Source organism: Flavobacterium sp. WG21, assembly GCF_000335775.1.
GTDB lineage: Bacteria > Bacteroidota > Bacteroidia > Flavobacteriales > Flavobacteriaceae > Flavobacterium > Flavobacterium tructae.
The window spans coordinates 57,672-115,342 of sequence record NZ_AMYW01000009.1; the positions used below are offsets into that span (position 1 = coordinate 57,672).

Here is a 57,671-nt window from a genome sequence, read left to right on the forward strand (position 1 = left end):
ACTTATAAAGACAATCTTAAAGAAATTTAATTACTGCATCAGAATATTATAATTTCCCTATATTTTACAACATATGGTTAATTCTGCTCCCTCTACAATTTCATAAAAATAGAAAACCGGTAAAATAAACTTCTAAAAGCCAGGGCTCTAAACTTCTTTACAGCGAGATTGATCTCTTTATTTTTCAATCAAAAGAGAAAGCTTTCTTTACTTCATTCCATCCCAAATCAATACCAACAGCAATAATTTTCTTCGTTAGTTTTAGAGGTCACCTAACACAGGTGATCAGATTTTTCATGCAAATAACCGTAATTTTTCCTGCAAAATACCGTAGATTTTTATAAATACTAAGAGGTACATTTAAGTTTTAATTCGCTCTAACTGAAACACTGAGCACTATTTTAGAAGTAAAATTCTCATCGTACTTATTCAAAAATGAAACAAATACATTAGATAACAGTACGAACGAATTTAGAAAAAATATAAAAACCATAAAAAAAGAAGTTTTTTTTTACAAACAAGCTAAAAATAATCCAGTATTTAAAGTTTTTGTAAAAAAATCATTATAAAATAAATTTCAATACTTATAATTTAGAAGAAATTTATTACTTTTATTCCACTATACCACGATAACTACTATAGTACCACAAAGGTCATTATTGAAGTTACACCATTTCCAAATCTCATTTCAATCTTATCAACCTATGAAAAATTCTACTATTATAGGATTAACGCCTTTTGAAAAGCCAGACGTCAACCTAATGTCTCAATTATTTCAAGCCGGAGCATTCCCCGTATTAAGTTTAGGACATGATATCGAAATCGCTCAGGAAGCATTACATCAACTTGACGGGAACAATATACCTTCCTACGGTGTATATCTTACCAGTGACAGGTTAACATCCCTTCAACTACCCGAGCAGGTAAGCCTTGCGATCCTTCCATTTGGAATCTCAGTAGAAATCTACCCTAATGTATCACGAATTTATCAGGTAACTAACCTTGAACAAGCCAGACAAGCCGAAAAACTGGGAGCTGTTGGAATTATTGTGAAAGGAAATGAAACTGCAGGATTAGTTGGTTATGAATCCACATTTGTTCTCTTTCAGCGTGTCATACAAGAAATCAAGACCATACCTGTATGGGTACAAGGAGGAATAGGTCTTCATACTGCTGCTGCCGCAAAAGCACTTGGTGCAAAAGGTATTGTATTAGACAGTCAATTGGCATTATATCCAGAAAGTTCCGTTCCTCAGGAACTCAAAAATCTATGTTCGAAATTAAATGGAACGGAAACCAAAATCATCGCCCAGCATCGTGTATTGGTTAGACCCAATTCACCTGTTTTAGCTGAAAATGTTTCTCCCGAAGAGTTAGGACAATACTTTAATGACCTCGACCCTGAAAAAAGTTACATTCCGATGGGGCAAGACATAGCTTTAGCGACAGAGCTGTATGAAAATTTCAAAACGTTAAAAAAATTGATTTTTGGATTTCAAGAAGCCCTATATGGTCATCTGAAACAAGCAAAAGCATCTGCAATTATTGACGAAAATAATCCATTAGCCAAACAACTTGGCCTACGATACCCGATCGCCCAAGGACCGATGACCCGCGTAAGTGATGTTCCGGCATTTGCCAAAGCGGTAGCCGAAACAGGAGCTTTACCTTTTATCGCTCTTTCTTTACTCAAAGGAGAACAAGCAAGAGCATTAGTCATCGAAACTCAAAAACTGGCCGGCGATAAAACCTGGGGCGTAGGGATATTAGGTTTTGCTCCACAAGAATTAAGAGAAGAACAAACCGCCTATATCCTTGAAGCCAAACCTCCCGTAGTATTGATCGCAGGAGGTCGGCCTGCACAAGCTAAAGTATTTGAAAAAGCCGGTATAACTACGTTTTTACATGTACCTTCCCCAGCGTTACTGGATATTTTCCTAAAAGAAGGCGCCAAAAATTTCGTGTTTGAAGGTCGGGAATGTGGTGGGCATGTTGGCCCGCTCTCCAGCACAGTACTTTGGGAAAAACAAATTGAACGTATTTTAAAAGAAGATCATCCGGAAAATATAAGTGTATTTTTTGCCGGCGGAATTCATGATGCTTTTTCCACAGCCTTTGTATCTATTATGACCGCCACTCTCGCTGCCCGAGGTGTAAAAGTTGGTGTATTAATGGGAACAGCCTATTTGTATACACAAGAAGCAGTGAGTACAGGAGCCATTCAGCAAGAGTTTCAGCAGCAAGCAATGAAAGCTAAAGATACTGTTTTGCTGGAAACGGCACCAGGCCATGAAACACGTTGTTTAAATACGGCATTCGCTCTACATTTCGACAATGAAAAGAAAAAGTTACTAGCCCTTGGAACGGACAAAAAGCAAATTTGGGAAGAGCTGGAAAAACTGAATGTAGGACGTCTCCGGATTGCAGCAAAAGGCATTGACCGCCAAGGTGATGCACTCGTAACGATACCCAAAAACCAACAACTTGATTTAGGCATGTATATGATTGGGCAGGTAGCCACCATGCACAATCAGGTGATTACACTGGAATCACTCCACCATAACGTTGCTATCGAAAATCAAAAATATATTCAACAGGCTGCTCTGCCGGAAAAACCTTCATCAGCCGACAAAGCCCTGGATATCGCTATTATAGGTATGGAATGCGTGTTCCCGGGTGCCAAAAATTTAGCAGAATACTGGCGGAACATCATTCTTGGAAAAGACTGCGTTACTGAAGTACCGGAGGAACGATGGAATAAGGACCTCTATTATCAGCCTGATTCTAATGGTTCGGACGTATCACATTCAAAATGGGGCGGTTTTATTCCAAAAATAGATTTTGACCCATTAGAATTTGGCATTCCGCCACAATCTCTTGCGGCGATAGAGCCAACGCAGCTTTTAACTTTACTCGTTGCCAAACGTGCAATGGAAGATGCGGGTTATGGTGAAAAACAAATCAACAGAGAAAATATATCAGTTATAATTGGTGCTGAAGGCGGAAATGATCTTGCCAACAGTTACAGTTTCAGAGGTTATTACAAACAAGTTTTCGGAGAGCTTCACGAAGAAGTAGAAAAAGCATTCCCACAAACTACCGAGGATTCATTTCCGGGTATATTGGCCAATGTAATTGCCGGTAGAATTACAAATCGTCTGGATCTGGGAGGAAGAAATTTTACCGTAGATGCTGCCTGTGCTTCATCAATAGCTGCTATTGATTTAGCATGCCAGGAATTGATCCTGGGCAAATCGGATATGGTACTTACCGGAGGAGCAGATTTGCATAACGGTATCAACGATTATCTGATGTTTTCCAGCACACATGCCCTCTCCCGTAAAGGGCGCTGCGCAACATTTGACAGTGCTGCAGACGGTATTGCGCTCGGCGAAGGGGTCGCAATTTTAGTCTTAAAACGATATGAAGATGCCATTCGTGATGGTGACCGTATTTATTCGGTTATAAAAGGTGTCGGAGGATCGAGCGACGGTAAAGCCCTTGGTCTTACCGCACCGCGAAAAATCGGTCAGGTACGCGCACTGGAACGTGCCTATGATCAGGCAGGTATTAGTGCCGCTACAGTTGGTTTAGTTGAAGCTCATGGTACCGGAACAGTGGTGGGAGATAAAACGGAGCTTACGGCACTCACCAATCTATTTCTAAAATCCGGGGCTTTACCGTCTCAGACCCATCTCGGATCTGTAAAAACACAAATTGGACATACCAAATGTGCTGCCGGTCTGGCCGGACTGATCAAAGCCACTATGTCTGTATACCACGGAGTAAAACCTCCTACTCTTCATCTCCAACAGCCCAATGCCTACTTCGATGCCCACACAAGTCCTTTTGCTTTTCACGCAAAAACCGGATTATGGTCCGAAAAAGAGCGTTATGCAGGGATTAGTGCCTTCGGTTTTGGTGGTACCAATTTTCATATGGTAATCGAAAATCATCCACAAAAAGAAGAAGCCGCCATTCTGCAATCCTGGCCCTCCGAATTATTCGTCTTCCGGGGAGATAATTATGATGCAGCCAAAATTCAATTAGAACAGGTAAAAACTTTATTGCAAATCAATGATAGTTTATCTTTAAAAGACATCGCCTACAGCTTAACCGTGGGTTCAGAAAAACCGATTCAATTGAGCATTGTTGCAGATACAGCCGAAGATCTCGTGATGAAAATTGAACTCTTGTTAACGGGCATTGAAAGTAAAGATATTTTTATGGTCAGTAAACGAGCGGGTAAAACTGCCTTTTTGTTTCCCGGACAAGGCAGCCAAAACATTCATATGGCACGAGATCTGTTCGTGCTGTTTCCTGCCCTGCGAAAAATCATATCACAATATCCTGATTTAGAAAAAGTGGTCTTCCCTGCAGCCACATTTGATACCGCATCCTTAAAAAAACAAAAAGAAACCATTAAGGATACACGTCTCGCACAACCTCTTTTAGGTATTGTAGATCTTGCCTTAGCTCAATTGTTACAGTCATTCGGTATTGTACCTGATATGTTAGCAGGACATAGCTATGGAGAGTTACCGGCTTTATGTTTTGCCGGTGTATTTAACGAACAACAGTTGGTTGAACTCAGCAGCAAACGTGCACAATCTATTCTAGATGCCATTACAGATGGTGATCCCGGAGCTATGGTAGCCGTAAACATTGATGCAGATCGTTTGAAAACAATTCTGGACCAACATCAGGACTGCTATCCGGTCAATTACAATTCACCAACTCAATGCGTTGTTGCCGGAAGTACTGCAGCCATTGATAAATTCATGGAGGCACTTAAAAACGAGCGCATCTCAGCCAAAAAACTAGAGGTTGCCTGTGCCTTTCACAGTCCTTTGGTGAGCAAATCCAAAGATTTGTATGCCGATGTTCTGAAAGAAATTCCTTTTCAGGAAATGCAGATTCCGGTTTGGTCCAACACCACAGCAGCCTTATACCCAAGCGCGGTATCTGACATTAAAGCACAATTGACCGATCACCTTGTGCAACCCGTGCATTTTGTTGACGAAATCCAGGCCATGTATGCCGATGGAGCAAGGATATTTATTGAAGTAGGTCCCGGAAAAATATTAACAGGACTAACAAAGGCCTGCCTCAATCAAGAGGAACTGATCCTACATGTTGAGGATAACAATCATAATAGTCTCACCCACCTCCTTTGTATGCTGGCACAATACCTTGGAACTGGCCGAACCTTTAATCTAAATAAACTTTTTGAAGACAGACATGCGAATTTAATCCAAATCGATCAACCGGATCTTTATCAAAAGAGCCCAACGATTTGGCGTGTAAATGGACAAGCCGCTCATCCAACCACAGGTACTTTACCTGCTCATGGTGCATTACCAATCGTAACTCCCATTCAAATGACAAACTCCAAGATCATCCAGACACCAGATACACAACCTGCCGCAGAACACATACTACAAGAATATTTAAACAGTATGAAAATGTTGATCCAGGCGCAGCGGGATGTCATGCTTTCCTTCTTAGGACAACAGCAGCACCTAACTCCTATTCCCGTTTATGCTGCGACAGTAGAAAATAAGACGGCTAATCCATTGGCAGCAACCGTAATTACGAACGATAAACCGATAGCTAAAGTATCCCTGCAAATACCTTCAAGAGATATCAAATCTTTGTTGTTAACAGTGGTATGCGAAAAAACCGGCTATCCGCAGGAAATGTTAGGAATGGAAATGGATCTGGAAGCTGACCTCAGCATTGATTCTATTAAAAGAGTTGAAATTATTGGCGCGCTCCGTAATGAGCTTGGCATACTCAACAGTGATCATGAAAATGAAGATACGGTGATGGAACAACTGGCGGCCATAAAAACTTTAAACGGACTTGTAATCTGGCTTACGGAATACACAGGTACTGTTGATTCAGTTGCAACAAAAATTGAATTAGCAACAGTAGCACCTTTAACAGCGGATAAAACCACCGTGACACTTGCAGAACTGCAAACGGCTATTTTAGATATTGTTAGTGAAAAGACCGGTTATCCGAAAGAAATGTTGGGACTGGATCTGGATCTGGAAGCCGATTTAAGTATAGATTCCATTAAACGAATGGAAATCATCAGCGATCTGAAAAATAAAATCGGATTTGGTGATGACAAGGAGCAGGCTGATGATCTTATGGAAAAATTAGCCGCCATAAAAACGTTAAATGGTTTAGCTGCCTGGATAAGTGACATGAGCACAACTGAACCCGTACAAAGTTTATTGACACGCCTGCGGTTTGATTTAGTACCCACCCTTATTTCCGAAGCACAAAACACCGAAATCCTCAAAGGAAAACGATTTGCAATAGTTCCGGACAATGGAACACAAACCTTGGCCATTAAAACGATATTGGAGCAATACGGTGCAATCACTGAATTGGTTCATAACGAACAAAATCTAGCGCTCTTTGATGGATTGATTATTACCGATATATACTCCGCTACTGTGAAGCATAGTATCATCGACCACGTTGGTTTAATTAAGAATATGGATCTTGAAAAAGCGCAATGGATTTATTTGATCTCCGATATCCCGGCACATGTAGAAGAATTAAAAGACACCCGTGCATTACGTCATTATCAGGGTTATCCCGGCTTATTCAAAAGTTTAGCTCGTGAGTTTGAACAAACCAACTTCAGGCTGATCAGTCTCAATACGGCACAGGAAGTAGACCAAATAGCCGAAATTACTTTACGCGAGATCCTGACAACAGACCAATCCGTTGAAGTGATTTACAAAAACAATCAACGCCATAAAGTCGAAATAATACCTTCGCCCATGTTAACAGCTCTTGATCGGGCACATATCGAATTGGACAAAAAATCGGTTGTTTTAGTCCTTGGCGGAGGACAGGGGATTACTGCGGAACTGGTCAAACACATGTCCGCCACTTATCCATGTACCTATGTTCTTGTGGGCAGATCAACAGATCCGAGAGAAGTTATTACCGATTCAAAAGAATTAGAACTAATGGAATCGAAAGAAGAAATCAGAAGCTACTTCATCAAGACCGGTAATTTCAGTGCTCCATCTGAAATTGAAAAAGAGACGCTGCGAATTTTCAAAAACAATCAAATTTTGCGTACCATTCGACACATGGAAGAATTGGGAAATAAAGTAGTCTATCAATCCTTAGATGTTTGTGATGAAGAGGGCTTAACTCAGCTTATCCATGATATTTATAAACAATATGGACAATTGGACGGTGTCATTCATGGCGCAGGTCTTTTGGAAGACAAACTTTTCAAGCAGAAAACCACCAGTTCTTTTGAACGTGTCTTTGATACAAAAGTAAAACCCTTACGTGTGCTAGCGGAACAATTGCGTTCAGATTGCCAGTTTGTAGTTTTATTTTCAAGCATTGCTTCTGTGTATGGTAACAAAGGACAAACGGATTATGCCGCAGCCAATAGTGTATTGGATGATTATGCCAAGGTCTTAAACAAAAGGCTGAAAGGAAAAGTAATCTCGATCAACTGGGGGCCATGGAAAGGCGCGGGAATGGTTTCTTCATCATTAGAAAGTGAGTACGAACGCCGCGGAATTTCGCTGATCCCATTAGAAGAAGGGAAAGAACTATTTCTGAACGAAATCAAATATGGAACAGAAAGTCAGGTATTAATTATGTCTGGTAAAAATTGGTAATAACCGTCGTATTCCTTTATTATGAAAAAAACAGATATTGCTATTGTAGGTTTATCCTGCCTGTTTCCTGGTGCAAAAAATGCAGAGGAATTCTGGCAGAATATCATCAATAAAGTCGACTCCACGCAAGTTGTTCCGGCAGATCGAATCGATCCTGTTCACTTTAACGGAAGCAAGGAAGCTACGGACCGCTTTTATTGTAATCGTGGCGGATTTATTCCTGATTATGAATTCGACCCTACGGCCTTTGGTATCTTACCTCTTGCCGTTGAAGGCACTGAACCCGACCATTTATTAACACTCGAACTCGTTCAAAAAGCATTAGAAGACGCAGGTGTATTCCGAAAAAAAGTTTCATTGGAACGAACCGGAATTGTCATCGGAAAAGGGAATTATACAGGTCCCGGAGCTACACGCGCCATTGAAATTGTACGTACTGGCGAACAGATATTCTCACTTTTGCAAGAACTATTGCCGGAGGTATCTTCTTCCGATATTGAAAAAATAAAACAGGCCTTTCAGGAACGCAAAGGGCGGTTTTCTGCAGATACCGCCATGGGGTTAATCCCCAACCTTGTTGCCTCATTAGTCTCCAACCGATTCAATCTTGGAGGCGTTGCTTTCACCGTTGATGCGGCCTGTGCAAGCGCTCTTGTAGCCGTAGACCATGCCGTGCAAGAGTTGCTGCGTGGCCGAAGCGATATGATGATTGCCGGCGGAGTTCATACCGGTCAAAATGCTGCATTTTGGAGTATATTCAGCCAATTGGGAGCATTATCACATCAACAGCAAATCAAGCCCTTTAGCGAAGATGCAGACGGATTGCTCATTGGAGAAGGCTGTGGTTTCGTTGTCCTAAAACGGTTGGAAGACGCTGTACGCGATCAGGATAAAATTTATGCCGTTATTAAAGGAGTTGGTATCAGCAGTGATGGCAATGGAACAAGCGTGATGAGCCCTTCTGTAAAAGGCCAGTTAAAAGCATTGGAACAAGCGTGGACACAGGCCAATTTAGATAAAGAACAAATTGGCTACCTGGAAGCTCATGGCACGGGAACTCCATTAGGCGATAAAACAGAACTGCAAACTCTGTCTCAATTTTTTGGCAAAGAAGAAACCGCTGCACGCGCCGGTATAGGATCAGTCAAATCCAATATAGGGCACGCCATGCCTGCTGCCGGAATAGCGGGTTTAATCAAGACTTGTCTGGCCCTTCATCACGACACATTGCCACCTACCTTATATTGTGAAAACCCAACCGCCTCTATACAAGACACCAGATTTACACCCATACAGGAAGCTAAGAACTGGTCGCAAACCGGTTTACCCAAAATCGCAGCAGTAAATGCATTTGGATTTGGAGGGATCAACGCCCACGTTGTTTTAGAAGGGTATGACATCCCTAAAAAAGACGAAGTATTGTTGCTTGCAAGACCGACACGTGAAGCTTTACTTTCGGCGCTTCAGGATAACGATACCTCCGTAGGAAATGGAGATTATCGTATTGCACTCTTTGATCCAACACCCGAGCGTATTCAAAAAGCAATCAAAATTGTGTCCAAAAATAATGCGTGGCGCAATAAACAAGATATTTGGTACACCTCTGCTCCCCTTTTACAAAATGGCGGCAAACTAGCTTTTGTATTCCCGGGATTAGACGGTTTAGAAAAAGGCGAAGTTGAAACTGTCAGTCGATATTTTGGATTGACAGCACCTATAGAAACAGCCGGTGAAGGACTGCTGAACGACGCATTAGGTATTTTTAATACTTGTGGCATACTGGACAGTTCCTTAAAAAAATTGGGAATCTATCCGGATATGAATGCCGGACATAGTTTAGGAGAATGGTTAGCGGGATATGCTTCAGATTTGGCCGAAGCCAGTACTGTCAAGGATTTAATCGATGTTCTTGATCCAAAAACATTTGAGCTAAAAGATTCAAAATTCATTGCTATTGGAGCAGGTCTTGAAGAGGTAAAGCCATTGATTGAACAAATTCCTAACCTCTATGTTTCCAATGATAATTGTCCACATCAGGTCATCCTGTGTGGTACAAATGCGGCACTTCAGGAATTGACCCCTTTATTAAAGTCAAAACAGATATTCCACCAGGTTTTACCGTTTCAATCCGGTTTTCATTCTCCATTTGTTGCAGATAAACTGGATGTGATCTTAGCCGGTATGGAAAAAGTTCAATTCCAAAAAACAAAAATTCCGTTGTGGTCAGCCACTACCCTCCTGCCTTATCCGGCAGATCAGAAGTCTATCCGTAAATTAAGCGCCGAACATTTGGTACAGCCTGTAAGATTTCGGGAACTAACCGAAAAACTTTATGCGGAAGGAGTTCGTTTTTTTATTCAGGTAGGTACAGGAGGATTAATTGGTTTTATTGATGATACGCTAAAAGGCAGCCCCTTCAGTACCCTTGCTTCAAGTGTAGCCAATCGAACAGCACTTGCTCAGCTGCAACGGGTAGTAGCCGCTTTATTTGTAGAAGGAAAAGTACTGGCGCTCGATTTTTTAAACATTCAAAATCACAGAAAAATAGTCCCTAAAAAAGGTATAAAATTACAATTAGGATCACCTATTATACGTGATTTTGAACCTTTGCAAAACTTACGGAAATCGATCCATACCGTACAGCCCAAAAAGGTTTTAACGGAAGCAAAAGTAAGTCACCCATTGGTCCGTGCCTTTCAGGAAAATATCGCCGATATGATCCGAATGCAGGAAGAAGTATTGGATGTCTTTCAAAATCAGGGAGAAGCCGTCGTTTTAACACCTGTTTTAACGAAAAAACAACTGGCCGACAGTCCTTTTACAAAAACACTACACGTCAATTTAGATACGCATCCTTATCTGATTGATCACAGCCTTTTACGACAACCGAAAGGCTGGTCAGATGTGGCAGATATGGAACCTGTGATTCCAATGACCATGATCTTTGAATTACTGGCAGAAGCAGCGCAAGCAGAACAGCCGGAAACCAAAATTCACAAAATCATGAACGTCAGTGTATTTCAATGGATGAACGTTGCCAGGCCTTTTGAAAAAACGATAAAAGGCGTCTGGCGTTCCAACCATCACGCCTATCTGGACATAGAGAATTTTGCCAATTCAGAGGTGTTTTTAACAGCATCACATCCACCACAACCTACTTTTGATCTTTCAATAGGCGAACGATTGCCTATTGAGCGAACTCCTTTGGAAATCTATGAGAAGCACATGTTCCATGGAGAAAAATATCAGGGTATTACGGTCATATCAGCTGTTGGAAAGAAAGGTATTACTGGACAAATAAAAGGTAATGGCGGTAAAGGTTCCTTATTGGATAATGCCGGACAATTGTTTGGATTATGGCTGCAACTTACCTTAACCAAAGACCGCATTGCTTTTCCGGTCAAAATCAAACAAATTGAATTCTTCGAAGATATGCACGATCAGAATGGCGAATTTGAGTGTACCTGTATACTGACTGAATTAAACGATGAATTTGCTATCGCCGACATTGTGCTACAAAGAGACGGAAAAGTTTGGTGCGCGATAAAAGGATGGCAAAACCGGAGATTAGAAATTGACGAAGCTTTATGGAATGTTTCCATGTCTCCGCTCCATAACCGTCTGTCAGAAGAAATTGCCCCACAAGTCTTTTTCTTTCATCAGGCCTACTCGCGCGTAAGTTCCTGGGATTTTATACTGAAACGTTATTTCAATCAAAGGGAAAAACAATACTATCAGGAGCTCCTGCCCAATCGCAGAAAAAATTGGATGGTGAGCCGTGTAGCCGTAAAAGATGCCGTAAGACAGGTGCTTAGCGAAAAGAAAAAGCAGCCCAGTTATCCTATCACCTTTGAGATTTATTCTGATAAAACAGGCAAACCTCATCTCAAAGGCAATGCTACGGAACAAATTCAGATCTCACTGGCACATAAAGGAAAAGATGCTGTAGCCATTGCGCAGCACGATAAACCGGTGGGTATTGACATGGAAATCATTGCCGAACGCAGTCCTGAATTTTATCAATTGGTATTCACCGATACAGAATTAGCCTTATTAGAAGAACGAGATCAGGCCGAATGGACCACCCGATTTTGGGTAGCAAAAGAAGCTTATGGAAAATTATTGGGAACGGGGCTGAAAGGTAACCCCAAAAGACACGAAGTAACCTGCATACAAGGCGATCATCTGTGGATCGATCAAATTGAAATTAAAACAATCAAACACCTAAATTATATTATCGGATGGACACTTTAAACACGACATTAAAAAGAAATCATGAAGAGTTATTCAACCTTTTAAAGGGTTTTATTACAGAAATTATTGGTGAAGAATTTGTAGAAGAAATGGATATCACTCCGCAAAGTTCATTTACCAAAGATCTGGAAATGGACAGTATAGAAATTGTATCCTTTTCAGAAAAAATCAAAGCACACTTTGGCGATCAGATCGATTTCACGGGCTGGCTGTCTGCTATGGATTTGGATGAACTGATCAATCTTGATCTGAATAAAATCATTAATTATATCTACGAATGCCAATAATCACTATTAATAATAAAAAAGTTCACGTACAGGAACTCAATAAAGGTGCTGAAGATACCGTGGTACTGATCCACGGTATGTTTAGTAATCTTTCTATTTATTATTTTAACATTGCTCCCATTTTGGCACAGCACTTTCATGTGGTGATGTACGATCTAAAAAGTCATGGCAGAAGTGAGCGTACCTTAGAAGGATATGATTTAGAAAATATGTCCTCTGATTTAATCGCAATGATGGATGACCTCCAAATCAAAAAAGCACAACTTGTAGGTTATAGCTTTGGCGGACTTATTGCTCTCCAAACGGCTTTGATAGCCCCTAAACGTGTAGAACAATTGGTTGTCATTGAAGCACCGGATCCGCAAGATGAAAAGACACGAGGTATTATCGAAGCTTACAGCAAGGAATTTCTCGAACATTATATCACCAACTTTACGGATACCACAAAAGTGAAAATGGGAAAAAGACAATTCGAAAAAAACCATCGCTTATACGAGTTTTTATTTCACCAGACCAGTATCAAAGCAGATATGGTTAAAGAAAAAGATTTTCTGTATCAGGTTCTTATTTCCGAATTACGCATACCCACTCTGTTACTCTATGGATCAGCTTCTGACTGTAAACCGACAGGAGAATGGTTAGAATCTCAAATTGGTACAGCCGAGCTGAAACTCATCGATGGCGATCACAATATTCCCATTCAGGCTCCCATTCAGATAGCAGAAACTATTGTTCAATTTTTAACTAACCCTTTATTACAGAACTATGGCTAAATTTGTATTTGTTGTTCCCCCGCTAACAGGTCATGTCAATCCTACATTGAGTATTGGTGCCGAGCTTTTAGAAAGAGGACATGAAGTAGCATGGATCAGTCTTGACCAAACCTTAGAATCTAAACTTCCTGCAGGCGGACAATTATTGCTTATCCAATACGATCAGACTGACGAAGAAAAAAGAGAGAGCGAACAGTATCTCGATATCATTTCAAAAAAGGTAGTTTACGGTATTGACAGTATCAAGTTTTTATACGACGAAGTATTGATCCCTTTAAACAGACATTGTTATAACGGAATTGTTAAGCTGTTGGAAGCCTATGAACCAGATTTAGTCATTGGTGATCATCAATTATTTGCGGCGGCAATTGCGGCAAAAAAAGTGAATCGTCCTTATGCGACCTCCGTAACCGCCCCGGCAGCAATCAAAATTATAAGTGAGTTACCCAAAGTACACGAATGGGAAGTCAATCAGATCCTGGCGCTACAAGAAGAGCTTGGTGTCAAAGAAAAACAATCACTGGCTTGCTCTGATCTTCTTACTTTAGTGTTAACTTCTCAGTATTTCTTTGGAGAAATGGATCTCAGCTCAAACTATCAATTCACAGGTCCGGTAATAACAGAACGCCGCATATCCAGCACTTTCGATTGGGAGCGTTTGAAAAACAGTCCAGGGAAAAAAATCTTAGTCAGCATCGGCACCACATTCGACCACGAGCATAAAAAAGCATTTTTTCAAAAGGTAATCGATGCCTTTCAGGAGGAAGATCTAACGGTTGTAGTGGTTTCAGATCCGGATTTATTTGATCAGTGGCCTGAAAATTTTATGGTCTATGCACAAATCCCACAATTGGATTTGTTACCTCATTTAGATGCTGTGGTGTGCCATGGCGGACACAACACGGTCTCAGAAGCCCTTTCACAGGGGCTCCCGCTCGTTGTTATTCCAATTGCATACGATCAGTCACATGTTGCAGGGCGTGTCGTACGTATCGGAGCCGGTGAACGTCTCAATTTTAACCGATTTAAAGCAAATCATCTAAAAAGTAGTGTTCATGATATTCTGAATAATCCTCAATATCGCGAAGCTGCCCTCAAAGTTCGCCAATCTTTTATAGATGCAGGCGGAACGAAGACTGCAGCAGATCTACTCGAACATGCCATAATTTCCGCACAGCGATCTATTGAATCTCCGGCCAAATTTCTCGTTGTTGTTCCGCCATTTTTCGGACATATCAGTCCAACATTAAGTTTGGGTGCCAGTTTATTGGCTCGTGGTCATGAAGTCAAATGGTTTGGTATTACACCATTGGCGAAGGAACATATTCCGACAGGAGGAACTTATATCTATCCCGAGGAAGATCTCCTACCTTATCAGGAGGAACTTCAGCGAATATTAAAACGACAAGACGATGGCCCATCTTGTTCGGGACCGGAAGTCATGAAACTGGCACTGGAAGAAACCTATGTTCCATTTGCCAAAATGATGATGCCGGGCTTAGAAACACTACTCGGTCACTGGCAACCTGATGTAATCATTAATGACTGTATCACTTTTGGCGGCGCTTTGTTTGCACATAAACATCGTATCCCTTCTGTGACAACAACCCCGGTACCACCGGATGTTATGGGGGATACCGAGAAAAGTGCTCCTAAAATATTTGAATGGCAGCAAAATCTCATCAAAGAGCTGCAAAAAGAAGTCGGTATCGCTGATGAGGGTATCTTCATACATTCACATCAACTAAATCTGGTGTTCACCTCGCAATCATTTGCCGGTTTTGAAACGGTACCCTCACACATGAAATTTGTAGGTCCGGTAAAAGGCCGTCCTAATAATAGTCCATTTGACTGGGAACGATTAGCCGCCAGCACAACGCCAAAAATATTTGTGTCTTTGGGTACTTTATTAGTGGATATCCGAAAAGATTTTTTTGGCAAACTCATCGAAGCATTTGCCGACCAGCCCGTTACTATAATTGCCGCGACACCGCCTGATATATTTGACAAATGGCCTTCCAATTTTATCGTAAATGGTTTTGTCCCACAATCTACATTGATGCCCCACATGGATATGGTCATCTGTCACGGTGGTTTCAATACCGTAAACGACACCTTTACCAATGGTCTCCCGATGTTGATTACACCAATCGCTTACGATCACTTTCATACCGCAAAGTTGATTGAACAAGCGGGCTGTGGAATCAGCATTCGATACAAACGACTTCGCATAGAAGACCTGAGAAAAACTGTCTTTGAGCTTTTAGAAAACCCTAAATACAGAAATGCAGCCAAAGAAGTTCAAACCGCTTTTCTAACAGCAGGCGGCAATGACAAAGCAGTTGCATTATTAGAAGATTTTGTAAAACAAGAACGTTTGGTATTAGCTTCAGTATAAAATATGAAAAGAAGATTGCTATTTGGAGAGCGTATGCTTTTGGGAGAAGGAAAAGACCCCTTCCATGTTGTTATTCCTTTTCGCCTGCGCGGTGTATTGGAGGAAAAAGAGATTCAGTATGCTTTGGGCAGACTTCAGAAAAAACATCCCTGGTTACGGGCATGTATCCATATTGATGAAAAAAATATCCCATGGTTTGAATTATCTAAGCTACCGAATCCAATTCCTATCCGTATTGTGGATCAAAAAAGAGAAGAGGACTGGCAACAAGAAACTATGCGAGAATTGCAGACACTCTTTGATTATAAAAACAAACCTTTGATCCGCCTGGTGTGGATCAAAGGAAGTGATGCTTCAGATATGCTGCTGACTTTTCATCACTGTCTGTGCGACGGTGGTGCTGCGATGAATTTAATTCATGAATTTTTAAAAGTATTGGATAATCCTAAAGCAGATATAGGCATTGAAAATCCTATTTTAGGTATTCAGGACGTCGTTCCTTCCCTAATTTTAAATAGTAACAGACAAAGATTCAAAGCAAAAATGATTGGTCGACTGGCAACATTCGCCATCAAATGCATTCCCGTCAGCAAAAAAGCGATTGATCGACAGACAGACTATTTGATTCATTGGAAATTAGATCCGGCCACAAGTCAACAGCTTATTTCCCATTGTCAATCACTAGCCATAACCGTCAATACTTTTTTAAGTGCTATCGTATTGGATACCTTTAAAAAAGTACGCGGAAACAAAGCCTTTAATAAAGTTTCTTGTCCGGTAGATATCAGGCGCTTTGCTCCTCAGGTAAAAAAAGATCATATTTTCGCCTTCGGTCTGATGATTGTCCTGTCATCAGATCCTAAACTCGATTTCTTAGACAATTTACGTGTCATGCAGCAGCATGTAGATCGCAAAACCGCCAAACTTAATCCCTATATCACCATGATGGTTATGGAATCTGCTCATAAGGCGTTGAACAACTTTACAAAACTTCTAAAACGAGGCAAGTCCTCCAACGATTGTATGTTTTCTAACCTGGGACGTATTCAGATACCCCATCAATACCAATCCTTTGCGTTGGAAACTATTCGCAGTCCATCTGTTATTGGGCCATTGGGTAATACAACAACTATCCTCACCTCTACTTATCAAGGTGTTATCGACTTCTCGTTTATGGGAAGTGAAGGTTATTTGCCTTATCACGAAGCCTTAGCCATTCGTGATGAAATAACTGATTCTATCAAACGCCAATTAAATTATCAAGCCGCCTCATGAACAAGCGAAAACTCTTATTAGTGGAACGAATCATGTATGTGGATTCCGCTACACCTCTAAACTGTGTCTTTACGGCAAAAATCAAAGGTGAAATTCTACAAGAACAGATCGAAATTGCTTTAACAAAAATCCAACACAAGCATCCATTGCTCCGTGCAGAGGTTGATTTACAGGATAAGCAGCATCCGGCTTATGCCATCAGGGAAAATATGAAACCTATTCCGCTTCGCATCGTAAAACGTCAAACAGATACCCATTGGTTAGCGGAATCTGAACAAGAATGGTATCGGCAGTTTAAAGGCGAAGGCTCCCCTTTGGCTCAATTGGTATGGATCAAAGGACAAAAATTCTCTGAATTGTTATGGGTAGTGCCCCATTGTATCTGCGATGGAACCAGCATGGTCACTTTGATGCAGGAATTACTTGCCTTAATCGATAATCCGACACTTGATCTGAAACCCTATCCACTCTTCCAATCGGTCAACAATTTCCTAACGCCCCAGTTTGATCTTCAAAAAAAAGCTCGCAAAGCAAAGCTTTTTTTTATTTTTGGGGAAATTTTTCTTTTTACTGCAACGGAAAAATAAAAAAAGAAATCTTGGAAAAAATTATGCCATTCATTGGAAATTAGATCCGACAAACTCCTCCATTATAAAGCAAAAATGCAAAGACAGTGGTATTTCGGTACACGCCATTCTTTGTACCGCTTTTATGCAGGCTTTTCAGGATCTGCAAGGAAAATCAGCGAAAAAAAAGGTCATCAGCCCTATTGATATCCGCCATTTTATTCCTGAAATCAGAAAAGACCAAATGTTTGCCTTTGCCCCAACGGTGGAACTGTCTTTAAAAAAAGAAAAAAATCAGATACTGGATCAGGCGAAGCACATCAAAAAAGATCTTGCTCAAAAAATAGAAAAAATGGACGCCCGGGAACTGCTCTGGATGGGTGAGCAGATGCATCCTCTGGTACATCGCATGATTGCGCTGCTAAAATCCAGCCGAGGTGCACACGATCTGACGCTTTCGAATATGGGTAACCTTCAAATCCGGAACGATTACAAAAATTTCATTCTGGAAGATATCTTCAGTCCAACAGTAGCATTTCCCTGGCTAAATTCAAACACTTTAGTGACGACTACTTTTAACGATCAAATGGACTTTACCTTAATGTCCAACGAAGACTTCTTATCAAAACAAGAAGCTTCAAAAATTAAAGATAAGGCATTGGAAATACTGGCTTTGCCCTTATAAATTACGTATGAAAACAGCAACTCAGTCCAAAAAAACATCCCTCAAACGCTTTTTAAGAAAACGTGCGATTTATTATTTTCTTCCCAACGTATGTTTCAATTTTATTATTGCTTATGCCAGTTTCCAGGAATTAGGATATACTCATTTTTTTGCCGGTCCTCAAAGCTTAGCACGTTTAACGTTGCCAATGGCCATCTTTTTGCCTGTAATCCTGACAATGGATATCATCAATCGGGTTATTGTTGCCTCCAAACAAGAATTAATCGAAGTGGCAATAGACCATAAGCTGAATAAAAACAAGTTTATCACAAAATTATGCCTCTTGCATGGCATCATAACCGGTTTACTGGTATTAACAATATTGCTTCTTGCACAGCAGAGCTTAACGGTTAACCATAAATTAGATCCTACCCTTATGGCTCTTCTGGATGCTGTTCTTGCAGGCCTGCTTTCAATATTGTTTACTTATCTTCCCATCTACAGGTTAAAAAAACACTTTCACCAACCTCTGTCAAAGGTGCAGATAGAAACTGCTAACCATTAGGGCAGTTAAGTATTTTCATTTCACATTTCCCCTATCGGCAAAAATTAAACAATTTTTACATGAAATTTTAACGTATATTTGCCGATAACGGAATTTTTTAAAAAAACATGAAATATCTTTCAGTAGTAGAATTTGCAAAAAAAAAGACGCTGTCCGAAAGAACGGTTCGCAACTATTGTGCTTCAGGTAAATTAAAAGGAGTTTTCTTAACCGGTAAAACCTGGAATATCCCCGAAGATGCTGTAATTCCTAAAAAGGAAAATAAAAAAATAAGCAAGAATATTTTATTGAACCACCTGAAGGAACAAAAGAGTATGAAACTAAAAGGGGGTATCTACCACCGTACTCAGATTGATTTAACCTATAATTCCAATAAAATTGAAGGAAGCAGACTTACTCACGACCAAACAAGATATATTTTTGAAACCAATACAATTGGTGCATCTAAAGAAATTTTAAATGTCGATGATATAATTGAAACCTCTAATCACTTTCGTTGTATCGATTTTATCATAGAGAAAGCAAATGCAAAACTTACCGAATCTGTAATTAAAGAACTCCATTTTTTATTAAAGTCCGGTACTTCCGATAGCGGAAAAGATTGGTTTAATGTCGGGGAATACAAAAAAATGCCCAATGAAGTTGGAGGTAATGAAACTTGTCCACCTAAACAGGTTGCTGAAAAAATGAAAGAACTTCTCGCAAATTATCATATTGTTAAAAGTAAAACTATTGAAGACATTATCGATTTTCATTATAAATTTGAAATCATACATCCTTTTCAAGATGGAAATGGCCGTGTAGGACGATTAATTATTTTCAAGGAATGTCTTGCAAACAATATAGTACCCTTCATAATAGATGAACAGCTTAAACTTTTTTATTACAGAGGACTTCAGGAATGGAAAAATGTAAAAGAATATCTGTTGGATACCTGTCTTACTGCACAGGATAATTATAAATCAATTCTCGATTATTTCGAGATAGAATACAAGTAAAAGCAAAATTGGAGTTGCCCCCAATTTTGCCACAAATACTAAGATATTTTTAAACTTTTAAGCTAACACAAACTCCAGTCTTTATCTAAAAATTCATCCTCTCCCGGCTCCTCCGTTTTATAGGCAATCGCTTCCGGAATGGATGTTTTTGGAATGTTCACGTGTATGATTGTATTTTCCTTAATAGTATCAAGCTGTTGTAAAACGTCTTCGAGTTCATCGAGAGTGTTCACTTCAAAACCTTTCCCGCCAAATACATCAACGAGTTTAGCATATTTCCAACGATGCATTTCATTGTAATCATAAACACTGTTTAAATCAGGGATATCATAATCTACCTGATCAGCACCACGGAAAGGATTAGGATTCACCAGCATTTGTTCGATACCATAAATACCATTATCCAATACAAAAACAATAGTATCATGTTTCAGTTTGTTCTGTGTTGATATGGCCTGACAAGTTTCCTGAAAAGCACCATCGCCAACAAATACCACCGGTCTTTTATCTGGTCTGGCACATTTTATTCCTGTTGCAGCAGGTACAGAATAACCGATAGAAAGCCATGATGCCTGAGCTACAAATCCATTAGGTTCTGCAATACGGATGCCTTGGGCTCCCAATAAAGGAAAACCGGCATCTGCAACTACTATATGGCTGCTATTAATAAAACTATTGATCCGTTTAAAAAAAGTATCATAGGTCAAAAGTGGTTTTTCATTTTTTGCTATGCTATCATCGGCGACAAAAAATGATTTAGGCAGCTTTTTTTCCGTGTCATACATTTCATAGGCACTAAAGGTAACTTTAGTGAGTTCTTCTTTCAGGAAAATAATAAAATCCTTTAGCGATACATTGGCTACATAAGAAGCACCTATTCTTACACCGCTGTGATTCGCGAGTACCGTGTCTTCTTTCCAGACATCAAAACCACCCAGATTTTTACCCGTGGTCCATACGCCGAGACCAATTTTCACTTGGGCCTTTTCAAATTGTTCCTTAACATCTTTTGGTGATGCTTTGCCATTAAAGACTCCCCTAAATTTACGATGGTTTTCAGAAACGATCGATTTTCCGAGTATGGAAGTTACAAATTCCGTATCGGTAGTTTCAATGAGATCCAAAAATTCCTTTTGAATGCCGTAGCGCTGAATTTCAATTCCGCCCCAGAAAATAATCTCTTTTCCACGGGCCATTGCGGCAACCCTTTGAGCTGCCTTGCGGGCACTTGTCTGGCATTTTGATGTTCCTTTTTCTACCAATGGAGTAACAGGTGCATTGCATTCCATTCGCCATGCATCTTCAAAAACCTCAAGGTAAACGGGTCTTCCGTACAAAAGACAGGCATTTAGTACTGCATCAATCTTATAAGGAGCGTCAGATGAACCCGTAATCTGTTCGGCTGCGACAGTAACATTACGGAACACATTGATATTGCTGTACATATCACCTGTCATGTGTGAAGCCAGCATTCCTTGAACAAGGCTTCGCTGTTGATCTTTATTGGTTGGAGCTCCATTGATAACCAAAACAGGACAATGTTCTACATACGAACCTGCAACCGAATTCAACAACGTAAATGCTCCCACGCCGTAGGTTACCGCTACTGCTGCAAAACCATTTTGTCGGGCATAAGCATCTGTACAATGTCCGGCATTTATTTCGTTTGTATCGTTAACAATTTTAATTTTTGCCTTTTTGTCTTCGAGGATTGTATTTAAAAAAGGAGCAGTATAATTGCCTGCAATACCAAATAAGTGGGTAAGCCCTAATTCTTCCAGGCGTATCTGCAGGTATTTTGCTACTGATATTTTTTGCTCTGCCATCTTAAATCGGGTTATTAAGATTACCTATATTTTCGTTAACTTCCAGTGCGGTGCGAATTCCCGATTCTATAGCGCCTTCAATCCAGGCATGTTTTAGAGAAGTATGCTCTCCTGCAAAATGCGCTTTTCCTTTCCATTCTGTAGAAATAATATGGCGTTGTAGCAACTGTAACTGACCCGGGTTGAAGATTGCCGCTTCGCCAAAAGCATAAGGATCGCGCATCCAGCTTTGTGTTGCAGCACCCACTAATTTTCCGGGTTTCCCTTTGCGGTCTTTGATACTTGAACTGATTACAGCAAGATCGATAATACGCTGTTGTTCTTTCACATCATCGCTGTGCATGATGGCCAAATTTTTAAGTGCATAGAAATATCGGTCATCATCATCCATAGAATCCCAGCGGCTTGCTTCGTCTGACCAGCAATAGGAAGCCAAAACGACACCATGTCCGTTACTTCCCAAATCATTACTCGGATAATACGTAAAACGGTTAGAAAAATCGGTAATGGTACCACCGCCCACGATATTATACGGAGCTTCCTGCCACCATTTTTCACGAAATTCAAGCAGAATTTTAGTAGCAGAATCATAATGCAATTCGCGGATTGCTTTTCGTTTTTGCTGCTTGAATTGTGGTGTTACATAAACGTGCCTTAGTGCCGAAAATGGTATGCTGACAATTACTTCATCAAATTCCATATCGCTAACAGGTGTTTTTAATGCTTTGAATCCTGCATCCTCATAAAACTGAGGGTCACGCTGTACCTCTATGTCTACTTCTATTTTTACCTTGTCGTTGACAAGCATCATTTTAGTCATCCTACAATCGAAATAGGTATTTTCTTCTAGTTTATGGGCTTTAAAAAAGGCATTAGGCAGCTTGTCGCATCCGCCTACAATTTCCATAAATCGCGTAGAATCCTTAATAATATTTTGTTCAATAAAACTCTGGATGAAATCGTAAGCCATTCTGGATTCCAGATTTTGGAGCACACCAATCATTTCAATAGCATTCTCTGAATACATGGAATGTTCTTTCAGGAAACGACGCATCGAATACTCTCCGTAACGCTCGATCAGCACTGGCCAGTTTTTCTCCGGATCTTCTGCAATAAAAGCTTTAAGCGGATTAATTAAATTGGCCATTAACTGGTCTGCACGCATGTTTTCGCTGCTGCCTAAATGAAAGTCGAGCAAGGCGTTTACATCGACAATTTTACTCGCATCCTTTGGGATATATTCATTTTGAACCACACGTTTGCGGTTGACGTAAAAAAGAGAGTTTCTTGTAACTTCCGGTTTTGGTTTAGCAGGATCCGCCTGATATGCAATTGCCTGAGCTTTATCAACCGACAAATAATAAAAAGGCTCTGTTTTGAGTCCTAGTTTATCGATGTATTTGAGTACCATCTGATGTATGGTCGGGATGCGCATTGCCCCGGCTTCGCCATAAACAGTGTCATCTTCAAAATATTTTTTATCATCAGAATTTCGGAAAGTCTTAATTCGGCCGCCAACACGGGTATTAGATTCCACTATTGTAACCTTGTGGCCTGCCTCCTTTAACATAGCCCCTGCTACCATTCCGGCCATTCCGGCACCAATGATCAATACGTCTTTTGGTTTATCCGTACGGGGAATTCCTTCGTCGATGTATTTTAAATATTGCTGAATAATTGGGTCATTCTCTTCGTCGAGTAAGCCGTGTAAGTAGTTTTCCATAATTAGGGAGTTTATTTGTTTGATATGTTATTGGTAACAACAAATAAACTCACTAAAACTGTGATTTTTAAGCGTAATTCTACCTGTTTTAATTAGTAGAAAGCAGATTTTTTATCTCTCTGATCAAAAAGTTTTTAAAATAAGGTTGTTGGTGTAATTAATACAAAAATCATTTAATACATAGAAACATAGATTCTCCGAAAAAAGTAAGAAGTAAAATGTGAAACGTCCTATTTTAAATAAAAGAGTCTATGTTTATGTGTTTAAAGAATAGCCACAGATTAAAGGATTAACAGATTAAAAAAAATAGATAATCTGCAGACCCGAGCGATAGCGAACAGGCGAAGCAATCTGCAAGATCTGCGTGTAAAAAAATATTTAACGCATAGAGACATAGATTCTCCGAAAAAAGTAAGAAGTGAAATGTAAAACGTCCTATTTTAAATAAAAGAGTCTATGTTTATGTGTTTAAAGAATAGCCACAGATTAAAAAGATTAGAAAATCTGCAAGATCTGCGTGTAAAAAAATATTTTAACGCATAGAGTCATCAATTTTTTTACAGGAAGAAAGTCTATGTTTCTCCAATGTTTAAAAATAATTACACCCAACGGGTTAAACTAAGTATTCAAAAGCTCTTTTTATAGTCAATATCAGCTTCTGTCGCAGCTGTTCCACTCAATTAGAAATCATCGAGATAACAAGTTACCACAGCTGCGACAAAACCACAAATACTTCTTATTTAAAAATATTCATTTTCTCATCATAAACCGGACTTTCGACATTAAGAAATTTTAGAACACTATGAAAAACATGGTTTTGAGTTAATGTTTCATTAGGCTTAAGCTCTTTTGAATGATCAGATACCCACACAATAAACGGAATCTCATATTGTTCTTTAGGGGCAATGCTAATAGGCACACCGTGCATGTAAAGGTTTTTCTCTCCTAAAGATTCTCCGTGATCCGAAACAAAAATCATGGTGCTTTTGTATTCTTTTAGTTCTTTTAAATCCTCAATTACACTATGAAGTATATAATCGGTATACACAATTGTGTTATCGTAAGCATTAAGAAGTTCATTTTGAGAACATTTACCCAACTCAACACTATTGCAAACTGGTTTAAACGTCTCAAATTGTGGCGGATATTTTTTACTGTATGTAGGACCGTGACTTGTACTGGTATGGAGTACAATTAGTATTTTATTCTTTTTACTGGCCTGAATCTGCTCTTTTAATCCTCTTAGTAAAACCTCATCATACTCGCATTCCACACCTTTACAGTCGGCTTTTAATGCTTCCTTGTTTTGATAGTTTTTTATATGAACTGGCGGTTCTCCCCAATTGGTCGTTCTCCAAATGACCTCAACATTATTTCGATATAAATAATTAGGCAAAATTTCATACAGATCATCACTGTTCTTATGCTCTAAAATACATTTTACACCTGCAGTAGTATATGTAGCACAAGAATTGGCATTAAAATGAAATACATTTTCTGTTTTGGAAAGTAACGGATTGGTGTTCTTCTTATAACCGTAAAGAGAAAAATTTTGCCTTCTGGCCGATTCTCCGATAACCAAAACTACAACTGATTTCTCATTATCTTTTATAACAGCATTGGGCAACAAAATTTCCTTTTCATTTTTCTTGAACTTATGAATGTAAAATAGCGGTGTATTAACTGAATAGGACCATGGCATTGCAAGACCTCCAAGTCGTTTCGAATTTTTGTCAATCCAAAGCCAATTGCTGGCATTAACAAATACCAAAACGGCAATGAATACTAAAGTTAGTGAAGAAGTGATGGAAAACTCCTTCAATGGTACCTTAGTTATTTTGACCTTTGCAATGTAAATACTCGGAATAATTCCAAGAAAAATTACGTACAAAATTACTTTAAAAGAAAAAAACTGCTGGATTCTTCGTAATTGGTATTCAAAATATTGCCAATCATACTTTCGTCAATGATGACACTATACGTATTCACAAAGTAGACTGCAATTGAACTAACAATAAAAAACAAGATCAGCAAAACTTTCCCAACATGACGAGAGAGCGAAAACAGAAGATATAAAACAAATGCATTAAGAACCAGCATTAGAATTACCAAACTCACAATCAAAATAATACCATTCAGACTTTTATAATCGACATTGTTAAAAACAAAGGTGTAAAATGGCAGGTGGAAGAACAAAAAAATCAAAAAACTCATCAATAGAACAAAATGAGTTATTCTTAAATTATTTTTTAACGTAAACATAAGTAATCTTATAAAGTGAGACTGCTAAGCTAATAAACGAAAGATAATATATGATCAAATTTTCTTTAATAATTTTGCCGACCAAGCAAATACAACAAATAATAAACAATGCGATAAAAATGGGATAGTATTTATCATTGTTGATCCAGGCCCCTATTTTATATTTTCTGCTGATAAAAATACCTGAGATTCCTGAAATATACCCCAGAATACTTCCTGTAATTACATCAAGGGGATAATGTGCCCCTACAGCTACTCGTGTAAATGCTAAAATAAATCCTATTGTAATGATTGATACGGACCACAGAACTTTAAATTTCAATCGCTGCGGCATAAAGGCAAATAAGATAATGGTCAATACAGTAAAAACGACAATCGAATGTCCTGAAGGCAAACTATTGAAGCCACATAATTTTCTTCCCATAATACATGTAATTTCATTATTAAAAATTACGGCAGGTCTTGGAACACCAAATATTGCTTTTAACGGACAGGAAAATAAGAGCGAAAATAATAAACCCGACAGCAAAGCTTCCCATAATTTGGGTGCATAGAGTATAAAAAGGGCTAAAAAGGATAAAAAAATCGAAGCGTCTCCAAGTTGAGTAAGATTGTATTGTAAATTAGGATAAAGCCCTAAATGGGAATTAATATAAAGAAAGGTGCTTTTTTGAATTTGTGCATAATTATAAACACTTAAAGCATTCTCATAATAAAGAAACATTACGAGAGCAGCTAAACAGAATAAGGGCAAAAAATATAAGGAGAACTTAAGTTTTGAATAATTTTTAATAATACTAGTATTCATTGTGTTGTTTGTTATGGTAAATTTAAAGGCGACTTATTTTTTTAAGAGGAAAGCGACTTAACAATTATCGCTCATTTCCTCCGCAAAGTTTTGTAATTAAAATGAAGAGGAGATTAAAAAATCCATAACCGTTTAAGTACCTATCCATCTTTTGGAGAAAAGTAAAAGATATACTAAATAAAATAACACAAATGATACCCCTTTACGTAAGGGAAATAAAATCTTAAAAAAGTAAATTGAAATGAAACTTGCAATTTTTGAGTACCAATAATAAAAAGCAGTTTGAAAGAAAAACGAAAAAAAAACAGAAACATTCGAAAAAACGGATAATTTACATAATCCGTCTTCTGAAACCTTGTTAATTTTTTTTTCGATTCTCATATAATAACCTTTAATGACAAGTAAAGTAATGGTTCAATTTAGAAGAAATTTAGAATTTTGGGCAAAATAAATACTTTATTTAAAATAATCATATTTCCTAACATTTTATTAACGTAATAATTTTCTTTCATTTTGTTAAAATCAAATAATATCTTTCAATGACCAACCAAAAATCTTACAAAACCATCTTAAATATCGACCATAATGATACAAATAACGACATTTTTATATCTTAATTCAAACGCTACACCGAAACTCTTTAACATTTTTCGTTCTCTTTTAAAATCACTACTTTTAGATGGATATCAAAGAACGGAAAAGGTCGTTAAAAATTGAATTGATTCGGTTACATCAAGAAATAAAAATAAAAGATTCAATTTTTCTACAAAATTCCAGGTTATACTTGCAGCATGAAAATTTTAATCATAGAAGATGAGCAGCAAATTGCTCAAAGCATCAGGGATTATTTTAAAACAAACGGCATTCAGTGTGAAACAGCCGAAAGCTACAGTCTGGCACTTAGTAAAATTGATTCTTACGATTATGACTGTATCCTTTTGGATCTTATGCTTCCTGACGGTGATGGCTTTGATATTTTAAGAGAACTCAAAAGAAAAAATAAAACGGACGGTGTTATTGTTATCTCGGCTAAAGAAACACTCGAAACACGAATTGAGGGATTTAATCTTGGCGCAGATGATTTTCTAACCAAACCATTTCACCTTTCTGAACTATTGGTACGCATGCAGGCTCTCATACGACGCAAAAATTTCAAAGGAAATAACACTATCATTTTTAATGAAATTGTAATCGACATCCTTTCAAAATCGGTAATGGTTAATGATACTAAACTGGATCTTACCAAAAAGGAAATTGATTTACTGTTATTTTTAATTGGGAATGACAATAAAGTATTGTCAAAAGCCGCCATTGCCGAGCATCTTTCCGGAGATATGGCTGATATGCTGGACAATCATGATTTCATTTACGCGCATACTAAAAATTTAAAGAAAAAACTCAGTCAGGCAGGAAGCGGGGATTATATCAAAACAGTTTACGGACTGGGATACAAATGGGAAAATGAATAGCAAAAAATTACTTCAAAAAACAACCAGCAGTTTTCTTGCTTATGCTATTATCATTTTAGTAATAGCAGCACCATTATTCTACTTTATCAGTCAGCAGCTTTACATTTATGAGACTGATGAAGTACTGCATTTTCACAAAGGTGCTTTTATCAAAGAAAGTCATAAGGATTTTACACAAAAAGATATTGACTTATGGAACAAGTACAACCATGAAGTAATGATTGTTCCGGACATGGGTGTTAAGGAAGATTCTATTGTTGGAAAAATGCTTTATGATTCTATTGCAAAAGAAAAAGAGCCCTTTCGTGTACTTTATGCTCCTGTAACTATAAACGGCAAAAAATACACCTACACCGAAAAAATAAATCTTTTGGAAATGGAAGGAATGGTATTTAGCATTGCTCTTATCTTTCTTTTTATCATCATTATGCTGTTAATCGGAATCATCTTGATTTCAAAAGCCACAGCGGCCAAAATATGGAGTCCTTTTTATAATACATTGCATCAGATTGAGAATTTTGAAATAGACAAAAACAAACCTCCTCACTTTTTGCCTACCGATATAAATGAATTTGACCGTTTGAATAAAAGTCTTGAAAGACTGATTGAAAAAAACACCGCTATTTACAAAAATCAGAGAGAATTTGTCGAAAATGCAGCCCATGAACTTCAAACTCCTCTGGCCCTCTTTCAAACCAAAATAGATACGCTGACACAATTGAATCTGGACAAAGAACAATCCCATCTGGTTTCTTCACTAAATCTTGATGTTGCAAGACTTAACAGATTGAATAAAAATCTATTGCTGCTGTCGAAAATTGACAATGAAAGTTTTCTTGAAAAAAGTACGATAGTCCTTAATGATTATATTACAAAACATTTGGACTTTTTTACCGAACAAGGGAATACCAAAAACATCACAATCTACACTGAATTTGTTTCTACAGTAACCATTACAGGAAATCCGGCCCTTACGGAAGTCCTTATTAATAATTTATTCTTAAATGCGATTCGCCACAACGAGCAAAACGGGAAAATCATTATCAAAATTACAGAGAAAGAATTGATTTTTTCAAACACCGGACCAGCCACCTCCCTTGCCATTGAAAAACTCTTTAATAGGTTCTATAAAAACAACCCTTCCTCTACGGGTAACGGCCTAGGTCTCGCGATCATCAAAAAAATCACTGAACTGAATCACTGGGAAATAAACTATGCTTTTTCTAATAATAGGCACAGTTTTACAGTCAAATTTTAAAAATTCAAACTTCCTACAGATTCGTATCTAATATTTGTACTGTAATTTTTAATTAAAAGAACAGTACTCATGAAAAATTCAATTCTGGCATGTTTGGTCCTGCTTTTTTCTTCTTATGCCATAGCGCAAAAAGTAAATGAAAAAGACATTCCCGCTATCGTAAAATCAACCTTTCTAAAATCCTATCCGAATCAGAACAATGTGAAGTGGGAAAAAGAAAAGAACAATTACGAAGCTTCTTTTGCAGTATTCAAAACGGAACACGCGGTACTCTAAGATTCCAACGGTACTATTTTGGAAACCGAAGAAGAAATCAGTGTGAAAAAACTTCCGGCTAAAGCGTTGGCTTACATTCAACAAAATTATAAAAACAAACAGATCAAAGAAGCAGCTGTCATCACTGATGCTCATGGCACGATAACTTTTGAAGCACAGGTTAACACTATCGACCTGATTTTTGACAAACAAGGAACTTACATTAAAAGCATAGCAGATTAAAACCATTCCAATGAAATTAAAGATATTTTTAGTATTCGCCTTACTTGTATTTAAAACATTCAATGCAACGGCGCAGAACAGCTCCGCAACGCTTTCGGGCTTAATTAAAGACAAAACAACAAAATCTTCTCTACCCTATATAAATGTCGTTTTAAAGACGGCCAAAGATCAAAAAATGCTTTTCGGCACTCTAACGAATGAAGAAGGACGCTTTAACCTGACCAATGTAGCTACAGGCAATTATACTTTGGAAATTACGGCTGTGGGCTACAAAACCAAATCACAAAAAATCTTTGTAGGGACGCTATCCGATTTCCTGGACCTCAACACCATCGAACTTGAGGAGGACATCAATACTTTATCTGAAGTTGTTGTGACTTCTAAATCATCTGAAGTAAGTGCCAAAATGGATAAAAAAGTTTTCTCCGTATCGGATAACATCGCCCAAAGCGGAGGCTCGGTTTTACAATCTATGCAAAATCTTCCGGGTGTTACGCTCCATGAAGGGAAGGTACAGCTTCGAGGCAATGATAAAGTAATGGTTTTGATTGACGGAAAACAAACTGCCCTGACTGGTTTTGGAAATCAATCGGGTCTGGATAATATTCCGGCATCTGCCATTGAAAAAATTGAAATTATAAACAATCCCTCGGCCAAGTTTGACGCCAATGGAAATGCGGGTATCATCAATATTATTTACAAAAAAAACAAACAGGAAGGACTAAACGGTAAAATAGGAATCAGCTCAGGATATGGCGCTTTATGGGAACGCAAAGCTAATTTGCCAAGCATCCGTCCGCAATATCAAATGACCCCTAAAATCAATCCTTCACTGTCTCTGAATTACAGAAAAGAAAAAATAAATACGTATTTACAGGCCGATTATCTGTATACGGAAACACTCAATAAAAATGAATTTGTAACCCGTACTTATGATGACGGTACCATCATCAACCAGCAAACGGTACGAAACCGTAATACTCATTTTACCACTTTAAAATCCGGAATAGACTGGAACTACAATGAACATAACAGTTTTTCTTTTTCGGCACTTTTTGGAAGTGAAAAAATTATCGACAACGGTGATGAGCCTTTCTTCAATCAAGATTATTCTCAAAGGTTGCGCCTGTGGTCGTTTTTAGAAGATGAGCTCAAAACAACGGTAATGGCCAGCGCTTCTTACGAACATAAATTCAAACAGCCCGGGCATAAATTAAATGCAGGTATCAACTATACCTATCACAGGGAAGATGAAAAATACTTCTTTACCAATACATTGCCAACTTCGGTTGGACAGGATGCTTTTAAACTGCTTTCGGATGAAAAAGTAGTGGATATTAATATTGATTACATAAGGCCGTTAAAATATGGTCGATTTGAAACAGGTTTCAAATTCAGAAACAGAGAAATCCCTACCAATATGCAATTCTTCCCGGGCGTGAACTCTCCTATTGATGCCAATGCAGGAGGATGGGCCAATTATAAAGAAATCATTCCTGCTCTTTACTCCAATTATATTTTCGAAACGGACAAAATTGAAGCAGAACTTGGTTTAAGACTTGAATATGTAAAACTGCAGTACGATGTTAATCCCAATCATCCCACTTACAAAAGTGACGGATACAATTATACAGAACCGTTTCCTAATGTACGTTTTGGATACAAAATTGATGACAAAAATAAAATTACAGCTTTTTACAACCGTCGGGTAGACCGACCGGCAGAGGTTGACATCCGTATTTTTCCAAAATATGATGATGCCGAAATTATCAAAGTTGGAAATCCTGCATTACGTCCGCAATTTACAAGTGCCTTTGAAATAGGGTATAAAAAAACGATAGAAAAAGGTTATTTCACTTCCTCTGTTTATTACAGAATCATTAATGGAACTATTGCCCGTATTGCCACTACTGTACCCGGAAGTTCACTGATATATAATGTATTTCAAAACGCAGATAAAAGTTCATCAGTTGGAATCGAAGCTGTTTATTCAAAAGAAATAACACCTTGGTATTCTTTCAACCTGAACGGAAATCTATATCAAAATACCATCGATGCTTTTACCGTAACAAATCTATATCCGGTGCCAAGTACATACTATGGAAAACGTCAACAAATGGTTTCCGGAAATTTAAAATGGAACAACAGCCTTCAGTTAAACAAAACACTAAAAGGTCAAATTTCTGCTGTTTATCTGGCTCCTGATATTATTCCACAAGGAAAAATTGACTCCAGATTTTCTGTTGATCTCGGACTAAAGAAAACAGTACAAAAAGGAAAAGGTGAAGTCTTTGTAAATGCCACCGATATTTTCAACACGCTAAGCATACGAAAAGATATTCAAGGTGAGGGTTTTAATTATAGAAGCAAAGATTTTTATGAAACACAAGTGGTGCGATTTGGATACAGCTACAAATTTTAATTTCTAAATCACGTTTTGAATACTTTTATCTCTCCATAAACTTCCTGATTTGGAAGCTTATGGAGAGCTTTTTTTTCCTTAAAAACGCCTGATCTTATACTAATTGTAATTCTAAATATTTTTTAAACGGATCATTATCTTAGTATAAAACCATTCTTCATAGGATCTTTCGGATCTATTAAAAACGTATTTACTCCTGTTACAAAAGCCGTTCCTTCCACTTGCGGAATTACAGCTTTGAAGGGGCCGAATTTTTCTTCTCTGACAAGTGATCCTTTAAAAGTACTTCCCGTTATACTTTCTATCGTAATAACTTCACCCAAGTTGATAGCACTTCTGGCTTTTTCAATCGCAATTCTTCCGGAAACACCGGAACCTGTTGGAGAGCGATCGACTTCTCCATCGGCAAAAACACAAACATTTCGGCTGTGGTTAGAAGCATTCAACGGTTCATCTATAAAAATAGTTCCATATAAAAAGCTCAAATCCTCCTCAAACGGATGCTGAATTTCGGCATCCTGCTTCATTACGGCATGTTTGATATCGACCCCGATTTGAATAATGGTTCGGTAATTTTCTTCCGTTAATCCAAAATTCAAATGTGTATTTTTTCTCAAATCAACATAAGCATAAAAAGCACCTCCATAGGCCAAATCATAAACGACATCACCAATTCCCTCAACATTTACAACACGATCTAAACCTACGGCAAAACTTGGCACACAATGAAACCGTACCCCCGTTACTTCTCCGTTTACTACCGTGACAAACGAAAAAATCCGACCGCAGGGAGCATCAATTTTCAATTCATTCTCACCTTCTTTTACCGTGATCCATTTCATTTTTGCTGCCAAAGTACTTATCGCAATAATGGCATGACCACACATACTGCTGTATCCTTCGTTATGCATAAAAAGAATACCAAAATCGGCTTCTTCATCATTTGGCGGAAGTAAAATACAACCGTACATATCGGCATGACCGCGAGGTTCAAACATCAATGCCGTTCTTAAATAATCGTAATTTTCTTTTATATCTCTCCTGTATTCTAAAACAGTATTTCCTTTCAATTTCGGAAAACCGGAAACAATTACACGCAAAGGCTCACCGCCTGTATGCATATCAATTGTTTGGATCTGCAGGACGGAAGCGTCTGCTTTATAATCGGTATTATTACAAATATTTTGGTAAGTACTAGACATTCTTTTGTGCTTTTAGATTATACGCTTCATAAAAATATCCGGCTGCGACAAGGTCTTCTAAAGCATGTCCAACCGATTTAAAATAAGTGATTTCAGTCTCAGAGGTTCTGCCCGGTTTTGCAGTACTGCACAATTCAAACAAATCGGCTTTGATAGTTTCTTCCGTGATAATACCAGTTGTTAGCGGAATCAAAATATCGCCGCTTTCCTTTAGTCCGCCCTGATAAGTATCCAAAAACAGGCTCGATTTTAGAACCGCTTCGTCATCGGCCTCACGCATGTCTTTTTTGTATGCTCCAACAAGATCTAAATGCTGCCCTGCTTTCAGCCATCTTCCAAAAACAAGCGGAATGGGTGATAAAGTCGCTGACGAAATGATATCAACCTGAGAAATAACTTCTTCTATAGTTGAAACGGGTTTGCAAGTAAATGGGAATTTTTTGAGTGCATGGCAAACCAATTGTGCCTTTTCTATAGTTCTTCCCCAAACATAAACTTCTTTTATAGGTCTCACACTGGCATGCGCCTGAATTAAATTGATGGCCAATGCTCCTGTACCAATCATCAACATAGACGAGGAGTCTTTTCTCGAAAGATAGCTGCTTGCCAAAGCAGAGGTTGCCGCAGTACGTTTGCCTGTTAGTGATTTTGCATCAAGAATTGCCTTTATATTTCCTTTGTGCCCGTCGAGATAAATATAAGTGCCCTGAATGGAAGGCAGGTCATATTTACCATTATTGGGACTTACCGTCACTATTTTTACTCCTAAATCCTTACCCGATTGGAATGCGGGCATTAGCAGCAGTGTAGAATCTTTGCCTTCTTCCGGATTAGGATAATCATGATGATGGCGCATAGGCACGTTGATATCCGAAGTCGAAAACCCAGCCCGAAGTCTTTCTATAAGTTCTTTAAAATTACATTTTTCTTCAATAAAATGATCTGAAATAAGCGATATTGGTTGCATGTTTTTTGTTGAAATTTTATTAAAAATAGAAGATTATTCTATCTTAATACTATTTCATGCGTAATCAGATAACATATGCCAATTTAGGGTTAACATAGTACAGATTAACGAGTCTCACGATCCTAGTTTATAAAAAAAGTTTCAGCGTGAAATTTCAAAACTTATTGATCCTTTTTGAAAAGCCCCGCTTTTAGATTTGAACCTGCTGAACCTTCGGCCAATTGCAGGTAATTGCGTTTGCTCTGATCTTTTTCAATTTTTACAGTTCCCGTAGTTTGTACGTTTTCCATTTTTAGAAAGTCTGTCGATGTTGCATCGTTACCACTTAACGGACCACTTCCGTACCCTGCCAAATTGGTGTAATTTGTAAAAAGGCAGTCCGAAGCTTTGTACTGGCGTGTGCTTCCTTTTTCTCGTATCCATACGGTACTGCTGTTTGCTATTATATTATGATGAAAGTCGAAATGGTCTCCATTGGTACTTTGTGTCGTCCAAACACCACTAAAATAACTGCCATATACGAGTGAATAACGCATAACATTTGGACTTCCGGTTCCTCCATCGGTTTGCCAAAAAACAACCGGATTTTTGCAGTTGAAAAAAACACAATGATCAATAACCAGTCCATAACCATTGGCTATAACCCCTACATGCAGTGGCAATACATCAACATCCCCGGCAAACAGGCACTGCGTTACGAGCAAATCGTCCAGTCTTTTCCCATAACGCCATATCGGATAGGAACGACGCAGGTTATTACCATCTATATAAGAGTAATCGGGACTACCTGTAAATCGCAGACCTTCAATGGTTACATGGCTAACCTCAGGCTGTATGCCTTTGGCCTCTTCTCCTCCCACTCCCGGTAAAAGCGGTACTGCCGTAACTACAACTGGCATTTTTTGAGGGGTCCAATCCGCATCATCAGGCATAATCTCTGCACGAATGACCAGACGATTTTTTAAAGTATACTTATCATTTGTGAAGATAACGGTCTCCGTTAACAGGTGTACCCCTTCTGAAAGGAAAATTGTTGTTGCTCCCTGTTCTTTGTTTAAGTTTATACGCTTTGCCGCCTCTGCAAGTGTTTTTAATGGATGCGTTCTTAGTCCTGAATTTGTGTCATGACCTGTCTTAGGATTAACGTATAGCTGTTCTGCCTGTAGGGACGATACGCTCATTACCAACAATAGAAATTTAAGTGTGAATTTTATCATATCCTTTTTTTTGTAAAATTAGAATATTCTCATCCTGTCAAAATGGTCATTTTATCTTTAAAATGGTCAATTATTGATTCTTTCTATATTGTTGAGGTGTAGTCCCTGTTATTTTTTTAAAGAAGCGATTAAAGTTAGATGGATCTGAAAAACCAAACTCATAAGAAATCTCTTTTGCGGATTTGTTTTGACAAAGTTGTTTCTTTATTTCCGAAATCAGCTTGTGATGAATCATTTGCTGCGCTGATAATCCGCTAAATTGTTTGCAAATTTTATTAAGAAATCCCGAGCTGATAGTAAGGGCTTTTGAATAAGCTTCAACACTATGATCTGCTGTGAATTTCTTTTCCAGCAAAGATCGAAATCTGTAAAAGTCTAAATGAACATAGGTATCTCTCTGAACCTTGTGAACATCGGCATAATATCGATTGAGAATTACAAGCAATTGATACAAAAGCGACCTGATCAAATGACTGCTGTCATTCTGAAGTTCATCAAACTCCAGTTCAATTCCATACAAAAGTTCCAGACATTTTGCGAAAGATGTCTCCGATAGCTGCATCTCGGTTGGACGAGAATATTGATGAAAATACTGAAATCGATACAGAAATAGTTCATCCGAGAAAAAAAGATAAAGAAAATCCTTTTCGAAGAAAAGTGTATACCCTTTTACCGTCTGCTCAATCTCCCAACAGCGCACTTGTCCCGGACTTGTAAAAATAACAGTTCCCGGGCTTATTACCATCTTATTCTCGTTCAATGTAATAGCGCCCGCTCCCTCTTCGATGAAAAGAATTTCGTAAAAACTAAGCTGATGTAACGTATTGTCTAATACAAAATTTTCCAATGTTTCGATACGTCCAATATCCAACAGCAATTCCGAACCGTACTTATAGGGAAGAAAATGATACGTTTTAATTTTTGTGACCAATGCTTTTTCTTTTTTAATTTCTTACTGTATTATAGATGAATTAAAAATACAAATTTACATTGTTGAAAGAAATCTCTTTTTTATGATTCTGAATAATTTCACTCTCAATACCTACCTGCAGATTTAGATTACTTTTTCAGATTTTTATCTTTAAATAATTTCTCCACAAACTTTCTGTACCATGAGAATTGATTAATTGTAAATATAAAAAGGATAATCGCTGTCGAGCAGATGGCGATAACAAACATATTGAGCGCGATGGCCATACCTACAGCCGAAGTCGTCCATAAACCCGATGCAGTAGTTAATCCCTTAGGTAGATTTTTTTCATCTCTAAAAATAAGCCCTGCCCCTATAAAACCAAGTCCCGTTGCAATAGCAGCAAGCATTCTGGCAATAGCCGATTTATCCTCGGTGAGATGAGCAGCAATAGAAACAAAAAGACAAGAAGCTACACAAATACAGGCAAAAGTTCGCACACCCGCATTCTGCTGTTCTCTTTCTCTCTCAATACCAATAATTCCTCCCAATAAAAGCGCCAACAGTAATTTGGCAGAAAGTAAAAGTTCAAATTCAATATCCATAATAAAATACTTTTTTAATGCCCCCATTTTAAGTTTATTACATCTCGTAATAAAGCTCGTTTTTTTCTTTTACTGGTATATTTTCTGCCCCTGTCATTTCAAGCAGATTGATCTCTATTGTTTTTGCAAGCGAAGTCATTGGTGTGTCAACAGGTGTATTTTCAAAAGGATCCTGCATTATAATAGCTGTTTTTTCTATGGAAATAAACAGAACAGGAATCAATATCGTTATAAGAATCTCTACTACCAGTTGTGAGTCTTCGAGTCCAAAAGGGAGTATAGCTGCAAATACATAGATCAGGGTATGAACTAATACGCTGTATGATTTTGGAAAAACGGTATTTTTTAAACGTTCACATTTACCCATACTGTCACAAAGCCTGGCTAATGTTTCATTTAACTGCACCTGTTTAAACTCTGAAATTAGTCCTTGTGCCGCCAATTCGGCAATGTTCAGGGAGTGTTTATCCAACAAAGCATTAGGGATATTAGAGGCTTTGATCTGAAAAGTATCAAGATAAGTCTGCACCCTTGGTGAAAACGGCTGTTTGCGCAATGACTCTCCCAATGCATAAAGCCAGATGATCTGTCTTTCTGTAAAAGCATCGGCAATCTCTTTATTTTCTTTTGATGTAAATTGGATTATCTGCCGGATTAAAGTCCTGGAATCATTTACTATCGCTCCCCAAACGGTTCGGGCTTCCCACCATCTTTCGTACGATTGCGCTGTCCGAAAAGCAAGAAGAAGAGAAACCGCAGTACCCACTAATGCCGGAATACTTAACGGCAGAGATACCTGTTGAAATAAGGGATGCATGTCGAGCAATCCAATTAATACCGCAAATAGTACGATCAGTACAATCTGCGATCTGATCTCATTAACAAAGTACAAAAGTGATATTCTCCTATTTAATAACATAAGTAATGATTAAAAATTCAACAATCAACTCTATATCAGACAATTCAAATATAAAAATTTAAATTGAGGTAAAAGTTATTTATAGCTGTTACTTAGTCATTTGGACCGCCTCTTATTAAACTTTGAAAGATCAAATTCTTCACGAAGGAATAACAAAACTCAAATCAGCCGAATTAAATAACTAACTCCAACGAAACTAAATAATAAAATAGAAAAGCAGCTAAAATCGTGCTGCTTTTCTTCTAATAGATTCTTTATATTTGCAATTATTTTAATTAAATCTAAATAAACAAAATATGCGAATTTATTCTTTGCTGATGGTGTTCTTTACTATAAGTTCACTTTCCGCACAACAAGCTTCTAAAACAAATCCCAAAAGTCAGGACAGTATTTTACCTGATCAATCAAAATCTGACAATGAATTAAAAGAAATTGTTATCTCTGCTACAAGACAAGTCGAAAGTTTAAACGAAGTTCCCTCCTCAGTAACGATACTTTCAAAGAAACAATTACAACAGCAACTGAGCATAAGCTCCAATTTAAGTGATATTCTGGGTACGACAGTTCCGGGTTTAGGTTTTACCACAAATAGAACTCAGAATTTAGGTCAGACTTTACGTGGCCGCCGCGTATTAGTAATGATTGATGGTATTCCGCAATCGACACCTTTAAGGGATGGAGCAAAAGACATGCGTTCTCTGGATCCTACAGTCCTGGATCGTGTTGAAGTAATTAAGGGTGCTACCGCAATTTACGGTAACGGTGCTGATGGTGGTTTGATCAATTATATTACAAAAAAACCAACTACCGATAAAGCAATAAGCGGATCAACAGAGGCCGGAACAGCTTTCTCATTGATTAAACCTAAAGAAACTGCCGGTTTCTTTGTGTCACAGCAGTTCAACGGAAAAATTAAGAAGTTCGATTATGTAATTAGTGGCCGTTATGAAGAAACAGGACTTTATCGCGATGCAAAAGGACGTGTTCTTTCACCGGAATATGGAATGAACGATCTTAGAAACTGGAATGCTTTTGCTAAAATCGGATATGATTTTAACGCTAACAATCGTCTGGAATTAATGTACAATTATTTCAAAAGTACACAGCATACCGATTATATCGCTAAAGCCGGAGTCTATGGAAGTTTTGACCAGCCTACTACCGGAATCAAAGGGTCACGTCCCGGAGAACCGGAAGGAACTCCTTATAACCACAATGCGGCTTTAAGTTATATTGGGGAAAATATTATTGGAAATACAGATATTAATGCTACTCTTTACTTTCAAGATTATCTTACACTTATTAACTATAGTGACTTTTTTGAAAACAAAGGACAACCTGCTACACAAAGTAAAAAGTTTGGTTTTCGTTTGAATTTAAACAGTCCATACGAAATCAATTCTCTTATATCTGGTAATGTCACTTACGGACTGGATATTCTTTCAGATATTACCGATACTCATCTTACTGATGGCAGATTGGTAATTCCGGAAATGAATATGACCAACCTCGCTCCATACTTTCAAATTAAAAACATGTTTGGACCAAACTTGGTATTTAAAACCGGTTTGAGACTTGAAAATGTAAACATTGACGTTCCTAACTATACCACCATTGGTATTCGTAATTATGTAAACGGAACTTATGTAGGTGGAGGTGTCGCAGTAAACGGCGGGGCATTACATTTTAATGCGCTAATGTTCAATGCCGGACTGCGATATACAAAATGGAACTTGTTTAAACCTTTTGTAAGTTTTTCTCAAAGTTTCAGTGTAGCCGATTTAGGCTTAGTATTACGTGCTGCAAAAGAAAATACCGTTAACAACACTTCAATAAAAGCGGTTACTGCCAATAATTATGAATTTGGATTCTCCGGAGCTGTAGATCGATTATCTTATGAAGCAGCTGTTTATTACAGTACTTCCAAATTAGGTGCTTCTTATGTTTATATCGACGGTAATCCACAGATTTCCCGTTCACCTGAAAAGATCTATGGTTTTGAGTTATCAGCAAAATACCGTCTTCATTCCAAAATAGATATCGGAGCTAGTTATTCTCTTACAGAAGGGAAACGTGAACTTGCCGACAAAAAAGTGTATTTAGGAGGTGACCGCATCAATCCGCCAAAAATAACAGCTTATACTGTATTTAGGCCTATCGAAGACTGGTCGATTTTTCTTCAAATGATCAATACACCGGGAAGAGACAGGTTTGAGCCTGTTAATGGAGCTTATACTTATGGAACAGGACCAATAAAATCATTCACCGCTTTTAATCTTTCGTCCGGTTATACTTTTATGAAAAAAAGTACAATTCGTTTAGGTATTGAGAATTTATTTAACAAAGACTACTATACAGTTATCTCACAATGGCAATCGAACAATATGAATTATGTGAAAGAAAATGGTACGCGACTGACCTTAAGTTTTACACAAGCATTCTAATTACATCACAAGTCATCAACAAAAAAAGGCTCGAACATTACGTTCGAGCCTTTTTGTATTCAGTATTCTAAAAAAAACTAGAATTTATAAGTTAAACTTCCCATAACAGTACGTGGAGCCTGAACATTTATTGTCGTATAACCATTAAAATACAATTGATCTGTTAAGTTATTTACTTTTAAAGACACTCTGTATTTCGGCTGATCGTAGTACAAAGCAGTATTAACCACAGCATATGACGGAAGCTCAAAAGTTTGACCAGGTCCATTATTGTAAATGTAGGTAGCGTCTCCGTAATTCCCTCCAAATCCTAAACCTAAACCTTTCAGTTTTGTTTTTTGAAGGTTATAGCTGAACCAGTAATTGATTAGATTTTCAGGTCCTGCAGTTACAGGTCTTAAATCATTTAATTTAGAGTTATTATTAGAGTACCCCACAAGAAGGTTCAATCCCGGAATTGGGTTAGCTGTAAGCTCTACTTCAAAACCTTTACTATATTGTGTTCCGTTTTGTATGCTCGCATTTGGAAGATTCGGATCTGCGATTACAATATTGTCAACTTTGATATCATAATAACTAAAAGTTGCGCTTACTTTATTCTGGAATGCATTCACTTTCACACCAACTTCAAGCTGATTTGCTTTTTCAGGATCAAACTGTTTCATTTCAAGCTTTCCGCCAACATTAGCATTTAAGAATCCTTTATTGGTAAAACTATTTTGGTAATTTCCAAAAACAGATACCTGATCTTTTACGATTTGATACACGGCACCAAATTTTGGTGAGAAGGCATTTTGAGAAAAATTGTCCGCTTTTGTATTCGAAGCAGGATCAAATGATCCTTTATTCTGAAAATGATCAAAACGCACTGCTGCCGAAAGAATTAATCTTTCTGTAATGTTGATTGCATCTGCTACGTAAACACTATATGTCGCTATAGAACTGTTAGTAGTATAAGGAGCATTCCCTTTTCCGGTAAGTGCATCCTTTACATTTGTTGGGTTAAAGTCATAATAATTAGTCACCGCTCCTGTATACTTTATGGTATCAAACGGCGCATAACCCGGTAAACTTTGGTACACTAATTTATTTGAACCGTAATAGATATCACCACCTACTAAGAAGCGGTTTCTCATGGATCCAATTTTGAAATCACCATTAAAGTTTTGTTGGAATTCGATTGCGTTATCTTTTCCATTTGCATCCCAGGCGTTTCTTGAGAATTCCTGATCTTTCAAAAGATAAAACCATGTTTGTAAACCACTTGCTTTATTAGAACTGCTGCTGAATACGGTTTGAGAAGTCCATTCGTCAGAAATTTGATAAAGAGCCTGTGCAAAAACGTTTAATGTTTTGGTGTTGGTCATAAATTCATCTCCTAAAAATGATCTTTTGAAATTAACATCCAAATTCTTAGCATTATTAACTCCTAAGTCAGCAATAGAAACTCCAAAAGGAAGATAAATTAAAGGCATACCGGAGTTGTCCTGATTTCCAATTTCGGCATCGATAGAGATGGTAAGTTTATCGTTTACTTTATAAGCAAAAGACGGTGCTACGAAGAAACTCTTTGAGTAACCGAAATCCTGAAAAGTATTCGCATTTCCAAAAGCAGCATTCAATCTGAACAATGCGGTATGGTCATCATTAATTGGAGTATTGATATCGGCCGTTAAACGGTTAAAACCATAACTTCCGTTTTGATATGAAATTTCTCCACCAAAATTATCATAAGGTTTTTTAGTTACACGGTTGATTAATCCACCGTAAGAAGAAACCACATTTCCAAAAAGTGTTGCTGATGGCCCTTTTATCACTTCGATTCTTTCTAAATTTACCGCATCAGTGTTACTGTTTACTTTTCCGGCAAGACCATTTCTAACTAAACTCTGAGTAGTAAATCCACGTAAAGAATACCATGAAGCTCCGTCACCGGCACGATTGGTGGCTGCCCATAATTGATATAAACCCGGTACATTTTTTAATGCCTCATCCTGATTGGTTACCAACTGATCTTTGATTAACTCTTTAGTAACCACATTATAAACCTGTGCATTTTCAAGGTTTTTAATCGTCATCCTCGACACATACTGACTTTCAGATTTGGTATATTTATTAGCATTCCCTTTTACAAATACTTCTGTAAGTGCTTCAGATGTAGTTAGCAGTGTGAAATTTTCGACAAGATTACTTCCTGCTGAAACTTCAACATTTTTTTCTTTAGATGAAAACCCAATTACCGAAACCTTCAGAATATAATTTCCGGGTCTGATGTTCTTGATCTCATAATTTCCCTGAGCGTCAGTGGTAGTTCCAATCTTTGTTCCTTTCAGTGTTACAGAGATATTATCTGCTGCCTCATCATTAGACAATGAAACCGTTCCTTTTATTGTACCCGTCTGTGCAAATGATGCAGAAGCCGTAAGCAGCATCATCAAACAGCCCAAAAGTGGCAATAGTACTTTTACTTTCATGTTATTTAGAATTATTTTTAATAACGCAAATGTATTATTTGTATCAAATCAAACCAAATTATTTTGATTTATTCTAGATAACAACCCTGTTTTGATACTTTTAAGTACTATTTTTCATTCTTTTATTAGAAAAAAAGCAATATTCATTTTTTCTAATAAAATTAAATTAGAATCTTTTGATGAACTCCATCATGTCCCCGATGGTTTTTATATCTTCTTTTTGAGTATTACCAAGTCCTCTCTCCTTTTCAATATGCAATAAACTGATTAACATCGCTTTTTGCAATCCGTTTAATGGATCACTGCTGGTATCAAGCTCAGGAAGCAGGTCCTCCAATTTCATTTCCCAGGGGATATCAGGCCACTCTGTTCTCTTCTGGCTCGAAAAAACTTCTGTAAAAGGCCGGATTTTAGCATCTTTATCCCTATCGGTTAACGGATCCAGTCCCCACTTCTGGCAGACCGTTTTTATAAATGAAGTATGTTCAAACTGTCCGTTGATTATGGTATTGGGCTGAATATACGAAGACACCATTATCATAGGAACACGCACACCCAAACGATCAAAAGTAAAATCGCACTCACCTTTCATACCGGCAACAGGCGGCACTGTCTCCGGCGGACTTACATGGTCATAACAACCACCATGTTCGTCATGAGTAATGATAAAAAGTATTTTATCTCTTTTAGGACTATTCTTGATAGCAGTATATACCTCTCGTATCAATTCATCCCCTAATTTTACGGTGCCAACAGTTAAGGCATGATTTACTGCGGATGGATGTTGATCGTTGTGTTTGTGAAGAAACTGCGGTTCTACAAAGGAATATTGTGGCAGGGTTCCAAATTCTAAATCTACAAAAAAGTCAAGATGTCCGTGAGTATTGTATTTTCCTTCTCCAAAACCATTCACAATATTGGTCAGGCTTAAAGGTGCAATAGGTGAATAGACTTTCCAGGAGACATCCTTTTCATTCATGCGTTCAAAAATAGTTGGAAGCGACCAAACCTCTTTGATCCACGAATCCATATCATGCAAGTCAGCATCAATTCCGGGAAGTCCGCTCCCATCCTCACCAAGAGGATTAATCACTTTACCTCCTGAACTGGCAGCATGCCAAAAAGCCCTATTGCAGTAAGTCTGACTCGGTACTGAACAATACCAATGATCAAAAACCGCAAATTCCTTAGCCAAAGTTGCCATTGCCGGAATCTGATCGGGCTGAAAACACTGCATGATTACCTCATACTGTTCGTATGTGGGGCTGTCAATACGATAGGTTGCCCTCAGATTACTTTCGTAATCGTTGACAAAACCATTCATACCAGCCTTAGGAGGCACAGGATTAGGCAGATTGTAAGGTTTTGTCATTAAATAATCAGATAAACCGACATTAGACGAAGGCTCAATGTTGTTAAAAAGCTGCGTATTTACATGTGGATACTCTTCACCTGGATCCGGATAAGGTGTCTGGTAATTTGCAGCCCGTGAAGGTGAAATACTTTTATTCCCTAAAGTATTAGTCACTCTTGGGGGTATCGGATTGGCATAATCAATTTCCGGATTATAAAGTCCGTCAAAAGACTTATTTGTCGGCACTTCCTCTTTTTCATAGAGATATCCTAAAAGATTGTCGAACGAACGGTTTTCCAGCATTAAAACTACGATATGCTCAAAAGTTCCTAACCCATCAAATTGACTTTGATTTTCCATTTTTCTGTTTTTTTTCAGTTCTAATGTAAGAAAATAAAAACAAATAATACTTGAGTAGTTTTACGCATTTTGTGAATTTCGATTGAAATCTATAAGCAAACGTTCTTACCAAATACCCAATTTTAGTATCACTTGGGTTTCTTTTAATTAAATTATATAGTCAACTATATAGTTATGAATATTTTTTATTACTTTAGTTCTAAATAATAAAACACATGAATTCAGATTTTTTAAAAAATTTAGGGTACAAAGCATTGGATTCCAGGATGAAAAGAATCAGTGATAAAATATCTTATAGTGTCAAGAAATTCTACAAAGAAAACAACATCGAAATTGAACCACATTGGTATCTGATTTTTATGCTTCTACGGGATAAAGGAAAACTGTCCATTGCTGAAATAGCCGATAGTCTGGGATACGCGCATCCCACTCTCGTTATGACTGTAAAAAATATGAGTTCAAAAGGTTATTTAATTGTAGAAAAAGATCAGCAGGACAAAAGAAAACAAATGGTTTCTCTCTCTGAAAAATCAATTCATTCTCTGCCGCAATTTGAATTGATATGGAACAGCTGTGAGGCTACTATATTAAGTGTATTGGATCACGATTTAGGTATTCTTAAATATCTGGACGAGATCGATGAAGCTCTGGATAAAACCACATTTTACTACAGATTTAAACAAGAATATTCAAAAGCAATTTTAAAAACCTAAAAATGAAACATCTAATCATCATTCTATTATCGATATTCTGCTTTTCAGGATATGCCAAAGAAACTAAAATTATTGTCAGAGCTAAAGCAAAGGATGCCAAATTTATTGGCAGTTCTTTGGGCGGTGCTTATGTAATCGTAAGAAATAAAACCAATAACAGTATACTGGCGGAAGGAAAAACAAGCGGAAGTACGGGAAACACAGATTTGATCATGAAGTTTCCTAAAGAAAGAAATACGGTCATTACAGACGATGCAACAGCAAAATTTACGGCTTCTATAGATATTGAGGAACCAACCTTTGTGAGCATTGAAGTACATTCTCCTTATAACAACAAACAGGCACAGACTTTAGTAAGTACTGAAATTTGGTTAATTCCGGGCAAAGACATACTGGGTGACGGAATCATTTTAGAAATTCCCGGATTTATTATTGATATTTTAAAACCCAGAACCCATCAGTACATTGCTTTAAAATCAATAAGCGACAAACCTTTTCAAATACAGGCAAATATTGTCATGATGTGCGGCTGTATCATTGAAAAAGGCGGTATTTGGGATTCAGATAAAATAGAAACAAAAGCAATAATTCATAAAGATGGAAAACTGCTTCATGAAGTTAATCTAAAGTTAGTTTCAACCAATTTACTGGAAGGCGATTTGTTGATTTCACAACCGGGAAACTACCAAATAACCGTGTATGCTTATGATTCAAAAACAGGAAATACTGGTATTGACAAAGTAAACTATGTGGTATTTTAACTAAAACCATAATCCGTTGGGTATAATTAATAAAAGGCTCACTTAAGATATAGTGGTCTCTGTGCGCTTTAAACAACAAACCCCGCTGAAAAATGAGCGGGGTTTAGTTTTTTTTTATGATCTAGCAATTCAAGATTAAGATAATTCCTGTAAATAATAAATATTTTCAATATCCAACTTACAGAAAATATTATTGTAAACTGTCCATTTTTTTTAAACTTTTCTATATAGTCCAGGTATTTTCTTAAACCCTTTTAAATCTTACATTTCAGGTTTTACCTCTAATCTTTCTAAAAAATTAGTAAAGTTATCTCCTATGAGATAGGTATTTTGATATTTTATATTCTCTTCAAAGCTCCTTCCTTCCGATTCTTCTTCGTAATCTTCTTCGTCCCATTCATTTTCATGATCCCAAAATAAAATATTAGAATAATTATTCTCTGTTAATCTTATTAATATCAAATTCCCTAATCCATCACCCCCTATTGGTAAACATTTTTTAGGAATTCTATCCTGATACATATTTAGATTTTTAAAGATATCTTTTGGTGAATTTTCAACTTTTCCGAAAAAAGAGTCCACATAAGAACCTTTAAACACAAAATTTGGAATCCCCAATATTTCATCATGGATATAAATTGCTTCAGTGTTCAATGGTTTGAAAAACACAGATTCATTAAACCCTTTTAATCCATAATCTTTAAGATAAGATTTATAATCATCCGGTAAGTGTGAGTCTATCGATTTTTCTATACTTGCTATATCTTCATTGTCTAATACAGCATTAGAAATATTCTTTATATTTCTTAAGCCTCCTAATGCTTCAAAAATTTCTTCCATATTATTTTTTAATTTATTAATTACACCTTAGTACCGCCGCACTCCCCGTATGTCTTACACCACCGTGCAAACTTGAAGGAACCAATTGAACACTATCTCCTTGAAAATGGTGAGGTATTAATCCTTCGTCAGATAACCAATTCTTAGCGGCCGTTTGATTTTTAAACTCTTCAGGATATAACTCAGCCATTTTTTTATGAATTAATGGCATATCAGTTTCATGAACTCCTGTCATATTTGGGACATCAAAACTTCTTTCCGAATAACTACCAAAATCTGGTGTTCCCTTAGAGAATGGAACCTTATCATCTGCACCAATTCCTAAATCACTTGGATTATTAGGTATAAAATCTGAATGACCTGCCTCACCAGACCAAGTACCATTCTTTGGCAATCTCCAGCCTTTAGGCTTAGGTGTACCTGGCTCCCAAGGCATTAATCCAAATAGATCGGTATAACTATTTGTGTTATTTACGTAACTATAAAGCTTCGAACCTCCAGATAACCTTATGGGATCCTGTGAAATATATCCACCAGTATCTGGAGAATAATACCTAAACCTGTTATAATAAAGCCCAGTTTCTCCATCCTCATACTGCCCCAACTGTCTAAAAGGAATAAAGCTTCGATCTCCTTTCAGATTGCGCAAATCCCCATAAATATCGTAATCAGTCTCCCAAACTACATCTCCTTTCTCATTATAAACCTGCACAGGTCTTCCAATATAATCATTGATGATAGAATACTTCTTTTCTCCTACAATCTTGGCAATTGGTACAAATGAACCTTCCTGATACACCCATGTGATTAAATTCTCAATCGGTTCTGGTTTATCATACACTAACTCATCGTTTTCAACAATGAGTTTAGGTCTTTCGCTTAGGTCGTACTTCCATTCGTGAATAAGAACGTTTCCATCCCAAACATAACGATTTATTTTTTGGTTTGCAATTTTTGCCGTACGCCTTCCTAATGCATCGTACTCAAAATGTACTTTCTTTCCATCAGGATTAGTTACACTTTCTAATCTTCCATTTGCCTGCCAGTTGTAGGTGGTATCTCCATCCTGCCATCGCTGGTGTTCTTGCTGTAATCTGGTTTCTTCGGTTTTGTTGCCCGCCAGTTTATCGATCCAGTTGGTTGGTTCTTCGAATCTTAGCTCTTCATTGATATTTCTGGAACTTTTATGTACCAAGTTGCCCAGTTCGTCGTATTTGTAATGGTACTTTTCATCCTGTAACAGCTTACCGCCTTTACCGTACTTACGATCACTGCGATCTGGAGTTTTATAAAGGTTTCCTACTGCATCAGGAGTTTTGTAAAGCTGCTCTTTACCATTATAATCGGCCTTCGCCAAATTACCAAAATCATCATAATCAAAGTAGGTGATATTGGAGGTCATTTGGTTTACCGCACTGCGCAATTGCTGATTGGTATCCCAGTTGTAATATCGTGATCCGGTGCGTTTGCCATTGGCAAATACTTCCTGCTCCTTTTGTTTTCCGTTGTTGTTGTAACTAGTTTTGATGTGGAGTCCGCCTGTGGTAAATCGCTCTATTTCTCTTCCCAGTTCATCTCGTTTCAGAGTAGTTTCCCACTTCTGATGTTGTTCTTTAAGCTCGTTGCTTTGGGCTTCTATGCGCTCCAACTGTCCTTTTGAATCGTAATGAGTATTGATCTCTGCTCCTAATGAGCTATTTATATCTATACGCTGCCCCAATTTGTTATAAGTCGAGGTAAGGATAATGGCGTTATCATTTTTGTCTAGCTGTTGTTTCTGGGTTTCTTTTACGATACGCCCCATTTCATCACGCTCAAAAAATATGCTTATGTTTTGATTTACGGCCTCTGTTAAAAGTCCGTTTTTGTTGTAGCTATAAGCTTCCCAACTTCCATCTTGATAATTGACTCTGGTTATGCGTCCTAAGACGTCTTGTTCATATTCGGTAAATCTGCCATTACCATGGTCGATTCTGGTGACTTCTCCAGAGAGATTACGCTGGTACTTTTTCACCATACCGTCAAAAGCGGTTTCTTTTACAATTTGTCCAGCTTTGTTTCGGGAAAAATAGTAGACTTCATTATCTTCGTTTTTGATGCCTTGTAGCTGCTCCATTTTGTCGTAATCAAAACGCACTTTTACACCATTTTGCTCACGCGTAGCAAGGCTTCCCATTGGGGTGTAACTAAACTTAATATTATTCTTATTGTCTTTTAAAGCTATTACATCATCATAATTGTTGTACGTGAATTGTATGACATTGCTGTCTTTTTCAACAATTTGTCTTACGCGATCCAATGCATCGTAGCTAAAATAATCAGCCATTTGCATTGGGGTGTAAATCGTCTGTACGCGCCCACGATGGTCGTACTCCCATGATTTTAACTTTTCACTATTCTCACGCAATTCTATCAGGTTGAATTGATCGTCATAAATCAATTCAAGTTTATTGTTGTTTTTGGCTACTGTCGCCAATAATCCATTATCGTGATAACTAAAATGGGTAGTGGTTTTATCCGGAGCGATAATCGTTTTGAGCTGATCCGGTCTGTCTTCTTTGTACAGATAAACCGTTTTGTTCCCTTCCGGATCTATAGCAATTGATGGACGATCCTCCTCATCATAAATCATGATTTCTTCTGTTCCATCCGGATAAACGGTACCGGTTGTATTCCCTCTGTCATCGTAATTAAATCCTAGTATACGTCCTTCGGGGTCAATCTCCCGATAGAGTTCCATAAACTCGGTGTAGTCGTAAAAGGTACTGTTCCCCATTGGATCTTTTACCTGTGTAACCAATTGACTTGGTTCATAATAATAAGTAGTTACGGCCAGATTAGCATCCGTTACTAAGTTGTAACCTTCCTCCGGGTGGTATTCCAGCCATCCTTCCTGCCATCCGCCATCACCCCAGGTATGTGTACAACGATTTTCATTATCGTATTCCCAATAAAAAGTTTGTCCGTTTCGATCTGTTTTCTCTACCATCAAATGGTTCTCGTAAGTGATCACAGTAGCTTTTCGAAGCGCATCGATAATAGCACTAATGTTACCGTCCTGATCGTACTCGTAGGCTACCAAAAGCTCGTCTTCTTCCGGTCCAACAAGTTCTAACTTCTGAATAAATCCGTCCTTAGTACTTACTTTGATCTCTCTGCCAGCTGCATCGATTATTTTTTTCAAACGGTTTGCTGTAAATTCAAAAATGATGAAAAGTCCGTTTGGATTGTTTATTTTTGTAAGCTGATATTTTTTACCATTAAAAAGGGTAAACTCATACAAGAGTTTACTTTTATGTTCATAGGCAGTATAACCTTCTAGTGTTCTTTTCAGGGTTATTTTTTCCTGACGTAAATAAAATTCTTCTTCGGGCAACAGCATTGGAAAAGCCACAACTCGTCCGTCATCCATACGAAGTCCAAGGGCATCGTCTTCTGGGTACAACTCTACCGCTCTGTCGTATACGCAATGCACACCATGACCCAGCCATCCTACATATTGGGAGTCTGAATACCAACTGCGTTCCCAGTTTAAAGGAATCGGACTGGCGAGTTCGAAATCGCTTCCTTCATAAATCACGGCGCCATTAATAAGGTTAACGGGTTCGAATCCTGCTTTACACAATAATCGACTAAGTTTATTAGGGCCTATCGCTCCTTTAAGAAGTTTATTGAATGCTTTTTTTCCGACTTTCATCAAGGTACTAAAACCAATACTAGCTAATAAGCCTGTAAGGACTCCTCCCCAATCGGGAGGATAGGGTCCACCAACCATTACGGGTTTCCCCGTTGGGATAGGCAATGAAAACGAGGTTGGGGCAAAAAGGGTTGGGGCAAACGGTAGCATCTTCTTGCCTATTTTGGTTTTCCCTAAAGACATCGATAGGGGGATGCCGATATCATTACAGGTCATTAGCATATGTCCTTTGGGACTCATCCTCGTACCGTCTGAAAAAACGGTTTGTGAGGCGAAAAAATTCATACTTTCATGGCCTATGATGGGTGTCATAAGCCAGGGTGGTGTAAAAAGGGGAATATGTACCAACGGAATTATGATCCCGCTGGTATCTGAGTTTCCACGTTTAAAACCATTTACATGCACAGTGGCACCTAAAAACGGAACGTAATCAAAAGGATCCATCACAATACCTATATAAGGATGAAACGGGTTAAATGGAGGCAGGGTAGTAAAATGGATGTCTATCCCCACCACAATGGTCAAATGATTATCGGTTAGTAACATAATTAATAGGTGTTGCTTAATTGATATTCCTCTTGTATCTGTTTGGCTATTTGCTTTGGATTGTCGTTCCAGTTTTCTCCAAAAATGAGTACCATTCGTTTAAAAACAGCTTCTTTTTCTGAATATCCAATTTTAGGATCACTCTCTAAATAACTGTCAGCAATAAAAGTAAAGTTGACAATTTTAAGGGTTTCGTCGGTTAGTGCGTATCCATACTCAAAAGCATCATTTAAAATTTCGGTATATCGACTGCCTTTTTTCTTGGCAGCCAGCAGTAATGCATAATTGTACCCGTTGATCACCTGCATTTCCTGATTTATTTCCTTAGCAATTGCTACTTGTTTTAAAAAATAATCAATCGCAGTATCTGTATTTCCAATAATACTATGATGCGAACCTTTGTAAACTAATAGCTGCATTAAAATTCCCGCGACATCATCTTTCTCTTTATAAAACGGAGTCGTAATTTTTATTCCTTTATCCAATAGCTCATGAATAAGCTCCTTCTCGTCTTTAAATTGGAATAAAAAGCTGGCATAGATCAAATAAGACGAAGCCCAAAAGCTGGTTTCTCCGGTGCTTTTACTAATGTCGATAAGTTCATTCCCCAGTTTTTTTACTTTCTCCTGCTTTTTATTTTTTGCTGCCTCACCAATTTCAAACAAACATTTTCGGTAGCGTACCTGTGGATCATTTGGATTTCCTTGTGTAGCTATTTCTTTGTAAGCTTTGTTTATTTCCTGATTTGGAATTTCTATGATGGTTCCGTTTTCCTTTGCTGCAAAAACTACATCGCGATACTGCTGTCTTTCCTGATAATCCAAAAACAGAAAACCTATATTTTCCGGCAATAAAACGGCCAGTTCATTGAGACTTTCGGTCAACAAATCGGCATTGCTAACTTTTTTGATTAATAAACTTACGATCAAAAGATTTCCTGTTTTTGCTTCAAATTCTTTAAAACTAATGAGCATTTTGATGTAGAATTCCTTCAGACTTTCAATACTAAGGTGATTAATTTCCGGAAGTACTTCTTTAAAAGTGGCAAAATCTTTCCAATTCCAATTGGGATTTTTTTTCAGATCTTCTTCAAAAGTTACAATCCATTGCTCTATGATCGTGCTGTAAAAATCTTTTTTATCATCAAAATCAACAACAAAAGCAACAAACGAATCTTCGGATTTACCATAAGCGGAAGATTCTAAGTGAATGAAAGCATCCAATAAAGGAAAATCATCCTTAAAACAAACCATACTGAATACTTTAGCTTTTGGCTTTTCTTTTCGGGTTTTGTTCCAGATTTTCTGAATGTTCTCGACTCTTACAGCGATAGGATTGTGCGTATTATGCATTTTTAAATTCTAATTTAAGTTCACCACTCCACCTTTAACATTGGTCATTGTTTTACCGTCTATGTCAACAACCTTTCCTTCTGCCAAAATGGTATTTTTACCTTTTATATTGATACTTGGCGCTTCATTACCGATTTGAGTGTCACTTTTCACACTCACCTCATCCGTACCAACAGCAACTATTTTTTTACTGTCGACATTGACCTCATTTATACCATTTATATTTACCTTTTCATCAGCAAGAATGTTAATTTCTTTAGACAAAACGTCTATTTTGTTTGGAGCATAAATGGTCATGGTCCCGTCACCGTTAAGTTTTACCATATTACCACTTGGGTCTGTTGCGGTAAAACTATTATCTCCTTCATCTAAAACTAAAGAAGTACCACCTCTGGTCGCAAAACTCCTTTTGTTGTTATCCTGGCCACCGCCTCCACCACTTTTTCCATGAAATACACTTCCCAAAATGAAAGGTCTGTTTGGATCTCCATAACGGAAATGAACCATAACATGATCCCCTACATCCGGAATAAATACCATTCCTCTGTTACTTGCTACTTTTCCGCTGCTTCCTGCATCCGGAGTTAGAACACGAAGCCAGGCCGTTTTCATAGAAGTACCTTGCTGCCAAAGCATTTGCACTCTAATTCTTCCTTTGTTTTTAGGATCTGTATTGCTTTCTACCAGAGCTTGCTGTGTTTGTGCTATTGGATAAGCTACATCAGGTTCCGGAAGACTCAATACTTTTGAAGGTATCGCTCTGAAGTTATTTTCGTATTCTCCTAAATGGGTCGCATAGTGGCTAATTTCGGTAATAATATAGGAGCCTACTTCTTGTGTTATCATACTTTCGTTTTCTAAAACACTAGATTTTATGTTGACTATGCTTCCTATTTTTAATTTGGTATTTTTAGTAGTTGCCGAAACGTAATTGGTATCGGCAGCAGCGCTTTCCTGTTTCTTTTTTAAGAAAGATTCTAAAACCAAATCGTCGCCTGTACTCACTATCCCGTGTGTAAATGCCGGTGTTGCAAATACCTCTTTTGAAGTAGCAAAAGCTTCATTGCCTAATTTTGGCAAACCGCCTACCGTGTCTTTCGATTTTGCGGTATAACGTTTGTCAGCGCTTTCGTTATAAGTAAAAGCACTAAATTTATTTGGTACCGCCTGTACGGATATTTTTAGTTTTGAGATATCACTATTGTAGGTCAGAGAAATCGGCTTGTCGAAACTTTTAGGTTTACCGAAGATTAACTTCTCTCCATCATAATACAACCATTCATTGTATTGTTTTGCCAATCGCTGAATGAACTGAAAATCGGTTTCAAGGTATTGATTCTGATAGTCCATTTTGCTGGAATATTCAGGGTTTACCTCATTTTGTAACTGCTCCGCTGCTCCATTTTTTATGGCTTCTTTAACGATATCTTTTAAATTCATTTCTTCCCAGGAATGCAGCTTTTCACCGGACTCCAGCAAGATGGTCTTTGAATAACCCGATACGACAATATGGTTACCCGAATGTCCCATTTCCTGATCAAAATCGATATTGGTCACTACTCCTAAAAAGTTGTTTTTGTCTTCAAGCATGATGTGTACCACTTTACCCAGCCAGGCCTGAGCATTTTCAAGAGTGTAAGCCAAAGGACTTTCGACAACGGCATGGGGAACACGAATTTCAAATCGATGGTGATCGTTTATCACTTGTACCAATTCTATACTGGTAAAATGACTTATTCTCTTGGAATCTATTCCAAAAATTATGGTTTGTGGTATCATTATTTTAATCTTTTTAGTTAGTACTAACTATTTATGTCTATCGGATCAGTGTGGTGTTATTTAATTTTTATAAATCTTGTATCGATTATTATATTTAAGGAATGTTATTATTATCGGTATTTAAAAACTTCAACAATGTCTCGTTGTTCTCTAACATTTCGGGGGTTAAATTCAACTCTTTAGTGCCTTGATGCGTAATTAAATTTTTACCAATTTTGTAATAATGAACGGTTGTTTTTCCTTCATAATTTAAGCTGTTCGCGCTTATAATTATGTTGTTTTTTTCATTAAAATAAAAAGAATTAATCCCGGTAGTAATGATATCAGATCTTTGTTTGAACTGATAATTAATTTCTTTTTTATTAACTAAATCAATTGCAATCAGATTTATTCTATTATTTACCTCATTCAGGGGCAATAAAAGAATATGATTGTTTGTGATGTAAACGTTTGTCGATTTATCATTGGCAATAAGACCATTTATGGGAAATACATTATCGAATCGATTTGGATATGCGATTCTAATAATGTTATGTCTCCCCTGGTTCACATAAATACTATCTTTATAATATTTAATGGTATATAAAAGTCCCTTTCGGTCTTTAACTTCTAAACTGTCAATTTCAAATTTTACCTGTTCCTTCTTAATTTCATTTATCGAAATAACATTTTCTTTATTCTTCGAATTACATCCAAGAAAAACAAAAAAAGTTAAGATTATAAGTAATTTAAGTTCGCTAGTTAATTTCATTTGAAACGGTGTTAAATTTTTCGTTCTGAATCACCAACTGTCTTTTTTCTTCTTCCAGTGTACTTTTTACGGGATCAGTAAACAAAAGTGAATTGCCTGTCAGGATTGTATTTATTTCCTTTAACCTTTCTTTATTAGCCTCTATTTGAAAGTCTAAACTATTTTTGAAACGCTTCTTTACTCCGCCTATTTGTTTGAGCAGATGCTCTCCATAATGATTAGCACCACTGCTGTCCATATCAGCATTATAGGCGTACTTTCCTCCATGTCTTTCTTTGGCTGTAGGATAATATGTTCCGGTATTAAAAGCCTTATCAATGTCATCTGCGGTTATGGTGTCATTTTTTATTATACTGGAAAAATGGCTCCAGTTTTTGTCAATTTTGTTAAAATAATCCGTTAAAGCGGCCTGATAACCACCCAAATTGGAGTAATCTTTAACGGTACCATGACTGGTACTTCTTTTAAAGGGTTTTCCCATAACTCCAAATAAGTTATAGTCCCCATGTTTTATTGCAGATGCTCCATATCCACTTTCTAAACTTGCCTGTGCCAATACCAATAATGCTCCTTGGGAGGATGCACCTTTTGCTTTTGCAAAATCATATATTTCGACTGCAATTGTGGTTAAAAACTGATGGTGAACCGGTTTTTCTTTTTTAGGTGGTGCACTTATAGCTTTAGCTTTAACATCTTCGGCTACACGATTACCTTGCGGGCTTCTTCTTTGCATCATTGCACCCACTTTATCCGTATTTTCCCACTGACCTGTTTGTCTATTATACTGAGGTCCTTTGACACCTAATGAACTGGCGTTCTTATGTTTTCCTGAAGATGAAGATTTAGCCATGAGATTGTTTATTTAGATTGAGATACCTCAATAGTCATAAAACAATATCTCTTTTGGGGATTTATTTCGTAGGTTACTTTTTGTGGTATCATTGGGGTTTGGGGGTTATTTTATTAAGAAGGCATCCCTATTAAAATTGCTTTAATATAAAATCCCTTAGAAAAAGTATATTTTAGAAATACACTTATCTACTGCATAAAAAGAAAAAATTATTTCAACTTTCAGATAATGGAACTAAAAACAGTACGAGCGAAAATCTTTTTCTAAGATATTCCTTCAACTGAACCGCTAAATTTAAGGGTTAAAAATCAGTATCTTTTTATTTTTAAGAAAACAAGAAGCGATATCGTATCGCTTCTTGTTTCACCAACTAGCTAAAATTAGATTTTAGCCCAGTTGTTATCTAATGTAGCATTACCTAATGTAATTTTCTCTGCAGAGAATGTAATCTCAGTAGTCATTGGAGTTTCAGCCAAAGCGTCTAACTGCTCGCTAAAGAATACAATAAAAGCATTTTCAAAAGAAAGTTCTTTCATTACTTGCTCAGAGTCAGCTTTGAAAAATTTTACTTTTCCGCTTACTGGTTTGTGTTGACTGTTTACCGCTTGTTCGATAACTGTAGTGTTGTCTGTAGATTTAACTCTTAAGTTTAATCTTCCTCCTTTAATTTCAGAAGAAACAGCTCCTTTACCGTCAGTATGTCTTAACATATCAACTTTTGAAAATAATACTTGGTACTCGTTTCCTTCGAATTCTAAAACTGCTTTAAATGCCATAATAAAAAATTTAAGTTGTTAAAAATTGTTTTTTAGAATCCTCTTTCCTTTTGTATGACTAGTATGAACAAAAAAAAGAGGTATTCTACATGATTTTAGAATACCTCTTTTTGTACTAACGTACTTATTATAATTGCTTCTTGTAGGAAGATGAGGGTGATTCGCAATCAATATTTGTACGAATATACAAATACAATTTTGAAAAACAAGTTAATTCGTAATCTTTTTCATAGAAATAAAGAAAAAATATTGCTTTAAGCCAATCCAAAATGTAAGAATCCAGTATTTACGGGGGCTGACAGAAAATTCATCTTTTTCTTCTACAACCAAAATAGTTGTATAAAAAAAATCTTACCGGACTCTTTCTTATTTTTTCAGTACTTTTTTTATGAATTTATCCCCTTCTTTAGATTCGTAAAAAGCAAAACAGTTACAAAAAAACAATACCACTATAAAAAACTATTCCTTCTTTTATTTTTTTTATTTAGTCAATAATCTCTTTTTGAATACCGGCACGATATAGCTTTCAATTTCTCTCCATTCAAAATGAACACTAAACTCTTCATATCCACTGTTCCTATAATTTTTAGTATCAAAAATTGAAAAATAAAAGTCCGGAACGCTTTTACTTTTATCTATGATTATTCTAAAATTTAATAAATCACTTGGTTTTAATGGTAAATTAATGTCCTGATCTTTTAATTTTTTTCTAATTTTTTTTAACAGTCCAGGTTTATCTACAAATAAATCTACTCCAACTCGTTTACCATTATTCAGATCAAAACAATAATACTGAATTGCTTCCCACGGTGATCCATAAGATTGAATTCCGATCGAAAAACTAACGATCTTATTTTTATCATAGTAAATTTCATAATGTTCAAATCCCGAATTTGACTCTCGTAAAGTATTGTTCAAAATACGTTTAGAGAGCGTATCTTTATTCATTCTGATTCTATCCTCAGGCCTACCAACAAAAGATTTATCAAATATTTCGTAAGTATTCTGCGTAATTGCATATACTTTATTATTTATCTTTTCATTATTCGGATTGATTTTTAACTCTTCAATTATCAAAAAGCCAGAATCTACAAATACTGAATCTTTTAAAATTTTAAGGCTCTGACTATGTAGTGAAATTGAAAAAAAAAAAAAACTATAAATTTGTTTGTCATTTCTTTTTAGATTTTGTCTCTTCTTTTGACTGAGAGTACTAAATTTTATGCATTAGCAATATAACTAATAGCGATAATTTCATTTTAGTTCCATTGGAATTTTTGCTTGTTCTTGTTCATTTCTAAGCATTTTTCTAAAGAATATTTATTCGGAGACAATGAAAACATTCTTTGCTTTCTTTATACTTAAACAATTCATTAAAATCTAAAGTATCATTAACTATCTTTTTGCTAGTATTTTGTGAACAAATAAATCCAAACCT

39 protein-coding genes and 1 pseudogene (2 of these 40 cut by a window edge) are annotated in these 57,671 nt (G+C 37.3%); 19 read left to right on the plus strand and 21 right to left on the minus strand.

What is annotated here, in order from left to right; translation table 11 throughout:
• The 11 genes from C245_RS0109255 to C245_RS24700 form a co-directional block, all read left to right on the plus strand.
• Positions 1 to 30 carry the final stretch of a response regulator gene (locus C245_RS0109255; protein WP_017496313.1) on the plus strand. Its footprint begins 657 nt before the window's first position, so the window shows 30 of its 687 coding nt (coding positions 658–687); its start codon lies off the left edge, out of view; its stop codon occupies positions 28 to 30.
• 1,577 nt (positions 31 to 1,607) lie between these two features.
• Positions 1,608 to 7,670, plus strand: coding sequence for a type I polyketide synthase (locus C245_RS0109260; RefSeq protein ID WP_232424345.1), 6,063 nt, complete (start codon positions 1,608 to 1,610; stop codon positions 7,668 to 7,670).
• Between the two features lie 21 nt (positions 7,671 to 7,691).
• Positions 7,692 to 11,924, plus strand: a complete 4,233-nt coding sequence (locus C245_RS0109265) for a type I polyketide synthase (protein WP_017496315.1) — start codon at positions 7,692 to 7,694, stop codon at positions 11,922 to 11,924.
• A complete protein-coding gene (locus tag C245_RS0109270; protein ID WP_017496316.1) occupies positions 11,912 to 12,211 on the plus strand; it encodes an acyl carrier protein in 300 nt (99 codons plus the stop codon). The genes C245_RS0109265 and C245_RS0109270 overlap by 13 nt, the downstream gene beginning before the upstream one ends.
• Positions 12,202 to 12,984: an alpha/beta fold hydrolase gene (locus tag C245_RS0109275; RefSeq protein WP_017496317.1), complete on the plus strand. Its 783-nt coding sequence runs from the start codon at positions 12,202 to 12,204 to the stop codon at positions 12,982 to 12,984. Before C245_RS0109270 ends, C245_RS0109275 begins: the two co-directional genes overlap by 10 nt.
• A complete protein-coding gene (locus C245_RS0109280; RefSeq protein ID WP_017496318.1) occupies positions 12,977 to 15,382 on the plus strand; it encodes a glycosyltransferase in 2,406 nt (801 codons plus the stop codon). The genes C245_RS0109275 and C245_RS0109280 overlap by 8 nt, the downstream gene beginning before the upstream one ends.
• Before the next feature lie 3 nt (positions 15,383 to 15,385).
• Positions 15,386 to 16,657, plus strand: a complete 1,272-nt coding sequence (locus C245_RS0109285) for a condensation domain-containing protein (RefSeq protein ID WP_017496319.1) — start codon at positions 15,386 to 15,388, stop codon at positions 16,655 to 16,657.
• Positions 16,654 to 17,244 carry a condensation domain-containing protein gene (locus C245_RS0109290; protein ID WP_017496320.1) on the plus strand — a complete coding sequence of 197 codons (591 nt, stop codon included), beginning with the start codon at positions 16,654 to 16,656 and terminating at the stop codon, positions 17,242 to 17,244. The genes C245_RS0109285 and C245_RS0109290 overlap by 4 nt, the downstream gene beginning before the upstream one ends.
• Positions 17,207 to 17,908 carry a hypothetical protein gene (locus C245_RS0109295; RefSeq protein ID WP_017496321.1) on the plus strand — a complete coding sequence of 234 codons (702 nt, stop codon included), beginning with the start codon at positions 17,207 to 17,209 and terminating at the stop codon, positions 17,906 to 17,908. The genes C245_RS0109290 and C245_RS0109295 overlap by 38 nt, the downstream gene beginning before the upstream one ends.
• A gap of 7 nt (positions 17,909 to 17,915) precedes the next feature.
• Positions 17,916 to 18,452, plus strand: coding sequence for a hypothetical protein (locus tag C245_RS0109300; RefSeq protein WP_017496322.1), 537 nt, complete (start codon positions 17,916 to 17,918; stop codon positions 18,450 to 18,452).
• 107 nt (positions 18,453 to 18,559) lie between these two features.
• Positions 18,560 to 19,450 (plus strand): Fic family protein, encoded by an 891-nt coding sequence (locus C245_RS24700; protein WP_017496323.1) that lies wholly within the window; start codon positions 18,560 to 18,562, stop codon positions 19,448 to 19,450.
• Between the two features lie 62 nt (positions 19,451 to 19,512).
• On the opposite strand, the gene C245_RS0109310 is transcribed toward C245_RS24700, so the two are convergent.
• The 4 genes and pseudogenes from C245_RS0109310 to C245_RS0109325 all read right to left on the minus strand — a co-directional run bounded on the left by C245_RS0109310 (position 19,513) and on the right by C245_RS0109325 (position 26,069).
• The gene (locus C245_RS0109310) at positions 19,513 to 21,276 is read right to left on the minus strand and encodes an alpha-keto acid decarboxylase family protein (RefSeq protein ID WP_017496324.1); all 1,764 of its coding nucleotides are present in this window, start codon (positions 21,274 to 21,276) and stop codon (positions 19,513 to 19,515) included.
• Between the two features lies 1 nt (position 21,277).
• Positions 21,278 to 22,999 carry an FAD-dependent oxidoreductase gene (locus tag C245_RS0109315; protein WP_017496325.1) on the minus strand — a complete coding sequence of 574 codons (1,722 nt, stop codon included), beginning with the start codon at positions 22,997 to 22,999 and terminating at the stop codon, positions 21,278 to 21,280.
• 736 nt (positions 23,000 to 23,735) lie between these two features.
• A pseudogene (gene eptA / locus C245_RS22830) lies at positions 23,736 to 25,261 on the minus strand (phosphoethanolamine--lipid A transferase EptA).
• On the minus strand, positions 25,242 to 26,069 hold the full coding sequence (locus C245_RS0109325; RefSeq protein ID WP_026109970.1) for a phosphatase PAP2 family protein: 828 nt from the start codon (positions 26,067 to 26,069) through the stop codon (positions 25,242 to 25,244). The pseudogene eptA and the gene C245_RS0109325 overlap by 20 nt, the downstream one beginning before the upstream one ends.
• 791 nt (positions 26,070 to 26,860) lie before the next feature.
• Between C245_RS0109325 and C245_RS0109335 the strand changes: the two genes are divergently transcribed.
• From C245_RS0109335 to C245_RS0109350, 5 genes are all read left to right on the plus strand, one after another.
• Complete coding sequence (locus C245_RS0109335; protein WP_017496328.1) at positions 26,861 to 27,538, plus strand: response regulator transcription factor; 678 nt, start codon at positions 26,861 to 26,863, stop codon at positions 27,536 to 27,538.
• On the plus strand, positions 27,531 to 28,796 hold the full coding sequence (locus C245_RS0109340; protein ID WP_017496329.1) for a HAMP domain-containing sensor histidine kinase: 1,266 nt from the start codon (positions 27,531 to 27,533) through the stop codon (positions 28,794 to 28,796). The genes C245_RS0109335 and C245_RS0109340 overlap by 8 nt, the downstream gene beginning before the upstream one ends.
• A gap of 69 nt (positions 28,797 to 28,865) precedes the next feature.
• A complete protein-coding gene (locus tag C245_RS23655; protein WP_017496330.1) occupies positions 28,866 to 29,072 on the plus strand; it encodes a hypothetical protein in 207 nt (68 codons plus the stop codon).
• 18 nt (positions 29,073 to 29,090) lie between these two features.
• Entirely contained in the window at positions 29,091 to 29,294 is a 204-nt protein-coding gene (locus tag C245_RS23660; protein ID WP_017496331.1) for a hypothetical protein, read from the plus strand.
• 10 nt (positions 29,295 to 29,304) lie between these two features.
• Complete coding sequence (locus C245_RS0109350; RefSeq protein ID WP_017496332.1) at positions 29,305 to 31,716, plus strand: TonB-dependent receptor domain-containing protein; 2,412 nt, start codon at positions 29,305 to 29,307, stop codon at positions 31,714 to 31,716.
• A gap of 134 nt (positions 31,717 to 31,850) precedes the next feature.
• On the opposite strand, the gene C245_RS0109355 is transcribed toward C245_RS0109350, so the two are convergent.
• The 6 genes from C245_RS0109355 to C245_RS0109380 form a co-directional block, all read right to left on the minus strand.
• Positions 31,851 to 32,918 (minus strand): proline racemase family protein, encoded by a 1,068-nt coding sequence (locus C245_RS0109355; protein WP_017496333.1) that lies wholly within the window; start codon positions 32,916 to 32,918, stop codon positions 31,851 to 31,853.
• The gene (locus tag C245_RS0109360; RefSeq protein WP_017496334.1) at positions 32,911 to 33,885 is read right to left on the minus strand and encodes an ornithine cyclodeaminase family protein; all 975 of its coding nucleotides are present in this window, start codon (positions 33,883 to 33,885) and stop codon (positions 32,911 to 32,913) included. The genes C245_RS0109355 and C245_RS0109360 overlap by 8 nt, the downstream gene beginning before the upstream one ends.
• A 161-nt stretch (positions 33,886 to 34,046) precedes the next feature.
• Positions 34,047 to 35,102: a hypothetical protein gene (locus C245_RS22840; RefSeq protein WP_017496335.1), complete on the minus strand. Its 1,056-nt coding sequence runs from the start codon at positions 35,100 to 35,102 to the stop codon at positions 34,047 to 34,049.
• A 70-nt stretch (positions 35,103 to 35,172) separates the two neighbouring features.
• Positions 35,173 to 36,033, minus strand: coding sequence for an AraC family transcriptional regulator (locus tag C245_RS0109370; RefSeq protein WP_017496336.1), 861 nt, complete (start codon positions 36,031 to 36,033; stop codon positions 35,173 to 35,175).
• Between the two features lie 128 nt (positions 36,034 to 36,161).
• Positions 36,162 to 36,617 carry an MgtC/SapB family protein gene (locus C245_RS0109375; protein ID WP_035746451.1) on the minus strand — a complete coding sequence of 152 codons (456 nt, stop codon included), beginning with the start codon at positions 36,615 to 36,617 and terminating at the stop codon, positions 36,162 to 36,164.
• A gap of 37 nt (positions 36,618 to 36,654) precedes the next feature.
• On the minus strand, positions 36,655 to 37,536 hold the full coding sequence (locus C245_RS0109380) for a bestrophin family protein (protein ID WP_026109971.1): 882 nt from the start codon (positions 37,534 to 37,536) through the stop codon (positions 36,655 to 36,657).
• A gap of 296 nt (positions 37,537 to 37,832) precedes the next feature.
• Here C245_RS0109380 and C245_RS22845 point away from each other — a divergent pair, with 296 nt between their 5' ends.
• Entirely contained in the window at positions 37,833 to 39,980 is a 2,148-nt protein-coding gene (locus tag C245_RS22845) for a TonB-dependent receptor (RefSeq protein ID WP_017496339.1), read from the plus strand.
• Between the two features lie 77 nt (positions 39,981 to 40,057).
• Here C245_RS22845 and C245_RS0109390 read toward each other — a convergent pair whose 3' ends face one another.
• Together C245_RS0109390 and C245_RS22850 are read right to left on the minus strand one after the other, a co-directional pair.
• Entirely contained in the window at positions 40,058 to 42,454 is a 2,397-nt protein-coding gene (locus tag C245_RS0109390; protein ID WP_017496340.1) for a TonB-dependent receptor, read from the minus strand.
• A 166-nt stretch (positions 42,455 to 42,620) separates the two neighbouring features.
• Complete coding sequence (locus C245_RS22850; protein WP_017496341.1) at positions 42,621 to 44,168, minus strand: alkaline phosphatase family protein; 1,548 nt, start codon at positions 44,166 to 44,168, stop codon at positions 42,621 to 42,623.
• Positions 44,169 to 44,383: 215 nt separating this feature from the next.
• On the opposite strand from C245_RS22850, the gene C245_RS0109400 reads away from it, so the two are divergent.
• Both C245_RS0109400 and C245_RS0109405 read left to right on the plus strand, forming a co-directional pair.
• The gene (locus C245_RS0109400) at positions 44,384 to 44,881 is read left to right on the plus strand and encodes a MarR family winged helix-turn-helix transcriptional regulator (RefSeq protein ID WP_017496342.1); all 498 of its coding nucleotides are present in this window, start codon (positions 44,384 to 44,386) and stop codon (positions 44,879 to 44,881) included.
• Between the two features lie 2 nt (positions 44,882 to 44,883).
• On the plus strand, positions 44,884 to 45,642 hold the full coding sequence (locus C245_RS0109405) for a hypothetical protein (protein WP_017496343.1): 759 nt from the start codon (positions 44,884 to 44,886) through the stop codon (positions 45,640 to 45,642).
• 261 nt (positions 45,643 to 45,903) lie between these two features.
• Here C245_RS0109405 and C245_RS0109410 read toward each other — a convergent pair whose 3' ends face one another.
• The 9 genes from C245_RS0109410 to C245_RS0109450 form a co-directional block, all read right to left on the minus strand.
• Positions 45,904 to 46,482 carry an SMI1/KNR4 family protein gene (locus C245_RS0109410; protein WP_017496344.1) on the minus strand — a complete coding sequence of 193 codons (579 nt, stop codon included), beginning with the start codon at positions 46,480 to 46,482 and terminating at the stop codon, positions 45,904 to 45,906.
• Positions 46,483 to 46,498: 16 nt separating this feature from the next.
• On the minus strand, positions 46,499 to 50,725 hold the full coding sequence (locus C245_RS0109415) for a DUF6531 domain-containing protein (protein WP_081603527.1): 4,227 nt from the start codon (positions 50,723 to 50,725) through the stop codon (positions 46,499 to 46,501).
• A 2-nt stretch (positions 50,726 to 50,727) separates the two neighbouring features.
• Positions 50,728 to 52,077 carry a hypothetical protein gene (locus C245_RS0109420; RefSeq protein WP_017496346.1) on the minus strand — a complete coding sequence of 450 codons (1,350 nt, stop codon included), beginning with the start codon at positions 52,075 to 52,077 and terminating at the stop codon, positions 50,728 to 50,730.
• 9 nt (positions 52,078 to 52,086) lie between these two features.
• Positions 52,087 to 53,856, minus strand: coding sequence for a type VI secretion system Vgr family protein (locus C245_RS0109425; protein WP_017496347.1), 1,770 nt, complete (start codon positions 53,854 to 53,856; stop codon positions 52,087 to 52,089).
• A 94-nt stretch (positions 53,857 to 53,950) separates the two neighbouring features.
• Positions 53,951 to 54,607 carry a hypothetical protein gene (locus C245_RS0109430; protein WP_017496348.1) on the minus strand — a complete coding sequence of 219 codons (657 nt, stop codon included), beginning with the start codon at positions 54,605 to 54,607 and terminating at the stop codon, positions 53,951 to 53,953.
• Positions 54,594 to 55,457, minus strand: coding sequence for a glucosaminidase domain-containing protein (locus C245_RS0109435; RefSeq protein ID WP_017496349.1), 864 nt, complete (start codon positions 55,455 to 55,457; stop codon positions 54,594 to 54,596). The genes C245_RS0109430 and C245_RS0109435 overlap by 14 nt, the downstream gene beginning before the upstream one ends.
• A 380-nt stretch (positions 55,458 to 55,837) precedes the next feature.
• Positions 55,838 to 56,233, minus strand: a complete 396-nt coding sequence (tssD, locus tag C245_RS0109440; protein ID WP_017496350.1) for a type VI secretion system tube protein TssD — start codon at positions 56,231 to 56,233, stop codon at positions 55,838 to 55,840.
• A gap of 480 nt (positions 56,234 to 56,713) precedes the next feature.
• Positions 56,714 to 57,310, minus strand: coding sequence for a hypothetical protein (locus C245_RS0109445; protein ID WP_017496351.1), 597 nt, complete (start codon positions 57,308 to 57,310; stop codon positions 56,714 to 56,716).
• A gap of 318 nt (positions 57,311 to 57,628) precedes the next feature.
• Positions 57,629 to 57,671, minus strand: the 3' end of a protein-coding gene (locus tag C245_RS0109450) for a hypothetical protein (RefSeq protein WP_017496352.1). The gene runs 353 nt beyond the window's last position; only the last 43 of its 396 coding nucleotides appear in the window; the start codon falls outside the window, past its right edge; the stop codon is at positions 57,629 to 57,631.

What these genes read in the sequence shown, in the direction of transcription:
- C245_RS0109410 (WP_017496344.1), bottom strand. Translation starts at nt 46,482, where the DNA reads ATGGAAGAAATTTTTGAAGCATTAGGAGGCTTAAGAAATATAAAGAAT.
- C245_RS0109380 (WP_026109971.1), bottom strand. Translation starts at nt 37,536, where the DNA reads ATGTTATTAAATAGGAGAATATCACTTTTGTACTTTGTTAATGAGATC.
- C245_RS22850 (WP_017496341.1), bottom strand. Translation starts at nt 44,168, where the DNA reads ATGGAAAATCAAAGTCAATTTGATGGGTTAGGAACTTTTGAGCATATC.
- C245_RS0109415 (WP_081603527.1), bottom strand. Translation starts at nt 50,725, where the DNA reads ATGTTACTAACCGATAATCATTTGACCATTGTGGTGGGGATAGACATC.
- C245_RS0109315 (WP_017496325.1), bottom strand. Translation starts at nt 22,999, where the DNA reads ATGGAAAACTACTTACACGGCTTACTCGACGAAGAGAATGACCCAATT.
- C245_RS0109265 (WP_017496315.1), top strand. Translation starts at nt 7,692, where the DNA reads ATGAAAAAAACAGATATTGCTATTGTAGGTTTATCCTGCCTGTTTCCT.
- C245_RS0109390 (WP_017496340.1), bottom strand. Translation starts at nt 42,454, where the DNA reads ATGAAAGTAAAAGTACTATTGCCACTTTTGGGCTGTTTGATGATGCTG.
- C245_RS0109355 (WP_017496333.1), bottom strand. Translation starts at nt 32,918, where the DNA reads ATGTCTAGTACTTACCAAAATATTTGTAATAATACCGATTATAAAGCA.
- C245_RS0109340 (WP_017496329.1), top strand. Translation starts at nt 27,531, where the DNA reads ATGAATAGCAAAAAATTACTTCAAAAAACAACCAGCAGTTTTCTTGCT.
- C245_RS0109310 (WP_017496324.1), bottom strand. Translation starts at nt 21,276, where the DNA reads ATGGCAGAGCAAAAAATATCAGTAGCAAAATACCTGCAGATACGCCTG.
- C245_RS0109260 (WP_232424345.1), top strand. Translation starts at nt 1,608, where the DNA reads ATGACCCGCGTAAGTGATGTTCCGGCATTTGCCAAAGCGGTAGCCGAA.
- C245_RS0109425 (WP_017496347.1), bottom strand. Translation starts at nt 53,856, where the DNA reads ATGATACCACAAACCATAATTTTTGGAATAGATTCCAAGAGAATAAGT.
- C245_RS0109335 (WP_017496328.1), top strand. Translation starts at nt 26,861, where the DNA reads ATGAAAATTTTAATCATAGAAGATGAGCAGCAAATTGCTCAAAGCATC.
- C245_RS0109275 (WP_017496317.1), top strand. Translation starts at nt 12,202, where the DNA reads ATGCCAATAATCACTATTAATAATAAAAAAGTTCACGTACAGGAACTC.
- C245_RS0109285 (WP_017496319.1), top strand. Translation starts at nt 15,386, where the DNA reads ATGAAAAGAAGATTGCTATTTGGAGAGCGTATGCTTTTGGGAGAAGGA.
- C245_RS0109325 (WP_026109970.1), bottom strand. Translation starts at nt 26,069, where the DNA reads ATGAATACTAGTATTATTAAAAATTATTCAAAACTTAAGTTCTCCTTA.
- C245_RS0109360 (WP_017496334.1), bottom strand. Translation starts at nt 33,885, where the DNA reads ATGCAACCAATATCGCTTATTTCAGATCATTTTATTGAAGAAAAATGT.
- tssD (WP_017496350.1), bottom strand. Translation starts at nt 56,233, where the DNA reads ATGGCATTTAAAGCAGTTTTAGAATTCGAAGGAAACGAGTACCAAGTA.
- C245_RS0109290 (WP_017496320.1), top strand. Translation starts at nt 16,654, where the DNA reads ATGAACAAGCGAAAACTCTTATTAGTGGAACGAATCATGTATGTGGAT.
- C245_RS22845 (WP_017496339.1), top strand. Translation starts at nt 37,833, where the DNA reads ATGCGAATTTATTCTTTGCTGATGGTGTTCTTTACTATAAGTTCACTT.
- C245_RS0109350 (WP_017496332.1), top strand. Translation starts at nt 29,305, where the DNA reads ATGAAATTAAAGATATTTTTAGTATTCGCCTTACTTGTATTTAAAACA.
- C245_RS0109430 (WP_017496348.1), bottom strand. Translation starts at nt 54,607, where the DNA reads ATGAAATTAACTAGCGAACTTAAATTACTTATAATCTTAACTTTTTTT.
- C245_RS0109270 (WP_017496316.1), top strand. Translation starts at nt 11,912, where the DNA reads ATGGACACTTTAAACACGACATTAAAAAGAAATCATGAAGAGTTATTC.
- C245_RS22840 (WP_017496335.1), bottom strand. Translation starts at nt 35,102, where the DNA reads ATGATAAAATTCACACTTAAATTTCTATTGTTGGTAATGAGCGTATCG.
- C245_RS0109435 (WP_017496349.1), bottom strand. Translation starts at nt 55,457, where the DNA reads ATGGCTAAATCTTCATCTTCAGGAAAACATAAGAACGCCAGTTCATTA.
- C245_RS0109280 (WP_017496318.1), top strand. Translation starts at nt 12,977, where the DNA reads ATGGCTAAATTTGTATTTGTTGTTCCCCCGCTAACAGGTCATGTCAAT.
- C245_RS23655 (WP_017496330.1), top strand. Translation starts at nt 28,866, where the DNA reads ATGAAAAATTCAATTCTGGCATGTTTGGTCCTGCTTTTTTCTTCTTAT.
- C245_RS24700 (WP_017496323.1), top strand. Translation starts at nt 18,560, where the DNA reads ATGAAATATCTTTCAGTAGTAGAATTTGCAAAAAAAAAGACGCTGTCC.
- C245_RS0109300 (WP_017496322.1), top strand. Translation starts at nt 17,916, where the DNA reads ATGAAAACAGCAACTCAGTCCAAAAAAACATCCCTCAAACGCTTTTTA.
- C245_RS0109400 (WP_017496342.1), top strand. Translation starts at nt 44,384, where the DNA reads ATGAATTCAGATTTTTTAAAAAATTTAGGGTACAAAGCATTGGATTCC.
- C245_RS0109420 (WP_017496346.1), bottom strand. Translation starts at nt 52,077, where the DNA reads ATGCATAATACGCACAATCCTATCGCTGTAAGAGTCGAGAACATTCAG.
- C245_RS0109405 (WP_017496343.1), top strand. Translation starts at nt 44,884, where the DNA reads ATGAAACATCTAATCATCATTCTATTATCGATATTCTGCTTTTCAGGA.
- C245_RS0109375 (WP_035746451.1), bottom strand. Translation starts at nt 36,617, where the DNA reads ATGGATATTGAATTTGAACTTTTACTTTCTGCCAAATTACTGTTGGCG.